The sequence below is a fragment of the Chryseobacterium sp. G0201 genome (assembly GCF_003815655.1).
In the GTDB taxonomy this organism is placed as follows: domain Bacteria; phylum Bacteroidota; class Bacteroidia; order Flavobacteriales; family Weeksellaceae; genus Chryseobacterium.
Window position 1 is genome coordinate 3,690,971 of record NZ_CP033917.1, and the last position, 57,671, is coordinate 3,748,641.

Annotated in this window: 47 protein-coding genes (1 of these 47 cut by a window edge); 27 read left to right on the forward strand and 20 right to left on the reverse strand. The window is 37.1% G+C overall.

Features of this window, described 5'->3' with window-relative positions:
• The 4 genes from EG348_RS16545 to mobA all read right to left on the reverse strand — a co-directional run.
• Positions 1–74: the beginning of a TlpA disulfide reductase family protein gene (locus EG348_RS16545; protein WP_164463311.1), read on the reverse strand. Its footprint begins 991 nt before the window's first position; the window shows 74 of its 1,065 coding nt (coding positions 1–74); it begins with the start codon at positions 72–74; its stop codon lies off the left edge, out of view.
• 84 nt (positions 75–158) lie between these two features.
• Positions 159–386, reverse strand: a complete 228-nt coding sequence (locus EG348_RS16550) for a hypothetical protein (protein ID WP_123984083.1) — start codon at positions 384–386, stop codon at positions 159–161.
• 145 nt (positions 387–531) lie between these two features.
• A complete protein-coding gene (gene mobB, locus EG348_RS16555; protein ID WP_123984084.1) occupies positions 532–1,833 on the reverse strand; it encodes a conjugal transfer protein MobB in 1,302 nt (433 codons plus the stop codon).
• A 10-nt stretch (positions 1,834–1,843) separates the two neighbouring features.
• Complete coding sequence (gene mobA, locus EG348_RS16560) at positions 1,844–2,272, reverse strand: conjugal transfer protein MobA (RefSeq protein ID WP_123984085.1); 429 nt, start codon at positions 2,270–2,272, stop codon at positions 1,844–1,846.
• A gap of 784 nt (positions 2,273–3,056) precedes the next feature.
• Between mobA and EG348_RS16565 the strand changes: the two genes are divergently transcribed.
• Genes EG348_RS16565 through EG348_RS16590 form a run of 6 tightly spaced genes read left to right on the forward strand, consistent with a single transcriptional unit; the run spans position 3,057 to position 6,680 of the window.
• Positions 3,057–3,824 carry a ParA family protein gene (locus EG348_RS16565; RefSeq protein WP_123984086.1) on the forward strand — a complete coding sequence of 256 codons (768 nt, stop codon included), beginning with the start codon at positions 3,057–3,059 and terminating at the stop codon, positions 3,822–3,824.
• 5 nt (positions 3,825–3,829) lie between these two features.
• The gene (locus EG348_RS16570) at positions 3,830–4,228 is read left to right on the forward strand and encodes a DUF3408 domain-containing protein (protein ID WP_123984087.1); all 399 of its coding nucleotides are present in this window, start codon (positions 3,830–3,832) and stop codon (positions 4,226–4,228) included.
• Between the two features lie 12 nt (positions 4,229–4,240).
• Positions 4,241–4,513: a DUF3408 domain-containing protein gene (locus EG348_RS16575; RefSeq protein ID WP_123984088.1), complete on the forward strand. Its 273-nt coding sequence runs from the start codon at positions 4,241–4,243 to the stop codon at positions 4,511–4,513.
• Positions 4,514–4,562: 49 nt separating this feature from the next.
• Positions 4,563–5,195 carry a conjugal transfer protein TraD gene (locus EG348_RS16580; protein ID WP_123984089.1) on the forward strand — a complete coding sequence of 211 codons (633 nt, stop codon included), beginning with the start codon at positions 4,563–4,565 and terminating at the stop codon, positions 5,193–5,195.
• A gap of 44 nt (positions 5,196–5,239) precedes the next feature.
• The gene (locus EG348_RS16585; protein WP_123984090.1) at positions 5,240–6,049 is read left to right on the forward strand and encodes a hypothetical protein; all 810 of its coding nucleotides are present in this window, start codon (positions 5,240–5,242) and stop codon (positions 6,047–6,049) included.
• 7 nt (positions 6,050–6,056) lie between these two features.
• The gene (locus EG348_RS16590) at positions 6,057–6,680 is read left to right on the forward strand and encodes a hypothetical protein (protein ID WP_123984091.1); all 624 of its coding nucleotides are present in this window, start codon (positions 6,057–6,059) and stop codon (positions 6,678–6,680) included.
• 67 nt (positions 6,681–6,747) lie between these two features.
• Here the strand turns inward: EG348_RS16590 and EG348_RS16595 are convergent, their stop codons facing one another.
• A complete protein-coding gene (locus EG348_RS16595; RefSeq protein WP_185145481.1) occupies positions 6,748–7,515 on the reverse strand; it encodes a DUF5710 domain-containing protein in 768 nt (255 codons plus the stop codon).
• A gap of 283 nt (positions 7,516–7,798) precedes the next feature.
• On the opposite strand from EG348_RS16595, the gene EG348_RS16600 reads away from it, so the two are divergent.
• From EG348_RS16600 to EG348_RS16650, 11 genes are all read left to right on the forward strand, one after another.
• Complete coding sequence (locus tag EG348_RS16600; RefSeq protein WP_066753164.1) at positions 7,799–8,104, forward strand: DUF4134 domain-containing protein; 306 nt, start codon at positions 7,799–7,801, stop codon at positions 8,102–8,104.
• Positions 8,105–8,115: 11 nt separating this feature from the next.
• Positions 8,116–8,448, forward strand: coding sequence for a DUF4133 domain-containing protein (locus tag EG348_RS16605; protein ID WP_123984092.1), 333 nt, complete (start codon positions 8,116–8,118; stop codon positions 8,446–8,448).
• Positions 8,445–10,943: a TraG family conjugative transposon ATPase gene (locus tag EG348_RS16610; protein WP_123984093.1), complete on the forward strand. Its 2,499-nt coding sequence runs from the start codon at positions 8,445–8,447 to the stop codon at positions 10,941–10,943. Before EG348_RS16605 ends, EG348_RS16610 begins: the two co-directional genes overlap by 4 nt.
• A 29-nt stretch (positions 10,944–10,972) precedes the next feature.
• On the forward strand, positions 10,973–11,602 hold the full coding sequence (locus EG348_RS16615; protein ID WP_123984094.1) for a DUF4141 domain-containing protein: 630 nt from the start codon (positions 10,973–10,975) through the stop codon (positions 11,600–11,602).
• Between the two features lie 20 nt (positions 11,603–11,622).
• Positions 11,623–12,615, forward strand: a complete 993-nt coding sequence (gene traJ, locus EG348_RS16620; RefSeq protein WP_123984095.1) for a conjugative transposon protein TraJ — start codon at positions 11,623–11,625, stop codon at positions 12,613–12,615.
• Positions 12,616–12,638: 23 nt separating this feature from the next.
• On the forward strand, positions 12,639–13,262 hold the full coding sequence (gene traK, locus EG348_RS16625; RefSeq protein ID WP_054511020.1) for a conjugative transposon protein TraK: 624 nt from the start codon (positions 12,639–12,641) through the stop codon (positions 13,260–13,262).
• Positions 13,263–13,274: 12 nt separating this feature from the next.
• On the forward strand, positions 13,275–13,541 hold the full coding sequence (locus EG348_RS16630) for a hypothetical protein (protein ID WP_054511021.1): 267 nt from the start codon (positions 13,275–13,277) through the stop codon (positions 13,539–13,541).
• Between the two features lie 5 nt (positions 13,542–13,546).
• Positions 13,547–14,860, forward strand: coding sequence for a conjugative transposon protein TraM (gene traM / locus EG348_RS16635; RefSeq protein ID WP_123984096.1), 1,314 nt, complete (start codon positions 13,547–13,549; stop codon positions 14,858–14,860).
• Between the two features lie 46 nt (positions 14,861–14,906).
• Positions 14,907–15,806 carry a conjugative transposon protein TraN gene (gene traN / locus EG348_RS16640; RefSeq protein ID WP_228414768.1) on the forward strand — a complete coding sequence of 300 codons (900 nt, stop codon included), beginning with the start codon at positions 14,907–14,909 and terminating at the stop codon, positions 15,804–15,806.
• Between the two features lie 18 nt (positions 15,807–15,824).
• Positions 15,825–16,388, forward strand: coding sequence for a conjugal transfer protein TraO (locus tag EG348_RS16645; RefSeq protein ID WP_123984098.1), 564 nt, complete (start codon positions 15,825–15,827; stop codon positions 16,386–16,388).
• Positions 16,389–16,481: 93 nt separating this feature from the next.
• Positions 16,482–16,868 carry a DUF3872 domain-containing protein gene (locus EG348_RS16650; RefSeq protein ID WP_054511124.1) on the forward strand — a complete coding sequence of 129 codons (387 nt, stop codon included), beginning with the start codon at positions 16,482–16,484 and terminating at the stop codon, positions 16,866–16,868.
• Between the two features lie 127 nt (positions 16,869–16,995).
• Here EG348_RS16650 and EG348_RS16655 read toward each other — a convergent pair whose 3' ends face one another.
• From EG348_RS16655 to EG348_RS16675, 5 genes are all read right to left on the reverse strand, one after another.
• Positions 16,996–17,391 carry a hypothetical protein gene (locus EG348_RS16655; RefSeq protein WP_054511024.1) on the reverse strand — a complete coding sequence of 132 codons (396 nt, stop codon included), beginning with the start codon at positions 17,389–17,391 and terminating at the stop codon, positions 16,996–16,998.
• Positions 17,392–17,542: 151 nt separating this feature from the next.
• A complete protein-coding gene (locus EG348_RS16660; protein ID WP_123984099.1) occupies positions 17,543–18,625 on the reverse strand; it encodes a DUF4274 domain-containing protein in 1,083 nt (360 codons plus the stop codon).
• A gap of 102 nt (positions 18,626–18,727) precedes the next feature.
• A complete protein-coding gene (locus tag EG348_RS16665; RefSeq protein ID WP_123984100.1) occupies positions 18,728–19,417 on the reverse strand; it encodes a hypothetical protein in 690 nt (229 codons plus the stop codon).
• Positions 19,418–19,419: 2 nt separating this feature from the next.
• Positions 19,420–29,652, reverse strand: a complete 10,233-nt coding sequence (locus EG348_RS16670) for a SpvB/TcaC N-terminal domain-containing protein (protein ID WP_123984101.1) — start codon at positions 29,650–29,652, stop codon at positions 19,420–19,422.
• A 9-nt stretch (positions 29,653–29,661) separates the two neighbouring features.
• Positions 29,662–31,035 (reverse strand): T9SS type A sorting domain-containing protein, encoded by a 1,374-nt coding sequence (locus EG348_RS16675; protein WP_123984102.1) that lies wholly within the window; start codon positions 31,033–31,035, stop codon positions 29,662–29,664.
• A 454-nt stretch (positions 31,036–31,489) separates the two neighbouring features.
• On the opposite strand from EG348_RS16675, the gene EG348_RS16680 reads away from it, so the two are divergent.
• From EG348_RS16680 to EG348_RS16690, 3 genes are all read left to right on the forward strand, one after another.
• Positions 31,490–32,263, forward strand: coding sequence for a helix-turn-helix domain-containing protein (locus tag EG348_RS16680; RefSeq protein WP_123984103.1), 774 nt, complete (start codon positions 31,490–31,492; stop codon positions 32,261–32,263).
• A gap of 139 nt (positions 32,264–32,402) precedes the next feature.
• Positions 32,403–33,929 (forward strand): DoxX family protein, encoded by a 1,527-nt coding sequence (locus EG348_RS16685; RefSeq protein WP_123984104.1) that lies wholly within the window; start codon positions 32,403–32,405, stop codon positions 33,927–33,929.
• 24 nt (positions 33,930–33,953) lie between these two features.
• Complete coding sequence (locus tag EG348_RS16690) at positions 33,954–34,208, forward strand: DUF6520 family protein (RefSeq protein ID WP_054511029.1); 255 nt, start codon at positions 33,954–33,956, stop codon at positions 34,206–34,208.
• 50 nt (positions 34,209–34,258) lie between these two features.
• Here the strand turns inward: EG348_RS16690 and EG348_RS16695 are convergent, their stop codons facing one another.
• The 6 genes from EG348_RS16695 to EG348_RS16720 form a co-directional block, all read right to left on the reverse strand.
• Positions 34,259–36,739 carry an alpha/beta hydrolase family protein gene (locus EG348_RS16695; protein WP_123984105.1) on the reverse strand — a complete coding sequence of 827 codons (2,481 nt, stop codon included), beginning with the start codon at positions 36,737–36,739 and terminating at the stop codon, positions 34,259–34,261.
• On the reverse strand, positions 36,726–38,063 hold the full coding sequence (locus EG348_RS16700; protein WP_164463312.1) for a RagB/SusD family nutrient uptake outer membrane protein: 1,338 nt from the start codon (positions 38,061–38,063) through the stop codon (positions 36,726–36,728). The genes EG348_RS16695 and EG348_RS16700 overlap by 14 nt, the downstream gene beginning before the upstream one ends.
• A 53-nt stretch (positions 38,064–38,116) precedes the next feature.
• Positions 38,117–41,194 carry a SusC/RagA family TonB-linked outer membrane protein gene (locus EG348_RS16705; protein WP_123984107.1) on the reverse strand — a complete coding sequence of 1,026 codons (3,078 nt, stop codon included), beginning with the start codon at positions 41,192–41,194 and terminating at the stop codon, positions 38,117–38,119.
• 148 nt (positions 41,195–41,342) lie between these two features.
• Positions 41,343–42,233: a FecR family protein gene (locus EG348_RS16710; RefSeq protein ID WP_123984108.1), complete on the reverse strand. Its 891-nt coding sequence runs from the start codon at positions 42,231–42,233 to the stop codon at positions 41,343–41,345.
• A gap of 90 nt (positions 42,234–42,323) precedes the next feature.
• On the reverse strand, positions 42,324–42,851 hold the full coding sequence (locus tag EG348_RS16715) for a sigma-70 family RNA polymerase sigma factor (RefSeq protein WP_164463313.1): 528 nt from the start codon (positions 42,849–42,851) through the stop codon (positions 42,324–42,326).
• 80 nt (positions 42,852–42,931) lie between these two features.
• Positions 42,932–43,696: an XRE family transcriptional regulator gene (locus tag EG348_RS16720; RefSeq protein ID WP_123984110.1), complete on the reverse strand. Its 765-nt coding sequence runs from the start codon at positions 43,694–43,696 to the stop codon at positions 42,932–42,934.
• Between the two features lie 77 nt (positions 43,697–43,773).
• On the opposite strand from EG348_RS16720, the gene dinB reads away from it, so the two are divergent.
• Entirely contained in the window at positions 43,774–44,931 is a 1,158-nt protein-coding gene (dinB, locus tag EG348_RS16725) for a DNA polymerase IV (RefSeq protein WP_123984111.1), read from the forward strand.
• Positions 44,932–44,939: 8 nt separating this feature from the next.
• A complete protein-coding gene (locus tag EG348_RS16730; protein ID WP_123984112.1) occupies positions 44,940–47,993 on the forward strand; it encodes a DNA polymerase III subunit alpha in 3,054 nt (1,017 codons plus the stop codon).
• 206 nt (positions 47,994–48,199) lie between these two features.
• On the opposite strand, the gene EG348_RS16735 is transcribed toward EG348_RS16730, so the two are convergent.
• Genes EG348_RS16735 through EG348_RS16750 form a run of 4 tightly spaced genes read right to left on the reverse strand, consistent with a single transcriptional unit; the run spans position 48,200 to position 51,711 of the window.
• Complete coding sequence (locus tag EG348_RS16735; protein WP_123984113.1) at positions 48,200–48,925, reverse strand: LytR/AlgR family response regulator transcription factor; 726 nt, start codon at positions 48,923–48,925, stop codon at positions 48,200–48,202.
• Positions 48,926–48,933: 8 nt separating this feature from the next.
• Positions 48,934–50,043 carry a sensor histidine kinase gene (locus EG348_RS16740; RefSeq protein ID WP_123984114.1) on the reverse strand — a complete coding sequence of 370 codons (1,110 nt, stop codon included), beginning with the start codon at positions 50,041–50,043 and terminating at the stop codon, positions 48,934–48,936.
• 5 nt (positions 50,044–50,048) lie between these two features.
• Positions 50,049–51,482: a S41 family peptidase gene (locus EG348_RS16745; RefSeq protein WP_123984115.1), complete on the reverse strand. Its 1,434-nt coding sequence runs from the start codon at positions 51,480–51,482 to the stop codon at positions 50,049–50,051.
• Positions 51,483–51,528: 46 nt separating this feature from the next.
• Entirely contained in the window at positions 51,529–51,711 is a 183-nt protein-coding gene (locus EG348_RS16750) for a hypothetical protein (RefSeq protein ID WP_123984116.1), read from the reverse strand.
• A 516-nt stretch (positions 51,712–52,227) separates the two neighbouring features.
• Between EG348_RS16750 and EG348_RS16755 the strand changes: the two genes are divergently transcribed.
• The 5 genes from EG348_RS16755 (at position 52,228) to EG348_RS16775 (ending at position 57,001) form a co-directional block, all read left to right on the forward strand.
• Positions 52,228–52,743, forward strand: a complete 516-nt coding sequence (locus EG348_RS16755) for a hypothetical protein (RefSeq protein WP_123984117.1) — start codon at positions 52,228–52,230, stop codon at positions 52,741–52,743.
• A 48-nt stretch (positions 52,744–52,791) separates the two neighbouring features.
• Entirely contained in the window at positions 52,792–53,079 is a 288-nt protein-coding gene (locus tag EG348_RS16760) for a hypothetical protein (RefSeq protein ID WP_123984118.1), read from the forward strand.
• Positions 53,080–53,188: 109 nt separating this feature from the next.
• Positions 53,189–53,497: a hypothetical protein gene (locus EG348_RS16765; protein ID WP_123984119.1), complete on the forward strand. Its 309-nt coding sequence runs from the start codon at positions 53,189–53,191 to the stop codon at positions 53,495–53,497.
• Positions 53,498–53,575: 78 nt separating this feature from the next.
• On the forward strand, positions 53,576–54,352 hold the full coding sequence (locus EG348_RS16770) for a GLPGLI family protein (protein ID WP_228414880.1): 777 nt from the start codon (positions 53,576–53,578) through the stop codon (positions 54,350–54,352).
• Between the two features lie 6 nt (positions 54,353–54,358).
• On the forward strand, positions 54,359–57,001 hold the full coding sequence (locus EG348_RS16775) for a TonB-dependent receptor (protein ID WP_123984121.1): 2,643 nt from the start codon (positions 54,359–54,361) through the stop codon (positions 56,999–57,001).
• The last annotated feature ends 670 nt before the right edge of the window (positions 57,002–57,671 follow it).

Genomic DNA, 57,671 nt, shown 5'->3' on the forward strand with positions numbered 1-57,671 from the left:
TTAAGATTAACGTCAATGGTATATTTATATGCAAGGGAAGTATACACAGAGCTTAGTGTAATAATTACTATCAAGATTATTTTTTTTATTACCATATGCTCCAAATATAAAAGATCTGCAACAATAGTTACAGATCCTTTTTTTCTTATTTGTACTTCTTAAGGATTACTAGGCCAGCAGCTATTGCCAACACAGTAATTACCTGAACAACATGATTTTTTCGAGCCACAGGCTTGGCCACGAGCGGCGCATTTAGTTCCATAGTCGTCATCGCTATCGCCGATTTCACCACCACTGTTACCACCACCGTCTGTGAGACCTCCTTTCATGAACTTCAGTTCATTTCTTGTGAGCTTTGTTCCAAAGAGCATTACATTTTTTTTCATAATAAAAATATTTATTTAGATAGCCTTTTGATGCTAAGGCTTTTAAGCCGGAATGAATTGCAATTTAAGAATTTTATAAACACGAATCTTAAATGAGTAGCTTTTCAGCCAATTGGAGAAGTTTGCTTTTTTTATAGTACTGAATTTACTTTTGGCTTCCACGCTTTCGCTTTTTCTTCTTAATTTGATTCTCAAAGTTTAATTCTTCAAAGTCATCACCAAGAACTTCAGGAAGTAAACCTCCAAAAGATTCCATGAAGCTAGTTTCGTCATGTGAGAACACAGGCTCATTTTTATCAAGAAAATCAAAAATAGGATGTGCTTTTTCAACAATATTTTGATCTCCAGATTGCGTTTTTAAAGATGTTTTTACCGGTTCAGTATTTTTGAATTGGGGCTTCTGGTTGTTACTCCACCATTCATTAAATACATTAGCCGAAAAATTTTTACCTAAACGAGATCCGTTCCATACTATTTTAGAATTGTGATCAATAAAGGTAATGCCATATATACGTCCATCCAGATTTCGCCGAACCACTGTATTGATGCCCTGTTCAAGTAATTGCTGTTTGAAACCTTTCTCACCCTCGGCGGTATGCATTGCAACATCTATGGAATCTATAAGTATAGTTTTTGTCTTTTCTTTTTTAAGGACTTCCTGGTTTTGTTCAAAATGGCTTTGAAGCTTTAAGTATCCTGCATCTTTTCCAAATAGAGATGCCTTAAAAGGGTTACTGACCTTTTCTTTATTTTCATTGAGGGCAAAATATACCAGTCCCTGCTTAGCTTTGCCCTGTAATTCACCTTTAACTTCTTCAGCAGTAATGTTGAAGAGTGACAATAGAGTATTGTATTCTCCTAAACTTTGAAAGCGGTAATGTTTTGGTAAGTACCGCACCACAGCGGCAAGCTGGCTCTTAATATCCCCCTTTTTATAATCTACAAGACTGAAAATTTTTTCATTTTGAGATAGGCTCTGTTCTGTCGCAGCAATCAAATTATATTTTTTTTCAATGGTTCTGCAAATTTCCATTGAGCGGGGATGGTCAAATTTATCTGAAATTTTTTTTCCATCCAAGGTTACACAGGTTGATACGATATGAATGTGAGTGCGCTCGGTATCGGTATGTTTGAACACAACAAAAGGCTGTTGTCCATAGCCCATTTCTGTCATATATTGCTGCGCTATGGATATGAACTGTTCATCGTTAACTTTATCTTTAGGATCAGGATTCAATGAAATATGTAATACAGGCTTCTCTACTTTATGGTTTGCTGTGAGGTAGAACTCAAAGGAACGGTATAATTGTGACGCTGAATATTTGCCATTTACTGTTTCAGCTATCCTTTGTGTGAATAAAATTTGGCCATTTTCCTTGTCTACTTTTTGTTGATTATAGATGAGTGCTCCCAACATATTTGCTCCTTTACCAATTTTTGCAACCATTTTATCAGTCTTATTTAAGGTGTTTGGTTTCAAATTCCTGAGTCAAATGAATGATTTCCTGAATTAATTTTACCATTTCAATGGTTTGTTTTTCGAGTTTAAAGAGATAGGCAGCGGCTTTTTTTTCAGAAAAGTTGTGATACATAATTTTGACAACCTGATTGTAATTTATACCAACCGACCTGAATTGACCATACAAATTAGTCAACCGTACATGATAATCCATAGCTGAAACATCAATTTTCACGGTTTTAATTGTTTTCTGAAACACGCATGCTGTAATAAAATGTGCCATTACTTTCATTCCAGATTGCTGAAAGAGCGAGCGGAAACGGTTGTTTTCTTCCTCATTGAGACTTATCGAATACCGAAATATGGCAGGATTCTTTTTAAGTTTTCGGCCTCCTTTATTTTGTTTGGACGTAATATTATCTTCCATGTTTAATCCATTTATAATTTTATAAAACTGCGACTTCGGAGCGGTTTTCCAGCCCCCTGCAAGGGCAAGTCGTTTTGAGCTGCGGAATTCATTTCCAGCAGCTCAAAACATAACTTGCTCTGTTCGGGTGAACAGAGAATTCACCCTACGGGATGAATTAAATAAAGCAGGGAAAACCGGCTTTGAGTTGCCCGTCCTTCTACCTGATTTATTACAATAGCTGTGCATGAAATTCATATCCGAAATCTTTTTACAAAGTACGGGCTGAATAATGAAAGTATTGATATTCAATGTAATGCCAAATGAAGCCAATGGAAGCCAAAGAGCGTCATTCATATAAAAACGGAGGAAGTTGTGCATTTCTTTGTGGCAGCTATCAGGCAAGAAAGGCTGTTAGCCAGCGTGCATTACGATAAATTATTGTGAAGGTCATACATCGTGAAGGCAAGAATGCCAGAAGACTTGAAGGAATTTGATACTGAAGATTGTAATGCTGTCTGATTGTAATGTTTGCTATCCGGACAACCAAGCGGCTGTCAATCGTGTGGATGTACCAGACATCTAGCTTGAACGAATTATGACAGGCGTGAAAAAGTATTTGCATAAATGGTAGCTGGCTTGCCAGTAATGATGACGACAAGTATGCACGAAAATTATCAGGCAGGCATTCAGTCTGGCAGGTCAGAATGATCTTGATCCTTCAGGTTCGCAGCCTGTTATCCGTGAATGATGCGGTGACGGCCAGCAAGATGGCAAAGAAGACTTAACATAAAATTTAAATACAATGGACAAAAAAAACAAAACCTTATTTATCGCTTTTGCAAGCCAAAAAGGAGGCGTGGGCAAAAGCACTTTCACTGCAATTGTTGCCAGTGTACTGCATTTCCGAATGGGCTATAATGTCGCCGTGTTTGATTGTGATTACCCACAGTACAGCCTTATGCAGATGCGTGAAAGAGATTTGCAGTCAATCATGCATAATGAAATATTCAAAAAACTGGCATATCGCCAGTTCTCTACCATCAACAAAAAAGCCTATCCTATCATGCAATGCAGGGCAGATGAAGCTTTATCAGAAGCCGAGCGGTTTATCGAATCTTCATCGATTACTATTGATATTATCTTTTTTGATTTGCCTGGAACAGTGAATACATCAGGATTACTAAATACACTGGCGGGAATTCAACATATTTTTTCACCAATCACTGCGGATCGTTTGGTCATGGAAAGCACATTGAGGTTTACCGATGTGATGGCCAATGTATTGATGAAAAAAGGTAGCACGTCCATTGAGACCATTCAGTTGTTCTGGAATCAGGTGGACAGGCGTGAAAAATCGCCTTTATATGAATCTTACGAAAAGGTCATTACAGATCTCGGACTGCACCTTATGGATAGCAGAATTACAGATAGTAAACGATTTCGTAAAGAAAGTGAGTCCGTAGCTAAGACCATCTTCCGTTCTACTTTACTTCCACCTGATGAAAAGTTGATGAAAAGCTGTCATCTTGATTTGTTTATCGACGAATTTTTAAGAACAATCAAATTGTAAACAGTATGGAAAATGAGAATAAAAGAAGTAATAATACAAAGGTAGATGAAGAGCAAGTAATGGCAATCATTGCAAAAAGCACAACGCAGCTCCATCCTGTGGAAAGACCAAAAGAATCTCTCGAAGAGAAGCCGATAGTTAAGGAAAAATCGAAACCGAAAAAAATACTCGATGCGGGTTACGGTGAGCGTTTCCTGAACAGTCACTCGATGACACGAAGGGGTGAAAAAAGTATATACATTCGACAGGAACATCATGAGCGTTTATCTCGTATCATACAGGTAATAGGTGAGGAAAAGATTCCGCTTTACGCCTATCTCGACAATATTCTTGAACATCATTTTGAAATGTTTGAGAAAGCTATTACAGAAGATTTCAACAAAAAATATAAAACCATTTTTTAAAATATTTCAATTATGAAAAAGACATCAAACAGGAAGAAAAGGGCAATAGCTAATACTTCGTACAAAGAGGTATTTCTAATTAACCGTTATCCATCGGGGCGCAATGGTAAAGTTGTATACATACGGCCTGAATATCACGAGCGGCTTCTTCGCCTTGTTCAATTAACCAGGGAAGAAAAGACGACACTTTATTCCTATATCGATAATATTTTTGAGCATCATTTCCATGAATTCGGAGTTGATATTACAGACTTTTTTAATGAGAGAAATAAACCTATCCTATGAAAAAATACATTTTTCTCAATTTCACAGAACACCTAAATCTATTATAGCTATGGAAACACTCATTGTAATATGCCTGCTCGTGGTGATCTTTCTACTTCTAGAGGATAAAATCATCATCAACAAAAGCCAGATCCAGAAAGAAAACCAGCAGAAAACTGACATCATTTTGCCGAAAATAATGGGCTTGCCGAAGGCTGTAACAAGACTTTCGACGCCAAAGAATGCCTCTGAAAGCCAAAGTATTGAACCCGAAAAGGAATCGAATAATTTAGCCAATGAAATCAAAGAAGAAGATTTCGATATAGAAATTCCGCAGGAAGAACCGGAGAAAGTTTTAGACCAAATGCCTGATTTTGAAGACGAGGAAAAAGAGTGGGGGCAATATAGAGTATCTGATGGTGAAGACGGTTTTGCCACAGGGGTCACCTTTGAAGAACTGAGTACCGTGGGGATGTTGCTTAGCCAAGAAATGTCTGAGCCATCTTTAGAAAGGAAAGCGGTGGAAATAGTTCAGAAAATACAGGGAACCGAACTCTTTAGTTTATTAGAGAACTCTATAGAGGGTGCTTCGAGAAAAATAGCTAAGCTTTTGGATCGAAGCCTTTCGCTTGAAGCAGACTCCGGTTCTTCCATTCTGCGGAAGAATGATTTAAGAGATTTTGATATTGGAAACTTTGTTTAAATGGGGTTTTCCTTTATCAATAATACTAATTAATATGATCAATTATGGAAAGAGCGTTGCCTATTTTGGAAATTGAAGGAACAGATTTTTTAGTTGATGTAAAAAAGCTGGAATTTAAAGAGAAAGAAAATCCGAAGAATAGTATATCACTCTTTGATATGAGAGATCTTGGAAAGGGCCGGGGTTATGTGCTTGAATATAGTCCGCAAGAAAAAAATATACCATCCCTATTTAGCAGCACAATGACAGTTAGCGTGACAATACCCGAAATGGTCGCACTTGATCCTGAAGGGATGTCCGAAAAATATGGAGTTCCCTTAGAGATGTTTGCAACTAAGAATGATTTCGATCTGATGGTTGACCAGACGGCACTGAAAGAACGGTTCTCTGGCCTTTTACCAATTGTTGATATTGCCGGACATCCATTTTATGTCGATTTGCGAATGGATATGTTACGGCCAAAAGATGACTTTTTATCCAACGGGATTGTATTTTCCAAAATAGAAGACTACTACGTTGATGAGAAAGAATTATATTCCATCCCGTACAATCCTAAATCGCATGAATTTCAGGAGATTGATTTTAGCTCGATAACAGAAATCCCACAAGATATTATTGTGGTTAGTTTTCCTCATGAAACTATCCTTGATCCAGTTGGGTACAATAGAAAGCATGGATTGGATGAGCTGGCTAATTTAAAACAAACCAACCTAAAATCTCACTTTAAAGCCGGTCAGGTATCATGGAAGGATACCGGTATCGTAGAAGCAATCCGTGAAAATAAAGCAAATTCGCTCAAAAGTGAAACACCCAAATCCGTTGATCAGGTAAAGAGAAGAGGTCCTAAACTTTAAGATACTTATGAAAATTGAATTAAAAAATATTCAATATAGTGAGGCACTTAGCGAGGAGACTAATGCATTTGCAGCCAATCTTTATATTGAAGGAAAAAAAGCAGGAACTGCTTCTAATCGAGGACATGGTGGGTCAACGGACTACCAGGCTGTTGATGAAAATGGCAAAAAGCTGATCGCGAAAGCTGAAACGTATTGCAAATCACTTCCATCAGAGAAATTTAAGTCGGGAGGTAAAGATTACATGTTTGAAATGAATCTTGAAAATTATATCGATAAACTACTGGATAAGTATTTGCAAGCCAAGGATCTTAAGAGGTTTCAAAAAAGGATTGAAAAGGAAATGGAAAGGGGAATTGTTGTAGGTATTCCCGATAAATCCTATTCCGTATGGCGCTTTAAGATGCCTTTGGCGAATTACCTAAAGAACGCAAGTGGATTACAAATTATTAAAATGGCTCTAATAAATGAAATTATTCCAAGTCTTACTGGGGACAAAATAATTATGAATACTAATATTCCTGAAAAATTGCTGAAAGAAGCCGGCTTAAAAGAAAATCACTATGCAAAAATAGTCTACAAAGATAGTAGCCAACGAGCTGACAATAAAAAAACGCAACGGAAACTGTGATTGGAGCAATTGAATTCAACCAATGACAACCTTCGCTTAGGGCATAAGTATTGTGAAAAAGATATTTTTATTTGTTAAATACCTTATTCAGAATGCCCGTAAAAGGTGTTAACCAATTTGGAGCTTTGCTGGCCGTGGAGATATTTTGATGTGCTGGAGCATTTGTTGGTCTATCGCTTATTAATTTATCTTCTTTCGTGTCTGTTCTCTTTGAATATTGAAGTATATCATTTCTATTAGTGCTCCAAGACATATTTGCGTTTATTTCTACATCGTATTTTGTATTAACTAAGCGTAAGGTTAATCGTTCGCATTCTTCAATATCGGTTGGGCAAAATTCACCGCCTGGCTCCGAGTGCATGTGAAAATCTCCCTGTAAAGCATTACAGTGAATGCAGTGGTTGGCCCAATATTTTCCCCCAAAGGTTCTGGAATATCCTATTTTATAATAGGGGTACTTTATATTAAGTAGGCTAGTGACTTCTTTATTTAGGTAAGTAGGTGTACTAAAAAACGAAAATTCAGCAGAAAATATCCATTCCTCAAAGTCCTCACCATCATCATTATCCTGATGTTCTAAACTATAGTACTTCTCGGCAGCCAATGCTATAACTGGGGTTGTGTCACCACATTTATAGCAGTCTCTCAGATTCTCTGCGATATAAAAAGGCGAACGTACAATGATAGAAACCTCATCATTATCTAACCATTGCGTAAAATCACTCAAATCTTTATGATTTGGAATAAACCATGTTTTTTCTTCTTTATCCCAGAAAGCACCTTTCGATTTTGCGCTGTCCTTTTCACTAAAAGGGACATTGATTCGTATTGACATACTTATTATTTCTTTTTTCGATTGAACATAATTTTCGATACGAAAGTTAATAATTTTTGCAATAATCTTTTTTCCAACTAATAGTATAATTCAAGATTTAATTTTTAAAGTTTTAGGACGATGACTATGCAATTTTTTAGCGTTTTAAAATGAGTTCTAAAGCCATGGGAAGACAAGTGATTCCACTGACTGCCAATGTATTAGTTCGCCATTTCTTCCCCGATACATTTGTTTCCAGATCCCGCAAGGTGTGGGAAAATCTTTAACAAATAATTCAAATAAAATGGAGAAACAACGAAAAAAGCTGATGCTGGCAGGGTTGATTTTACTGTCGGTTTCTGGGGTGTTTGCGCAGGGAAATGGTTCTGCGGGAATCAATGAAGCCACCCAAATGGTGACTTCTTATTTTGATCCAGCCACCAAGCTGATCTATGCTATTGGTGCAGTAGTAGGACTGATCGGGGGGGTAAAGGTTTATAATAAGTTTAGCTCTGGAGATCCGGACACGAGCAAAACAGCAGCAAGCTGGTTTGGTGCCTGTATTTTTCTGATTGTGGCGGCTACGATCTTACGTTCATTCTTCCTTTAATCGCTTGCCTTATGAATAATTACAATATTAATAAAGGGATTGGAAGGACGGTAGAATTTAAGGGACTCAAAGCGCAGTACCTGTTCATTTTTGCAGGTGGTTTATTGGGCATCCTTATTCTGGTGATGGTGATTTATATGGCAGGGGTTAATTCTTACGCGTGCCTTCTTACGGGAGTGAGCGGAGCCTCACTGATCATCTGGCAGACCTTTTCGCTCAACAGGAAATATGGTGAGCATGGACTGATGAAACTGGGCGCGAGGAAAAGTCACCCAAAGTATATTATCTGCCGCAGGTCTATTTACCGCTGTTTGAAAGTGCAACCGAAAATACCTGTAGGATGAGAAATGTAAGTAAAGCAACTACGCTGGAAAGTAAATTTCCATTATTGGCGGTAGAAAACCATTGTATTATTTCGAAGGAAGCTGATGTTACAGCATGTTTTAGGGTTTACCTGCCAGAACTGTTTACGGTGGCTGCACCTGAATACGAAGCGATCCATTCTGCATGGCATAAGGCTATTAAAACATTGCCCGATTATACGGTAATCCATAAACAGGATTGGTATATCAAAGAAAACTATTCACCTGATTTGGCTAAAGATGACATGAGTTTTTTGGCAAAGTCCTACCAGCAGCATTTTAACGAGCGCCCTTTTCTGAACCACTACTGTTATGTGTTTATTACCAAAACCTCAAAAGACAGAATGAGAATGCAGAGCAATTTCTCTACACTCTGCAAAGGGGTGCTGGTACCTAAAGAAATCAGGGACAAAGAAGCGGTTTCCAGGTTTATGGAAAGCGTAAGCCAGTTTGAAAGAATTGTTAACGACTGCGGTTTTGTGAAATTGGAAAGGTTAAGTGAAGAAGATATTACCGGTAGCAGTGGCAAGCAAGGATTACTCGATCAGTATTTTACCTTATCAAGACAAGCTGGAACCGCTTTGCAGGATATTGCAATCGGCGCTGAAGAAATGAGGATAGGTAATAACAGGCTGTGCCTGCATACTTTATCAGATACCGATGAGCTGCCTGGTACCGTTTCTACAGATACGCGATTTGAAAAGCTTTCTACCGATCGGAGCGACTGCCGTTTATCCTTTGCAGCTCCGGTGGGACTGCTCTTAAACTGTAATCACATTTACAACCAATATCTGTTTCTGGATAACAGTGATGATAACTTAAAAAAATTTGAGAAATCTGCAAGGAATATGCATTCACTGGGCAGGTATAGTAGAAGTAACCAAATTAATAAGGAATGGATTGAACGCTACCTGAACGAAGCGCATTCCTATGGTCTTTCTTCGATTCGGGCGCACTTCAATGTGATGGCATGGTCTGATGATCCATCCCAATTGAAACAATTGAAGAATGATACTGGTAGTGCACTAGCACTGATGGAATGTAAACCCCATCATAATACTACGGACGTGGCTACATTATATTGGGCAGGTATTCCCGGCAATGCAGGCGATTTCCCGAGTGAAGAGAGTTTTTACACGTTTATAGAGCCAGCATTATGCTTTTTCTCCGAAGAAACCAATTACCAAAACTCACTGTCCCCGTTCGGTATCAAAATGGCGGACCGTTTAACCGGAAACCCTATTCATTTGGATATTTCAGATCTGCCGATGAAAAAAGGAATCATCACCAACCGGAACAAATTTATTTTGGGTCCATCGGGCAGTGGTAAGTCATTTTTTACCAACCATATGGTCAGACAGTATTATGAGCAGGGAGCCCATGTATTATTGGTTGATACCGGGAATTCATATCAGGGATTATGTGAGCTGATTAAAGGAAAAACTAAAGGAGAGGATGGGGTTTATTTCACCTATACCGAAGATAATCCGATTGCTTTTAACCCTTTTTACACTGATGATGGTGTCTTTGATATTGAAAAAAGAGAAAGTATCAAAACGCTGGTACTAACGCTCTGGAAGCGTGATGATGAACCTCCAACGCGCGCAGAGGAAGTTGCGCTTTCCAATGCCGTAAGCGGTTATATTGAAAAGATCAAAAAGGAAAACGAGCATCCTTCTTTTAACGGATTCTATGAGTATGTAAAAGGTGATTATCGCAAGATTCTTGGGGAGAAAGAAGTAAGGGAAAAAGATTTTGATCTGGCCAATTTTTTAAATGTATTGGAACCTTACTATAAAGGTGGGGAATATGACTATCTCCTTAATTCCGATAAGCAGCTTGACCTGCTTTCCAAGCGCTTTATTGTGTTTGAAATTGATGCGATCAAGGACCACAAAATCCTTTTTCCCATTGTCACGATCATCATTATGGAGGTCTTCATAAACAAAATGAGAAGGCTCAAAGGGATCAGAAAGCTCATATTAATTGAAGAAGCCTGGAAAGCCATTGCCAAGGAAGGGATGGCAGAATATTTAAAATACTTGTTTAAAACGGTTAGGAAATTCTTTGGTGAAGCGATAGTTGTTACACAAGAGGTAGATGATATTATCCACTCGCCAATTGTAAGAGAAAGTATCATTAATAATTCGGACTGTAAAATTCTGCTTGACCAGCGTAAGTACATGAATAAATTCGATGACATTCAGGCGATGTTGGGACTGACCGATAAGGAAAAAGCACAGGTTTTATCCATCAATATGAATAACGATCCCTCCCGCTTTTACAAGGAAGTTTGGATAGGACTGGGTGGCACCCACTCGGCGGTATATGCTACCGAAGTGTCGGCCCAAGAGTATCTCGCCTATACGACCGAGGAAACAGAAAAGCTTGAAGTCATGCAGCTTGCAAAAGAACTCGGCGGAAATGTTGAGCTGGCAATCAAAAGGATTGCTGCCGCTAAAGTCGAAAATCAATAAAATTTAATAACATTTTAAAATCCAAAACAATGAAACAATTTATGTTAATGGCATTTGCTGCCCTATTATTAGGGTTTACGCCCGCCAAAGCTCAATTTGTGGTTACAGATCCGACCAATCTTGCCCAAGGTATTGTGAATAGCGCCCAGCAGATTGTACAAACCTCCAGCACCGTCACCAATACGCTGAAGAGTTTTCAGGAAGTGCAGAAAGTCTACACGCAGGGAAAAGAGTATTACGATAAGCTTAAAGCAGTCACCAATCTGGTTAAGGATGCCCGAAAGGTCCAACAGACGGTACTCATGGTCGGAAATATTTCGGAATTGTATGTGAACAATTTTGGGAAAATGATTAATGATCCCAACTTCTCACCGCAGGAATTAACGGCCATAGCGTTCGGTTACTCCAAACTATTAAATGAAAGCGGAGATCTGCTCAAAGACCTCAAGGAAATCATTAATGCGTCCAGCCTTTCGATGAATGATAAGGAGCGTATGGAAATAATTGACAGGGTATACAAGGAAGTCAGCGAATACCAAAAATTGGTTCGGTACTATACTAACAAAAATATTTCTGTCAGCTACCTGAGAGGCAAAAAGAAAAACGATGCACAGCGTGTACTTCAGTTATATGGCAACTCTAATCAAAAATATTGGTAAACCCTATTAATTATTTTATTATGGAATTTGATAATCTTCACGAAGTCCTGCGCTCGTTATATGATGAGATGCTTCCGATGTCCGCTACGATGGCAGCGGTTGCAAAAGGTATTGCAGGCTTGGGTGCATTATTTTATGTTGCGCTTAAAGTATGGCAGGCACTAAGCCGTGCCGAATCGATCGATGTATTTCCACTTTTAAGACCATTTGCACTGGGCCTTTGTATTATGTTTTTTCCAACCATCGTGCTGGGAACCATTAATGCAGTGCTTAGTCCTGTAGTCAAGGGTACACATAGTATGCTCGAAAACCAGGTTCTGGATCTTAATAAACTACAGGTACAAAAAGACCAGTTGGAACGGGAAGCGATGCTGCGAAACCCAGAACAGGCGTATTTAATTTCCGACGAAGAATTTGATAAAAAGCTGGAAGAACTGGGCTGGTCACCTTCGGATCTTGGAACAATGGCAGGAATGTACATGGAACGGGGAAGCTATCAGTTGGAGCAGAAAATTAAAAACTGGTTCCGCGATTTGCTTGAAATTCTCTTTCAGTCGGCGGCATTGGTCATTGATACAATACGTACATTCTTTCTGATTGTGTTGTCTATACTGGGCCCAATCGCATTTGCTATCTCCGTCTGGGATGGTTTTCAGTCGACATTAAGCCAGTGGATATCCCGTTATGTGAGCGTGTATTTATGGCTTCCCGTTGCAGATATTTTCAGCGCTATGCTGGCTAAACTTCAATCGTTGATGCTCGAAAAAGACATTGCGAACCTGTCTGACCCCAATTTCATACCCGACGGATCTAACACGATCTACCTGATTTTTATGATTATCGGCATAGTGGGTTATTTCACGGTACCGACAGTAACAGGCTGGATTATTCAGGCTGGTGGTGCCGGTAATTTCATGCGTAATGTTACACAAACCGCGCAGAAAGCTGGAAATGTTGCAAGTGCGGGGGCAGGTGCAGCGGCAGGGAATGTAAGCGGCCAACTTATGAAATAATTAATCACCAAAAATCTTCAATAATGGAATTTAAAACACTTAGAAATATTGAAAACAGTTTTCGCCAGATCAGACTATATGCCATCATTTTTGCAGTGCTGTGTACTTCGGTTATGGGATACGCCATCTGGCAGTCTTACCATTTCGCTGAGCAGCAACGGCAAAAGATTTATGTGCTCGACAATGGTAAATCCTTGATGCTTGCATTAGCTCAGGATGTCACAATCAACCGTCCGGTGGAAGCAAAAGAACATGTGCGCCGTTTTCACGAACTGTTTTTTACGCTGGCTCCTGATAAAAACGCCATCGAAAGTAATATGAAAAGAGCATTTAACCTGGCAGATAAAAGTGCTTTCAATTATTACAAGGATCTTTCAGAGAAAGGCTATTACAACAGGATTATTTCAGGCAATATCCAACAGCGGATAGAAGTGGACAGTGTGCTGTGCAATTTTGATACTTACCCATATGCGGTACGTACTTATGCTAAACAATTCATCATCCGGTCCAGCAACCTAACAGAAAGAAGCCTTGTAACCTCCTGTTATCTGGTTAATTCCGTTCGATCCGATAACAACCCGCAAGGCTTTAATATCGAGAAATTCAGCGTGCTGGAAAATAAGGATTTACAAGTCGTTGAGCGCTAAAATTAGCATAACATGAAAAAGCTAAGAGTATTTATTGATGCCTGTGCGTACAGGCTAGAAAAACGTTGGCAGAGACTATCCGCCAGAGAACAGCGTAAATTTTTGATTCTTTTTTTTACGGGCTACCTGCTGGTTACGGGGTGTGTGATTTTGAACGTTTGGTATGACGCTAAATCGGCTAATACCTTACAGAAAGCAAGGATCGATCATATCAGAAATCCCACTCTGCAAAAGGACACGTCATTAAAAGATTCAGCATCAATCATTTTAAAAAAATAATCGACATGAAAGAAAATGATAACAGTAAAGGGGGGGTGAGGCTTACCGAAGTAGGGCAAAAGCCTGTTGTTGATCCCGAAAGATCTCCAAACGATAAATTCCAGAAAATAAAAAAACCTATTATTTTCTGTTTGATGGCACTCGTATTTGCAGGGTGTATATATTTAATTTTTGTGCCATCATCTGATAAAAAAAATGAGGATCAAACAGGATTGAATGAGGTTGTTCCTCAGGCTACCGAAGCTGGAATGCAGGCCGATAAGGGAAAGGCTTATGAAAGCGAACTTTTGGAACAAAAAGAGTTGGATAAAAAGAAATCCCTCTCGACGCTTTCTGAGTATTGGAATACGGACAGCATAAAATCACAAACGCTCGCAAATACCTCAGGGGATAATCTTGCGGTTTCTGCTCCTAACCATCAAAATGATGCTCTCAATAGCTATCGCAATATTCAGGGGACGTTAGGCTCTTTTTATCAGGACAAGGGAGAAACCACGCAATTGCAAAATGAGGTAAAGTCGCTAAAAGCGCAACTGGCCCAAAGGGAAACACCACAAACGAATCCTGTTGAAAGTCAATTGGCTTTAATGGAGAAAAGTTACCAAATGGCGGCCAAATATTTCCCCAATACGCCTTCGAGGACAGAGGAGAAAATTGCTAAAAGCCCAAATGATACAATGGACAAGATTAAATCCAAGGGGCCAGTGGTAAATGTTTATCCAACTAAAAAAGGCATTGTTTCCGCGTTGTATCGTGAACCCTCAGACAGTGCTTTGCTGGCTGGTTTAATCCGTATGGACGGCAGAAACTTTTTCACTGCCGGAAAAGTACATGATGAGTTTCAGCAGGCCAATAGTATTCGTGCCTGTATTCATGAGACTCAAATTGTTACCGCTGATAATGGCGTGAGAATAAGGCTTTTAGATCCAATACGGGTTGCAAGAATGATGGTGCCTAAGGGAACAGTAGTGACAGCTATTGCGAAGTTTCAAACTACAAGGCTTCAACTAATAATCACTTCCATAGAATTTGCAGGTAACATTCTTCCTGTTGAAATTATGGTATACGATCTGGACGGTCAACCGGGGCTTTCTGTTCCTTATTCACCGGAAAGAAATGCACTCACTGAAGTGGCCGCCAATATGGGCAACACATCGGGAACAAGTGTTTCATTAAGTTCAACGGCCGGACAACAGATTACTACAGATTTAAGTAAAAGTCTGGTTCAGGGCGTTTCGGGATACTTTGCCAAGAAAGTACGAATGCCAAAAATTACACTTAAGGCCGGATATCAGTTGTTTCTGATGGCAAAAAAATAATGATTAATGCAAAAAAATAGAAAATATGCTACAATTTAAATATATCATGCTGGTGTTGTGCCTTACGGTATGCACTTTAAAGCTATGTGCCCAGGAACATGGAGGCGCTCCTGCCACTGATACGATAAAAGCTGACTCCAAATTGAAAGCCGGATCGATAGAACCCTATTGGCTAACGGTTACCTATGATAAAACGACACATATCATTTTCCCCTCAAAGATAAAATATGTTGATCTGGGAAGTGAATTCCTCATTGCGGGAAAAGCCGAAGAAGCGGATAATGTACTCAGAATAAAGGCTGCCATACGGGATTTTGAACCAGAGACCAATTTTTCTGTGATTACCGAAGATGGTCATTTCTATAATTTTGATGTGTTTTACAGCCGTTATCCATCTACCTTAAATTATGATGTGCTTAAAATGCTCCAGACCGAAGAGAAAGAAAAAGTGAACGATGTCCTTTTTGAAAACCTTGGCGATACTCAGCCTTCGTTGACAGAAGCTGCTCTTAAAACTATTTATAACAGGGATAAGAAGCTGATTAAGCACATTGGTTCGTACAGTTTTGGGATCAGTTTCTTATTACAAGGTATTTACATTTACAATGGTAAGTATTATTTCCATATCCAGGTAAAGAATAAATCCAACGTCCCTTTTTATGTTGATTTTATAACATTTAAAATTGCTGATAAGAAAACTACCAGACGTACTGCTGTTCAGGAAAGCGAGATGAAGCCACTCAGGGTATATCTTCCGTTAGAAAGCATAAATGCTAATCGAAGTGAAAGAAATGTTATACTGCTTGACCAGTTTACCCTCGATGATGATAAAGTGTTCCGTATTGAAATTTTTGAGAAAAATGGCGGGCGGCATCAAATATTGGAAGTTGAAAATACAGATCTGATAAGGGCTAAACCAGTGACTGATCTGAAACTAATTTTTTAACCCTTAAAAAAAATTGAAATGTATAAATATATAGCAGCCATAATAATATGTATGTTGAGCGCAAAGTGCCTTCAAGCACAGCGGCTGATTAAGGGGCAAAAAGGCTTTGAAATTGCTGCGGGACTAATCTCCGATCGTAAGCCGATACATGATTATTTTTATCTCCGTGCAGCAATGACGATTAACGGAAAAAACGGGAGTTATCAATTATGGGGAATCGAGTATACCTATAAAAAACACCAATTTGAAGGTTTTAATATTCCTGTTGAAACCTATTCAGTTGAAGGAGGCTATAGCTTTCGTCTGCTGGGTGATTGGTCAAAGAACATCTCATTAAATCTGGGATTAAGCGGAGTGGCCGGTTATGAAGTAATTAACGAAGGCGAAAGCTTGCTTTCCAATGGTGCTGTCATACAGAATAAAGACAGTTTTATTTATGGGGGTGATTTGCGGCTTTCTGTAGAAGCTTATCTAAGTGATCATATCGTGATGCTTATAGATGGGAGGAGTAAAGTAATCTGGGGAACTTCGGTCGAACGACTTCGTCCCTCAGCAGGTCTCGGCTTTCGTTATATTTTCTAATTCTTAAATCTCAAAACAATGAAATTTTTAATAATAAAAAAAGTCTCTTTTGCTGGCCGTTTGAAGTTCTTGGGCTCAATAGCCGGACTTGTGATGTTATTATTTACCATAAGTTCCTGCGACAAGGAACTCGATGTAAAGACAGATTTTCCATTCGAATTGGAAGTCATGCCAGTACCAAAAAGCATTACGAAAGGTGAAAAAGTAACTATAAGGTGTACCATTAAAGCAGAAGGTATTTATGAAGGTACGCAATATTTCATCAGGTACTTTCAATTTGATGGAACAGGTAAATTATCAATGGGTAATGGTAAAATGGTTACCCTCAATCCCAATGATTTATATCTGGTTCCAGAGGAGGTCTTCAGACTATATTATGAATCAACCTCAACTGTTACTCAGGCATTTGATGTCTGGATTTCTGATACGAAAGGGCATGAGCAAAAAGTGAGTTTTCAGTTTAACAATACTCAGAAATAGCATTGCTAAAACGCTAAACTAATTGTGTTAAAAAGGCGAATATCTACATTTAGATATTCGCCTTTTAGGTTTAATTCAGCGTGTCATTACATTTGTTCCTTAAATATCTGCTCGAAAATTATTAGGTTTAAGAATAGATATAGTTGTATTTCCTACTGTTGCCATGATATTCCCTATTTAAATCCATTCCGAAGGTTACAGTTTCACCAGCAATAGTGTATGGAAATACCAGCTGATATTTTTTTTGAAGAGCTGTGAAAATTTCTATTAAAACAACATCATAACCATCCGCTTTGCCAGCAAGCACTATTGCTGATGCTTGAATGTCAGAATCTTTTAAATCTTGTTGAACACCATTGAGAAGTGATAAGTACTGTTCTTCAATAGAGCAGGGTTCCACATTGCTGATTGTATCTATTATTTGTCCATCAACTCGAATATTTGTGCTAAAGGGTTTGAAATCCTCCATTTTTAATAAAAAAGATCCAGCACGTTTCTTAAGCGCTTCTAAAAATTTTTCCATTTTTTATTTAACTATTTATTTTTATGTGTGGTAGTGCAGAGTGCGGTTGCCTTGAATATTTTATATTGTAATAAGATATACTACTTTTCAGATTCTGCAAAACAGAGATGCAACTTGTTGGACATTAAAGTCTTATTAAAAACCAACCTACTCAAGTAATAGAAAATTTATTAATTACATCATTTATGATTTCATTTGTCAGGTTCTCGGCATCATCGCTAACAATAGAGAGTGAAAATAAGAGTCCATCTCTTTCCATCAAAATGAGTTTTAAATATTTGACATCTTCAATATTTGCGATTTTAATTTGCATCCCTTTACTTATTGCAAACCATGTATCATCATGTTTAATCCGGTTTATTTTATCGAAACCTTCCTCGACGCCTTCTATATCGACAAAAGCCTGGATATAAATGAGCTCGTTCCTCAGCATTGTAGCAACATTAGTCACTCCATTTTTTAGACGTAATGATTTGCTGTTAAACAAATACAAAACAATGAGCAAATTATCGTTTCTAATTAACAAGGTTGGTTTTATCAGAATTTTTTTTAAGTTGTTTTCGGTTTCTGCGAACCTGCTTTTTAGCGCATTTGGAAATCTTATCGATTTATAAAACTCATTATATTGCTCCTGATCTACTTTACAGAAATCGCCGGGAATCTGAAATTCAAAATTGAAAAGTTCAGTGTTGACACATAATTTATCATCTGCCTCGATAATTTCTAAGTATCCCGGATAGAATTTCAAATTTCTTTGGTGGAAATTGTCTGCAAAAGAGGGAATGATTTTCTTTCCTCTTGGCTTTGAGAATAAGCTATTTTGACTACTTAGGTTTGTTCTTGCTTGGTCCTCATCGAAAGACAAAGCATCGGAATCCTCTTTGTAGTCATAATAAAATCTTTCTTCCGTGTAAAATTGTTTTTCAAAATTAATCAGGATAGAACTAATTAATTGAAAATCGACAGACTCTTCTCCTAATTGTAAATAACCGTCAACATCGCACCTAAAGAATATCATTTTCGCAGTTGAAATGTCACAATTTGGATTATTAATTATATGGGCAAGTATCTCGGTGCCATCATCATAATTGTGGTTTTTTGCGATAAATTGTAAATCAATTGGTTCTGTAATATCGTTCAGTGATTTTAGATGTAGTTCTTTCTCTTTAAAAGTGTATTCAAAAAAAGTGTCTATTAAAAATTCAGCTCTTTTTTCTGATATTTTATACTTCATTGTGTGTTTTGGAATTGGTTATATGTTTTAAAAGTTATGTAAGAAAAACAGAAACCACCAAAAGGGTGGCTCTGTTCTCAACATCCATTCTTACATACACTCTTAATTATCGAAATTTAAGTCGACTTTATACTTTCCTCTATCGATTATATCATAACCTATTACCGCTTCTTGCTTGAAAGTTTCGATTATACGTTCACTGAAATAAGCTTTTACGGTTTGTATTTTGATAATATCCTGATTCTCCAATTTGGAACTGACATATATACTTTTTGCCCCAAAATGTCCCGCTTTATCTTCCGTTTGATAAGTTTCATAGTTTCCGAAAATTCGATCTTTATCGTTGAAGCTGTCCCGGAAAACGCTGTTTTGAAAATTAATATGCTCAGAATCTTTTAGAATTGGTATAAATAAAAAATAGAACGGAGAATTGCTTCCCTCAATATTCAGTTTTTCAAGGTGATATTCTGATTTGTTAATTTTTAACTTTTCAAAGATATTTTTAACTTTTTCACTTATAATAAAATGAATAATCGGATGGTAAGGCATTACCGCCATTATATCAATAGGTAATTTTTTCTTCTGATACATTTTCCCAATTAAATTTTTGGGAAAGTTTTCATAGAGTTTTTCTTTCTCATCGAAATACCTATTAAAATTCATCATATAATCACCGCTTTGTTCGATGAAGGTTTTATCTTTAATTTCAACGGTCAGGGGCAGTTCGCCGCGACCTATTATTTTGGGATCAATAGTCTCTGTTAATTGATAGTATTTTTGTTGATGATTCATATTTACTTTTTATTTTTAAAATAGTCATTAAGCGATTGTCCTGATGTTTCAAACTCCTTGTAAGCTTTATTTATTTCTGCATTTGCTTCCTTGATTAAACCTTCAAGTCCTTCTTTGTTAAATTGATTCTTTTCTACAAGTTTTTCAATTCCTTCTTTAATATATTTTGTGTACGCCGGATGATTTCCATGAAACCTATTAGGTATCGCTTTCAAATTCATGCCGGAATTTTTCAAAATAAAATCTCCAATTTTAGGCATTAATTTATAGAGTTGTTGCGGAATAATATGATGTTTTTGAATCTGTGTAATTATTTTACCACCATATTTCTCAATTTTCGCAGCATCACCGACATATGGAGCAACGGCAATTCCACTAATTGCAGCATTTTTAAAATCACCTTCAAACGCATACCATATTGCATTGGAAGTGTCAGAAATAGGTGTTGGATCTACTAAACCAGCAGCATCGAGAACTACATGTCCAACTTCAGCAGTAGCCGATCCTTTAGCAGCTTGAATTGATCCACTTCTAAACTCTTTGAACCTTTCCTCACCTGATCTTACCCTCGGACCATCACTTGTTGCCTTTACTGCCGCCCAAGGATTAATGCCATTCCACATTTTCTTGAGACCATCAATAACTGTATCTACTTGCTTCCCATTTGGGTCTACATATCGAACAGGATTCTGATAGGTGTAGATATAAGGGTTTAGATTACCTAAATAGTATACACCGCCATTATGTTCGCCATTTCCGTAGAACTGATTTTCTAATACTGGATTATAGATTGCCAATGGATCTACACCGTACCAGATGCTTAATCGAGGATTATAATATCTTGCACCATAATAGTACAACCCAGTCTCGGAATCCAGTTCCTTGGCGTTGAATTTATATGGGTTTTCATATTTTCCCGCAATTTGTTGCTCAACAAATGTTTCTCCGAATGGTAAATTTAAGAAAAATTGTGTTGCAACGGCATTATCGTCTGTTACAAAAGTTGCTGTACCCAGATGATCACCGTGGAGGTAATATAGTCCGGTCTGAGCGCTATTTTTCCCGAACTCGGTCTCAATTGATTCACCATTGATACCGGCCTTCTCCAAATATATTTTAAGGTCATTTTCTGCTTCCAGCGTTGTATTTCTTGGTTGATCTACTGTTACTGGAGAACTTGCTGATCTGTTAAAGATCCCCGGATTATCACCTAAACGGCTTGCGATTCTTTGTGTCCCTGCAAAATAATGTTTGGTAAACATATTATCGGAGGTAATCACAATATAAGAGTTTGGATATATCTTATAATCGCTCAATACCATTGTCCCATTTATCAATGCACCATTTTGATAAAGCGAACTACCTTCGGTCAGGTTATATTTTATTGTTCTGTCCCCTTTATTGTCATAAGAATAGTACTGGAAGATTCCTTCTGGTTTACTGAAATAAGCTTTCATGTTATCTTCTTCATCCCAGTACATTGCCTTATCTCCAATAGTGGATGATAAATTAATAGGATTCCCGTTTGAATCATATTTGAATCCCTCATCTGTTGCTGTATTCTGATCAGCTACTGAACTAACCTGATGCGTACCTTTTTTATATTTATATACATGTTTATAGGTATTTAAAGTATTTGTCACCCCGCTTACGGATTGTGTCTGTACCTTGGTGTTAAGCCCGCCACTTTTGGTATAGGTTAAAGTGGTTTCATAACTTGCATTCATATTGTTAGGATCTACAGGATCACCTTTTATATCCTTTAACATGGCCCCAACTGCATGGGTAAGGCGATTTAGACTGTCGTATCCATAAAGCAACTGATAGCTTCCACCCAACTGATTTGGCGTGATATCCCCGCTATTTGTATTTGAAATTATATTGCCAACAAAGTCATATTTATAATTATTGCTCAGGTAAGTCGTGTAATTATCTTTTTTCAAAATATGAGTATCTAAAAACCTTGTTTTAGGCGCATATGTGTATAGTGAATAAGTATCATTTCCATTTATAAACTTAGTTCTCTGCTCATATTCATCGTACTGGATATCTTTGACATAATCACCATACTGGTCACTTTTTATAGATTTTAAATTTCCTCCTAGATCGTATTTATACCTTATGCGCTCCCCATCCGGATATATAATTGATTTTATACGATTCCAGCTATCATAATCGTAAGCTGTGGTAAAGTTCATAGTAGGGATATTGTATCCGCTAACCTTTCTGTATTCGGAGGTCACTTCACCCATGTTACCGTAGGTGTAAGAAGTCTCTCCGGTACCATCTGACTTAAATGCTATACGGCCTGTTTGATTTCCAGCTGATCCGTATTGATAATTGACATTGCTTGGATTTGAAGCACCATTTGGCAAAGTCGGATAGTTAATTTGAATTAGCCTGTTAAGGTTGTATTTATAGCTTATTGGCGTTCCTGAACCTGAACCAGTTAGATTGGCCGTAAATCGGCTTAACATTTGACCCGCTTTATCGTAGCTAAATCTTGTAATTCCGTGATCGGAGTGAGTTTCTGTAATTCTACGTCCGCCCATATCGTAATCGTATTTAATACCGATATTCTCCGGATCAGTAATTAAGAGCAATTGGCCTACTGCATCATAACTGTATTTGGAAGCTAAAGCCTGTCCTGCTAAATAATTGACCGAAAGAACAGTTTTTCCTTCAGCATTATTGTAGGTTTCAGATTTTAACTGGGCATTGGTATTCTGTAGCTGCGAAACGGTTTTTTTCATAGAAGTACCTTCTATTTCATATTTCGTATCCGTTACATTACCATCTTCATCTATGTCTACTATTACTCTGTCAAGCTGGTCATATAGACTAGAAGAAGAATAAGGTGAAAGTGTAAGTTTCAGTTTCTTATTTAAAACGGCATCTTTATTCTCAAAGGATGGATGATACTGCTTCACAGGTCGTCCATAAATATCAAATAGGGTCAGGCCAGATACAGACATTTTTTCTGCTCCTGCAATAAAAATATCTTTTTTTACCTGGACGGTTTTGCCAGTAAAATCTGCTAATGCAATGGTCTCAATTGGATTATTTGGATAATCAGGATCATAATTCTGTGTGGTTGCTCCATATAGATTGATCAAGTTTCCTGAAGTAGAATATGGCGTGATAAAGTAATCATATTTCACAGTGTATGGTGAAATTCCGACTTCCTTTGGACCTAATATCGAGGTTATTCTTCCCAGGGCGTCGTAGGTGTACTTCATTTTATTTCCTGCCGCATCCGTAGATTCTAAAATTGCATCCCAAGCCGGATCATAAAGCGCAGAAGAGTAAACTCCAAAACTATCTGTGACTTTGGTAACATACTTGCCCAGAGGGTCATATTCGTAAGTTAATTTATACCCGACTGGATTTGTAACGGTGTTTACGTTTCCAAAAGCATCGTAAGTTAACAAGGTTTCTCCTGAAAGACTACCATTTAGTTTAACAGTGACTTTGGTCAGATCACCTGTATTTGAATCCACGTCAGCATTCCGTTGACGCATAATGTTATTGGCGTTGTCATATACCTTTATTTCAGAAGGTATATCAAGAATGTTTTTAGTCGTTAATGCCGGAATATTATGATATAATATTGCTGAATAAAAATTAGCACTTGCAACATTGCTGTTATATCTATAGCCTGTTAACTGAGCCTTATTGTTATAAGTCATTACAGAACTGGTGGTTATAGAGCCGCCATTTTCATAAGTTGTGTTGCTGCTACCTGTCGGTATAACAACCGCAATTTTATTTCCCTGTGTTCCTCCAGTGTCATAACTTTCAAACTGGGCAGCCGGGATTTCTTCAAGCTGCGAATAATTGTTAATATATTTATAAAGTTTATATGTACTTTCAGATGTGCCTTTCAATACTGTACCACTATAAATTTCACTTTTGCGAAGCGTTCCATTATTGAAATAATTACTGTTATAAAAAGTCTGAACGGTTTTTCGGTAGACGTTGGTACCGTTCATATCTTCAGTAATTACCTTTTCAAAACCGTAATTGGTTCTTTCCCTTCTATCGTATTTTGGGTTTTCATATTTGAAATGGGAGACAATATTTTTATCGTCAGTTGAAATTGTATAAGCATCCGAATCGACATTAGGATTTAGAATTTTTACTTCCTTCATCACTAATTTCGCATGGGAATCGTTATATGAAGGTTTTGTAAACTCATAATCTATGGTGAATGTACCATTGGAAGTTTTTTCAGTTACTTTGGAAAGCTTGTTGGTGCGTCCGATTTTAGAGTAATTCACCTGCAACCCATTGCCATTATTAATTACCAGATCGGGATAACCATCACCATTTACATCTCTGAGTCCTTTATTGATTTCTGACATGGACACACCGATGTTTCCGCTCATGTCTGCACCAGCTCTAAAATAGAGAATGGTAACTCCAAACAGCCAAACGATAGGGATGTTGATATAAAAACCACCACCTAAAGTTAGAGCACCGTTATAGGTTTGGCTATCATTTGCAAAATTTATAACTCCACCAGTCTTAGACAATCCTTGAGCTGGAGCAAATTTGTTTCCTGTATTATAGCTTACTGATGTGTTTCCATTAACATCAACAGTGAGAAGATCTATCAGCCCATCGCCATTGACATCCTGAAATGATTTTTTGGTACTTCCTGTGGATGATGATCCGGTCAGGCTCCCTGAAATCCCCCAACCAGAACTAAAACTAGAAGTTTGAGAAATCATGCCTGAAAGTCCACCACCAATACTTACAGAAGTCGATCCTACTGGTTTTGAAGCATAACTGTCAAGGCTGGCAAATGACTCATAAGGGTTATTGATTAATCCTGTTCCATAATTTAATTTATATTTTACCTGACCATCCTGAAGTTCAACCCTGTCTACCAAGCCATCACCATTTACATCTAACCAATACTTTAATCCTTTATCATAAGAATCTGGGTAATCGGAGAAACTCGTTCCTCCTGACCACGCTGCGGAAGTATCAGGTTTAGATGAAGAATTTGAATTGGTTGTATTTCTTCCTACTGTTTTTACTGCTGAAACATTAAATGCAATAGTGTTCGTTCTCTGAAAACTATCATTATTAGAAATTACAGAATCAGGATTGTTTTCTAAATTCCTTCCCTGACCACTTTTAAGGCCACCAAGTGAATTTGTCAGTTGTGATTCTGTTCTATAGAGCATGTCCGGATAACCGTCTCCATTCACATCAAAGAAGTCTTGTGTATTGATGTTTCCGTAGCCTCGCAGTTCTGAGGTAGAAGTTGAAACCACGGGAATACCAATTCCCCAATTTGTGGTTTTAGCTTTGCTCTTTTGCTTTTTCTCTATGGCGTACATCGATGTATTAGGATTACCCTGTACCTCAATGTCCTGTTCATCCGGGTCGTCATCCACAAAGAATGGGGTCATAGACTCTTCATCTCGGAATGACGAAGCCATCGAAAATTGCTCTTGAAAGCCATTATTTATCCATTTTTCTACAATGCCATGATCACCTTTAGCATAATAAGTGCTCAATGGAACGATCGGATTAAATCCTGCCAGAATATTGGTATTTGCCATATTGAGAAAATCCGTTTGAACAATATTTCCTACGCACTCGGCATATTGGTCTTCATTTGTAATTCCGGAACATGAAGAAAAATTGTAGTTAAACTGACCAAAAGGAGAATCTAAAAAATCATTATTAATCAATGCTCCATAAGAATCCTTTGGTGTATCTGGATTGATGGTATAATCAGGTGTTGTTGTACCCGATGGTCCGGTTGGAATATCTCGGGGGCCACCAGGAGGCGTTAATGAATTACTTGTTTTTTTAACATCCTTGCTTTCGTTATAAATGAATTGTCCCCAATTGTGATATACGGCACTGATGCTATTGAATTCCCCTGTGTTTAAGGCTGTTTCAACAGTCGAAGACCATAATTGTTTATTTGGACCATAATAGATATTAAATATTTTATTTTGAAGCTGCATCTTCAGTGCTTCGTAAGCAGCGCGGTCTTTTTGGGAGTTACAATAAACTACAATGTTTATCTTATCATCCAGTTGTACGGATTGATAAGGATCTCCCGTATAGAATAAAATAGGATCTAAATAACCATTGGTGGAGGTTTCTGTCAATCCTGTATTTGAAATTTTAACCCATCTTTTGCCTAATACATGGCCGCCTCTTTTGATCACGTATAAGAAACTTCCTTCCAGAGATGGAGCAAACGTGAAGGTTTTATTAACTAGAATTAAATAATCATTAGTTCCTTGTGGTGCATTGTTTAAATCTGCAACATGAAACTTCTTTTTAAAATCCCGTACATAATAAGATGGATAGTCTGCAACATCCAAAACATTTAATGACCCCTCTGATACATTGATATTTTTCCATTCAATTTCTTTGCTCATATAGGAATCTGACAATACATGGAATTTCAGATGATATCCACCGGGAATAGATGGACCTACGAAGAAATTTGTGTCTACTGCTTCAATGTTGACAGGGCCAGAAGATTCATTGTACGTTTTGGAATATACAACTGTAATATCAGTTGGATTCACTACCTCTGCTTTTGAAAGGGTAATCTTAAATGTAACATCATCATTAAGTTTCGGTACTGTGAACCCTGGAATCTGTATATGACCATTACCCATATAGTCAAATTTGAGGGTCTTCGTCTGGTTATTGAGAATATATTTTTCAGAATAACCTAAGTTGTTCGGCATGAAATCGTCGAGTTCCTCATCCTGCGAATCCACGATTTTAGTTCCGTTGGCGTTTACATACTGAACTGAAGGTTTGGTATTGACTTCATAGTTAATACCTGTTTTCTTATGTAATCTAAAATATACCTTGTCACCGGATTCGACGTGTATTCTTGAAGAGTTATTGATTCCCAGCGGTGTGCCCGGATAGTCATTATAATGCTCCACATTAATTGCAGTATTTGGATTACCCCCGATTAAAGTAGTCAGAAAAACACGTCCATTTTTAGGTAAATTTTGGGGATTCTTTACTTCGATCGAATAAACCGCTCGTGCTTTAGTCTTCTGTATATCCGTGATCGAAATGTTATCAGAAATGGTGATGTAGCCCGCTTTTGGCGCAATCCATACTTTTACAACATCATTTTTTGCCTTAACGGGCTCTTCACCTTCGTCATCATCCAAATCTTCCGGTTCTGTATAAGGAACGGGTACGCTCCCTTTCATAACCATATTTTCGGTCATATCACTGGTCGTAACCATTTCTGGTTGACCATTAGGGTTTATTTTGTTGAACCATACTTTATCATCTTTGACTACGTCCGGCAATCCATCAGAATTAGCATCAATCAGATAAACAGGTGTTTTAGAGTCACTCTCTGACCAGCTTTTGGTAAAGTCAAAACCCATCTTCCACCAGTTTATTAGAACTGTTGCCCCAGCATTGAATGTGCTGCCAGTGGTTTTTGTGAAATTTGATTTAAGGTTCAGCACATCCATTTGAGGTGCACTAAATTCAAGGTTTCCATTCCCGTCCAAAGAGCCAGGAATTAGCTTGATCCCATTATCGCCATTTCTTTTTCGGTATAGAATATCAACAAGACCGTCACCATTAAAATCAAGAAGCTCTTGTCCTCTTTTAATATCTGGATATGATTCGCCGACAAAGCCGCTCACCATAAAATTCTTGTCGCCTGATCTGTGTGGAATAAACAGACCAAGTCCAGCTCCGGTTCGCAGTGACCAACCCCATTCAAAATTATTGTCGGCACTGATCCTTGAAGGTGTTAAAGCGGAGTTCACTGTACCAGAAAAAGCGTCAGGTGCAGGCGCATTTACAAATTTATCTGGACCAAAAACAGCATTACCGGTATCATTATAATAATCCAGCTGATAATTTACGCCTGGTCCTGATATGGATTTAAGGAGACTCTTATAAAACTGGCCGGTGGTATAGGTAAAATAGTAGTTTCTAATTCCATTTGTTTCATGTCTGATATCGATCACATCTAAGCGCTCTATTTCAACACGTTTTAATCCATCTTTGGTGTTGATTGAATAATCCGGTCTATTAGGGTCTTTACACGAAAAATGTATTGTATAAGGACCATCTGCATCGTTTACACCAGAATATTTGATATAGTCAATATGGAACTGCCGGCCCTTTTCCAGATTGAGATTGTCACCGGAAATAGGAACCATACCCTGAACGAACTGTTTATTGAGGTAGGTATATTTGATATTGTTATTGTGGGTATCAATTTCTTTTGTGATGCCCCATTGTACAATACCACCGCTGTTTGCTTTTACTACGGCATTTTCATTTACTCCATTTTCATTTCCACCATAGTATTTCTTTGTACCATCTGTCGTAGTGACTACCCAGGTATAGGTAGAGGGGGATGAACCATATCTTTCAATTCGTGTAAAATTGTTATTTTTTCTGAGGTAGAAGTTCTTTTTGCCAGCAGTTCGAGGTTGTCTTGTAATATCCATAGAGCCTGGTGTACTGATATGTCTGTGAGGAAGGTAGTCTCCTTCATATATTAACATTTCACCGTCCAAAAGATATATTTCAGACTCGTATCCATTTTCAAAAGTTGGTGTACCCCAGCGGGTATCCAGTGTTATTCCCGAAATACCGGAAATATCCCAACCTTCACCCATCCATCCATTACCTTTGCTACTATTGTAGGTAATGGCTAAATGTGGTTGCATTCCATTTGTTCCCGCCGGGATAATAACAGGGTATGACATTGCAGCATCCCCTTTTTGGTTAGGACTAGGTGGTGCCAGCAACTGCATTCCCGAAGTTGGATCACCACCTTTTAGCCCACTGATACTTGTTGGGGCAAATGAGTTAACGACAGGAGATTCAGGAACCGAGATGATACCATTTATATAATCATTATCCTTATCACTTTCAATGACTACTGTCTTTGATTTTTCGTCAACTACTGCGGAGGATTCTATCTTCCATTCCTTTTTCTCATAATCGAAATAGAAAACCTTTATATCTTTTGGAGAAATCAGTCCAAGACGGTTTTCATCATACGGCAACGATAATTTTAATTTCTTTGCAAGCTTGCCCGAAGTAATAGAAATTCTATATGCAGCGTTATTTAAAGTAACATTTTTAAGACCTTGTGCTGTAGATGGGAAATCCTTCTCACGAAGTTTTAAGATTTCCACAGAAGCCGACTTTGAAGTCTCTTTGTCAATTTTTACATCCAAATTTTCATAGCTTATATTATATTCGCTATCATTTGAAATTTCAATTTTTCTTGATGAGAAATAAGGTTTGTCGATTATTTTATAAGCTTTGACGGCTGCCGGGATTTTGTACGCCTGCATACTACCATCTGTGGAAACCGTAAAATGTCCCGATTTCTTATCCTGTTCGGTTAGCTCGAGGATTTTTTCGAACTCCCTGTTTTGAACGTTGATCTTCTCTTTGTTAATATAAACTGCACCTGATTGGAAGTTATTTCCTTTCACATATAATTTGTCCTCTGAAAGAACAGAGCTTACAATTACATTCTTATTAGTGGCTTTATTGTTTTCAAAGACAATCTTTAAATTCTTAACTTTATACTTTACCCCAGCAAGTGGCGTGTTGAACAATATTGTATTTGTTCCCGTACGAAGTAAATCCGAACTGATCTCTTCACGCTGATGGTTCCACTGTGCATTAGGTACTATGATGTCCCCACCAAATGCTATATTGTGATTCAAAGACCGCGGAACAGAATGATAGGATGCTAACCCATAAAGATCGTATTCTAAATATGCCGTCTTTTTAGCATTCACTCTATCAGGTAATTCAACGGTAAAAAAGTTGTCAGAAATTCTGTCTTCTTCTTTCTCAGAGAACGTTCCAATGGTTCCCTGCTTTTCTTTTGCATCGAAAACATGGTTTACATCTGAAAAATTGTTGTCAAATTTTCCAATTACATTAGCATCTGTCTTTTCCTGCTTTTGTACTCCTTCTTTTTGAGTATGTTCAGATTGCTTATTTCCTGCTGATGTTAATTTTTCTCCGGTTATATCATCGGGAGGATCTTTAGCATCTGTTATGGAGGGCTCATTATCAAGATTTAATTTGTGCATTAAATCTCTTTTAAACGTCCGTATTTTCTGTCTGTCCTCTTTATTAAAGCTTGCGAAAACAAGCATACAAGTAAAGAAAAGAACAAAAAGACACGACTTCTTACTGATAGGAAGTTTTTTAAAATTGATTTTCATGGTGCGATTTTATTCTACGATTAATTTGAAAGTTTTTATGATTTTACCGTTTTGGGTCAGATTGATTAGGTATGCGCTCTGTGTCGGTAAATGATTCACATAGTGTGTGGACTTTTGGTCAACTTTATCCAGGGCAACTAATCTTCCTGCACCGTCATAGATAGAGACAACAAGATTCTCCATTGCAGGAAAGCGGACTGTGAAATTTTGGCCAGCCTTTACTGGATTTGGATAGAGTACAATCTGATCAAGATCAAGGGAAAGACTGTTAGGATCTATTGGATTTGCAAACGTTGAGTTACCATCCTTAACACCTTTAGTTTGGCTTACTGCAAAAGTAAATTGAGCGGTATCCGTATTCTCTTTAGCGGTGATAAACTCAATCTTATTAAAGAAAACATAATTATCTATTTCAACGCCCTGTATTTTTCGTATTTCGCCGAATGTGTTTTTGAGAAACATCCAATAAATACTTGGCAAGGATTTGGGATTTAACAGCGATTTTTCAATTCTAACTTTGTAGTCACTATTCTGTGTTTTTGGGCCAACAAAATTGATCTCCCAATTCCTCTTCAAGACATTAAAATTGCCATCCTGTTTAAAGTCAAGTTCTTTATTGTCATCCGACCAAATAATAAATTCATAATTGTTCAGCATGGATGCGTTTTCTGCATTCGTTCTATTAATGTCGTTTTTGCCTATTGCTAAGATTTGATCAGCAGTGTTCATGGATTGCTTCTGGTAAAGCTCATTTCCATCGTCTCTACCCAATCCTGTTGGTCTATATTTAAAATCCCCGTGTTTTTCCGGGTCCCAAATAACTTTTTCCTCACTGCTGAAATATTTTCCTTTTTCCAGGGAAACACCATACTTAATAGATAGGTAAGAATGAATATTATTTAGTTCTGTTACCTTTGCGCGTTTGGGAATAAAAATCAATTCATAAAGATTTTGATCTTGAAATTTTATTTTCAGACTATCCGATTTTCCTTTTTTTGGATCAGATCCACTTGTAAACGAAAAAATACTGGGTCGTTTGCGTAATTCTATATTTTTAGCGCCTCCAATTTCGTATCTATTATTGGATAGGGATACATTTTTGTCTGAATTTTGCCAGATTGGGTCGCTCTCCTTAGAGGCATGAACAACACTAAGTGTATGGCTTTTATCCCGGCTGTATTTAATATATTTTTTGATGAATTTATCCTTAATTCCGCAATGGAAGTTTAACAGATTTTCATCTTTACATTTTATACCATCACGAGCGGCACTGTTTGCTTTTTCCCATAGTTGTATGTCGGATTTCACTAATTGTGAAGAGACCGAAATGGAATATAAGAAAAATGGTACGAGGAAGATTCGGAGTGAGAAAAGTTTATTCATTTCATATTTTTTTCATTATTATACAGATAAGAAATAATCTTATCGGAGGAGTGGGGAGTAGTTATAATTCATCTTCTTGTGATATTAATGGCAAAGCGGAGCGCTTTTTTCAAGAGAAGAAATATATTTAGTTAGAATTCCCACTATATAAGGAATTATTGTTGCCCTAAAAATCTGTTTGTTTTAGGAACTTATTGATATATAAGTTGTTTGATTGGATGTGAAATAGGTTTTATCATTTGGTTGTTGTTTTTGTGAGTTTAAATTTAGAGCGAATTTATTTTAAAAGTATCCGTAAAAACCCCATATTTTACTTAGTGTTTTTACGGGTATTCTATGTCAATTGTCTTTTGTTTAATTCTCGATTGTATGATTTAATTTTGTTATTATGTAATTAAATACATAAATTGACTTTTTATTGTTTAGTTTTTTCTCCGAACTAAAATAACGGCTCATGAATATCTTTCTACTGTCTATAATTGACAACAGCATTGAAGGAGCGATGATCAGATTTTCGCAACTCCCAATAAATTCATCTTTACTGAATAATCATCATCTTGAAACGCTTGGTAACTCAGTTAAAAAGATTGTAGATACCTATATTGGGTTTTTCAAAAGCATTAATATTGCTCCCTTTCAATATCAGTATAATACCAATAGAATTGAAAAGAGGTTCGAGCTAACTGCAATAAATAGTAGACCGCTCGACGGTATTGACAAAAAACTCCTTAGTATAATTACGTTCCCGATCAAAAAAGCGGTTATACCTATAAATTTTCACCTGCACCAGTCCACCAGGATTTTTCTTTATACGGGAATAGGTGCTTTTGAAAGTGTTAGCAATACAATTGTTTTTTTTCTCTATGAATTATCTATTTCAGATGACCTCATCAGATATACGCCTACATCACTACGATATCTGGATAACATATTATTTGAAGATGACCTTTCGAAGTTTAATTCCGGACGGGAACTGGCAAATAGTTTTGGCAAGAATTATAGCAAGTTCCAGCAAGATTGCCGTGAATATTTTAGGGATACCTTTTATCAATTTCATAATAAAATCAAAATGATGAAGGTCTTAGAAGATGTGATGTTAAGTGATTTAAGTTTGAAAGAAATTGCTTATAAAAACAAATTTTTAGATTATAACAGTATGTATAGAATATTCAGGACCAAGTATCGCTTTCCCATACATTGTATCCCTAGATTGATGATACAAATTTAGATGATATTCCCGCATTTCCTTGAAATGAGGACTTTTTGCCATGTTTTAGGGACTTTTTGCTATGTATTTTATACTATTTGCCGTTTTTTTAAAAAAAATTGTAGTGAGATTTACAGCAGGAAATTAAATCACATCCCTGATGAGAAAATCTATTACTCTCTTCCCAGTTATAGCTGCTTATTTTTTTGTTCTACTGTTCTTTTACGCAAGCATCAGCAAAGTGTTAGATTTTGAGAATTTTCAAGTACAGTTGGCACAATCTCCATTACTGAGCGCATATGCTGGATTTATTTCTTATGTTGTTATCATAACTGAACTTGTCATTTGCCTTTTGCTTTGCTTTCCGGAAACCAGGCTTATTGGCTTGTATGGTTCTTTAAGTTTGATGTCGGCATTTACGATATATATTTACCTCATACTTAATTATAGTGATTTTGTGCCTTGCTCATGCGGCGGCATTCTTGAAGAATTAGGCTGGACCGAACACTTGATTTTTAATGTTTTCTGTATTCTCGTTTCGCTTATTGGTATTTATCTTTTGAGTAATTTAAACTCAGTAAGCAAATTCAGAACAAGCGTTAGTGCATTTGGGGCTAGTCTCCTTTCTGCTGGAGTTGTTTTAAGTTTATTTTTATTGTCCGAGGATATTATAAAAAAAGAAAACAACTTTACCAGGCGCTATCTTAATCATCCGATTGTAGAAGATAAACAGTATGATCTTAAGTTCAATTCCTATTATTTCGCAGGATCATCGAATGGGAAAATATTTCTGGGAAATCATACAGCTCCTAAAATACTCAATGTTTTAGATGTAATTACTGGTGTTATTACGGCTTTCAAAGTCGAGCCAGATGAGGTTGGATATACTTTTCGCGCATTAAAATTCATGGTGAAACCTCCTTACTTCTATTTGTATGATGGCTCAGTACCGATTATTTACCGTGGCAGGATTGGTGAAACCAAAGCAAAAACAATAAGTTATCGTGATGGCTACTTTGATGAAATGGTGGTCATGGATAGTAGCCTTTTTGCCATTCGTACGCAAAGCAGCACAAATAAAAACCACATATTAGGAACTATAAATGTTAATAAGGGCGTTCTACCCAGGCTATTTATAAGTGACCAACTACTAGAAAAACAACAAGATGGCATTTTTGATTCAGATGGTCAACTGGTTAGTGATGATAGAAATCCGGATAACTGTTACTATGTCTATTCCTATCGTAACCAAATTTTATCAATTGATAAAAACCTGAATTTGTTACGAAGACAGAACACTATTGATACCAATTCGAAGGCAAAAATCAAAGTGGTGCAGCTATCGGATGGTAAACGTAAAATGAGTGCTCCGCCTGTAATAGTCAATAAGAAAACTGTGGTTCATCAAAATCTTCTTTTTAACGAATCCGGAGTAATCGGGAGATATGAACAGAAAAAGCAATGGAGAAATTCTTCGATTATCGACATTTATAATGTTCAGGAGCCGTCTTATGTTGGTAGTTTCTACGTGCCGGATAATGGAAAAAATAAGATGTCACATATGCTTGTTTCAGATAAATACCTATTTGTACTCTCGGGAACCATGCTTATAAGATATCACTTTACAAAAAACATGATACAAAAGTTCAAAAACGGGGGAAGCCGAAAAACCGTTTACAAAGAGTAGGCATTAACTTCAAAACTTTACATTATGAAAAGGTTTAAAAAAATCGTGTTACCAGTAGCTATTGTTATGATTGCTGCTTTAGGTGCTTTTGCGACCAACTCAAGCAAAAAAACGGCTATGCATGACGGCTACCGCTACGATGAATTAAGTGAAACTTGTGTGAATACACAGATTCAGTGTAGTGACGTTCCTAGTTCGTTCATTTGTACGGATGGTTCTGCAAACCAGCTACGCCAAATCAGTGGTACAAGTTGCCCTGATTTATTGTTCAAACCTTAAAAAAGAAAGGTGTCCGAAAACTTCGGACACCTTATTTATTTATTTATAGACTAAAACCAGGAAGGGCGCATAGAGCCTTTAAGATAATAGTCGAACCATTGCATAAATCTTTTTGTAGCCTCTTTCTGATGCTCTTTCCGTACGATCGCGTGACCTTCGCTAGGAAATAATAATAATTTGGAGTCTTTTTTTAGGCTTTTCATGGCAATAAACATTGCAACACTCTGATTCCAGTTGACGTGATAATCTTCTTTGCCTGCCCAAAGCAACAGGGGAGTGTTAATTTTCTCTGCATGAAAAATCGGATTGTTTTCATAATAAACCTCTTTAATGTCATAGAATGAACCGGAAAACCGGAAACTCTGATCAGTGTACCTGTAAATCTCAGGACGGAGCCAGTTCTGATTGAGAGAAAAATACGAAGCCGTAATATCTGATAGGGAGGCGCCGCTGATGGCCGCTTTGAAAATATTGGAATGACAAACGAGATAATTAACCTCGAAGCCACCAAAGGAATGACCAATAATGCCTATCCGGTTTAGATCAATATTGTAGAATGAAGCTGCCGTTTTTATTGCTGTTTCCACACAGGATAATGCAGACTGGCCGGGTTCATCTTTCTTGTAAACAATACGGGGTAACAAAATGATGTAACCATTCATAGCTGAAAGGGACCTGTTAAAACCGTTCTGGCCGTAATAGCTTGGGTAAACAAAATCTTTGTAGCCTTTGGCTTCATTTTCATAAATCCTTACGATCATAGGATACTTCTTTGATGCGTCATAATCTGGAGGCAGTATTACTCCACAATAGTCTGATTCTCCATCTTTATTTTTCCAAAAATGAACTTTTGTACTGGGGAAAAGTGAGGGCTCAAAATTTTCCTTATTGCTGTAATATGTTGTTCTTTTCTTTTTCGAATTAATATTATACAGTTTTAGAACATAGGGCTCATTTCCATTTTCTGTCACGTAGGTAACCATATTTTCTGCATATACCAATTGACTGATCGTATTTGCACCGAGCGACTCAATGACATCAATTTTCTGATCTTTATAGACCGCTAGACCTTGCATGGAGCCATCATCCTTGCTAATATCAAGCAATAGAAAATTTTCGCCTATTTCATTAAAATTGGTCCATTTTAATCTTTCCACTGGTTCATTAATACTGTTATTAAGTATTCGATAGGAAATATGGCTGTCAATGGAATGGGTGAGCCTAATTGCTTTATTGATTACCAAATCATATTCCCAGATATCATTTTCATCTGTCAAAAATACTTTTTTGTTGTCGTGGCTTAGAAATAGCCTGCTTATTGCAATGCTAACTTTTTCATTCAGCCTGTTAAACTGATAAAAATTTGTAGATAAGCCAGCTGTTAGGTTAACCTCTTTTCTCTTATCGTAATCGTACATCCACCAATCTTTATTTTTAAAATAAAACAACTGGTTAAACTTTTTAGACACATGGAAATATTGACCGCTTATATGTTGCGCGGTAAAAATAGTTTCACCAGTCTTCAGGTCTCTGAGCCTGAAAGTTGGAGATGCAATCTCCTCGGTGAAATCATCGTTTTCCAGGTCGTAGAAATCTAAAAAAACTTTATTATCAAAAATAAGAGAACTGCGTGTTGCTCCAAAAATAGGAGGGTTTTCGTACTTCGCAGAAGTATTTACATCGAAAATCAGATCTGTGTAGCCTTCGATCTTATTTTTCATAATTTTAGGCTTTATCCCTTTATCTTCTGAAGACCAGACTTCAATCGAATCTGAGTTCTTAACGTTTTTAAAAGGCTGTTTGGAAGCACTTAGATAGCCAGAGTCAAAAAAATTGTAGCGGGAATAAGCTGCGAACGCTGCCGGAAGTTCTTTCTCCAGTTGAAGGTGGCCTTCGAAATCATAAAACCTTGCAATTGTTATACTATCTCGTGTCAAAACTTGTTTAACAAGTTTTTCATCTATGCTTACTTCTTCCTTTAATACGCTCCAGCGCTGAAAATTATCCACAAGGATTTTTTCTTTTAGTGTTTTTAAATTGAGAAGGGAGACTACATTTTTCTTTCTTATCCATAAATTCCCGTTTGTTATTGTTAATTTTTCAACGTTCGCTGTTTTATATCGAACCAGCCCTGAATTATCTACAACCGAAATCTCCTTTGCTGTTGTTGTCAGTATAGTATTGCTCGTATCTGAATCATGGGTGAAACCCGAAATTTGCTGAAACTGAAATTCCTCCTGCTTTTTCAAGTTTCTGATGAAAACAGTATTATCCTTATTCCTTAGTATCAAAATTTTATCATCAAGATATACCTCACCTGGATTTCTGAAGATGGTCGTTTTTAAAGTAGCGCCATTTTGCAAAACACCTTCCTGTTCCCCATCATCATAATGTTTTACAAAATATATCCAGTTACCATTTTTGGTCACACTTTTATTAAAGACCTGGTACCATTGGGAGTTCTGCCCAGATAAAAGTTGAGCAAATACTAAATAGGTAAAAAGGGCAATGCATGATCTAGTAGCCTTCATTTTGTGGTTTAAGATTTTGGTTAATTAAGAGTTCTTGTTCCGGCAGTGGCAGATTTCTGAAATAGGTTTTCCAATTGGATTTTAGGGGTAAAATCTTCTGGTCTAAAAGGTCTTTTCTTTTCAGGTCAAAAAATCGATGTCCGAATTCAGTGAAAAGCTCATGCTGTCTTTCATTGAGGATGGCTAATCGCAACTGGGTCTGGGATGATGAACTATCCCCCTGTAAACCGGCTTTTGAGCGCATAACGTTGAGGTATATCTTAGCCTGCGCGGAATTGCCCATCTCATTTTCTGCTTCCGCCAATATCAGATATGCTTCTTCAATGCGGAAAACAATGGTGTATTCAACAGAAGCAGCGGTTTTATTATTCTGCTTGTATTTATAAGGATGATAAAAAGTACTTTGGCCGTTAGAAACTTCTTTAGTCCATTTAAGCTTCCGTAAATCTCCATTCTCAAAAGAGCTCATAAAACTTGAAGAGAGCACAGCATTTGGCGGTGGCAGTGTTTGGAAAATAAAATACTGCCCCTCTAAAGTATTTGCTGCTACCTCAACAGGCATAAATTGAAGTACAGCACTTTTGGAATCCTTGAGGAAGGCCATGTCCAAATTTTGAACAACGGAATAATCGGGATTTGCTATCACCTTTAAAGCATAATCTTTTGCCAATGCCCAATTATTTTGATAAAGGTAAGCTCTGGAAAGAAGCAATTGTGCCGTGGATTTATTGGCTCTTGTCCGTCCAGTGCCGGGATAGCTGTTACCAAGTTTTGATTCGGATGATAATAAATCTTGAATCAAAAGATTATAGACTTCCGGAACTGATTTTTTTGGAATATTTTGGTTAATAATATAGTTTGTTGACTGTACATAAGGAATTTGGTCATATAGATTCACAAGATAAAAGTGTAGAAGAGCCCTGATAAAGAAAGCTTCACCCAAAAGCTGGTTTACTGTAGCTGAGTCAAGATAGGAGCTATTTTCCTGTACGCCTTCAATGATATTATTTACGGCATATATCTGCTGATAGGCATTGGTCCAAAGACTTCTGACAGCTAAATTATTGGGCTGAATGCTTAGTTCGTAAAACGTCCGAAAGTCTGTCTGCTGAGCAGTGACAGATGTCAGCTCGTCAGTATAGCATCCCAGTAAATAATTCATCCCTGAAGTATCTCCTGTAAGGATGCCCTTGGATCTTAAATTCGTGTACACATCGGTTAGTGCAGCAGTTGCCGTTTCTTTGTTTCTAAATACTGTTGTCTGTGATATTTGGTTTTTGGGATCATCAAGTTCCAAAAAATTTTCACAGCTGATTGCCGTCATTGTAAGGGCAATAAGTATCAGGATTATGTAGTATTGTATATAATTTTTCATGATCAGAATTTTAGTGTGACATTGAACGAATAGGTTTTGACAAAAGGAAGATAAATTCCTTCGGATTCTGGTGATAGTCCTTTATAGTGGGTTATGGTAAACAGATTTTGGCCTTGAAGTGTCAATATCATGGATAACTCCTTAATAGGGACTGTATAGGATAACTGTACGTTGTTAAGCCTTATAAACGAAGCATCAACAATAACCGCATCGCTGCTTTGATAGAGGCTTTGTGCTTTAACAGCATTAGAGTTTAGACCAGTAGTCGGCAATTGGTAGCTGCCAGTGGTATGCTCAGGAGTCCAGTAATCCAGCATATAGGTTGGTATGTTTCTCATCGATCCAATTGCGGGCAATGAGTAATCAAGACTGTAGAGATTTTGTTTTGCAAACTGTAAAAGGAACCCTAAGGATATTTTTTTGTAGGAAAACTGTCCGGTAAGTCCACCATAAAGTCTGGTGCCATATTTTACTGTTTTTGTACGGTCGTTGATGTCAATTTTTCCATCGCCGTTAAGATCGGTAAATTCGTAGATACCTGTGGTTGGATTTATGCCTTTAAACTCGTAAACTTTCTTAATATTCATGGATTCTCCCACGATATATGAATTTGCATAAGAAGTAGATGCGATATTATCGAAAGCGAGTAATTTACTTCTTGGTATACTAATGTTTAACGAGGTACTCCATTTAAAAGGTGTTTTTTGAATAGGTGAAAAACCAAGATCGAATTCGAACCCTGAATTTTGCACTGTCGCTGGAAAATTACTTAGTATTGTAGGGAATCCTGTGGTAGCTGGCAAAGGAAATCCCACCAATTGGTTAGAGGAGCGGTTTTGGTACCATGATGCTGTAAGAGATATTCTATCTTGAAGCAAGCCCAATTCTAATGCAGTTTCTAATTTTTTTGTTTTCTCCCAGCTGAAATTCGGATTGTATAAACGGGAGGGGTAGAGTCCTGTATTCCCGTCATAGAGCGTAGATGAAATGGTATAGGTATTTAGGAATTGGTAGTCTCCAATAAGATCACTACCAGCAACCCCATAACTTCCTCTGATTTTGCCAAAACTTACTACTTTATTATCTTTTAAAAATTGTTCTTTTGAAAATATCCAGGCAGCTCCAACAGCACCAAAATTTGCAAAACGGTTGTTGGAACCAAATCTGCTTGAGCCGTCCCTTCTAGCCGTTAAATTAACGAAGTACTTGTCAAGGAAGCCATAGTTGAACCTTCCAAAAACTGCCATATATCGATAACCTGTTTCGGTGTCCTCATTCACTTTTTGAACTTTTGCATTTGAAAGATTATATATCAGCTCATTGGAGGTGAAATCACTGCCTTGTATGCGAAACAATTCTTCGTTCTTTGATTCAAATGTTGTACCCAGCAAAGCATTAAACTGGTGTTTTTCCGATTTTTTTGTCCAATGAAGCTGGGGTTCTAAAATCCAGCTGTATTTATTTACATCTCCGAAATAGATGACCGAATTTCGGCTTGTTCTGCCAAGGCTCGGATTGGAAGCTGTGGAGGGATTTGTTCGCACTTCCTTTTGGTTAGTATTGGTGTATCCGCCGTTCAGTTTGAAGGTAAAATCTTTTGATATTTTGTATTCTGAGGTTAACTGAAGGTATAGGGTATATATCTTAGCTTTATATTCATTGTTCAGCTTGGCGACTGGGTTGGCGAAAGTATTGTTTGCCCAGTTAAGCGTACCATCTGGCAGGTAAATGGCGGGAGCGTTTGGCGTGAGAAAGATTTGATTAGTAAGATCAGATTCAAAGAGGTTATTTCTTTGAAAAGAATACAAAATTGTTGGACTGATCTTAAATTTTTTGTCTTTCGACTGATGGGTAGCGCTGAAATCAATACCCATCTTTTGATATCGGAAACCATTTCCATAAGCGGTAGATTGTTCGAGATGGTTCACGTTCATAAAAAAACGAGTAAGGTCATTACCACCGCTGACAGAAAATTGCGCTTGTTGGCTTAGAAACGTTTTTCCTATAAATTGTTTGTACCAATCTGTATAACGGTTTTGGTCCCATGTTCCGTTTAGGTCAAAGGCATTGACCGGATAATTCGTAATACCATCATTTTTATATGCATCTTTTCGCATCTGCAGATATTGTTCGGTATTGGCCAGTTCTAAAAAACGGCTTGCTTTACTGACAGAAGTATTCAGGTCAAGAATATAGGAAGTACCCTGACCTTTTCCCTTTTTTGTGGTTACCAATACTACTCCGTTTGCTCCTCTGGAACCGTATATGGCTGTCGCATCTGCATCTTTCAATACTTCAATACTTTCGATGTCGTTCAGGTTTAAGGCATTGAGTGGGCTTGCTTCGCCTTTTGTGATAATTCCGTTTGATAAAGCGCCTATGGCATTGGATTGGCTGTTGGTGGGCACACCATCGATAACAATCAGTGGAAAACTCCCATCATAGCGTAAGCTGTTTTTACCCCTGATCTGAACATCAAAGCCACCACCTGGCACTCCGCTGTTTTGGGTTATGTTGACACCAGACATTCTTCCCTGTAAGGTAGAAAGGACATTGTTTACAGGCTGGTTCTCTATTTCTTTTGCTGTCACCTTAGCAATACTTCCGGTGCGTTCTTTATCCTTTACAGCATAATAACCCGCATTCAGTGTAATTTCCTCGATTTTGGTTTCCCTAATAGAAAACGCTATGGTATCTTTACTTTTTTGCTGTATAGCCAACTGGGGAGTACTTTCCTCAATATCTGAAACAGCAGATACTTTCTTGATTTTCTGCCGGATTATAATGGTATTATTAAAGATAAGTCCCTCAAAAGGTAAGCCTTTTAGTATTTTATTAACGCAATCTACTAGGCTTTCATTGCTGCATTTTACTCCCTGAATCTTATACTTTTCTAGCTCATCAGTAGAATAAGCATATGATTTGATCTTATTTTCAACCAGAAAGCTTTCAATTGCTTCCGCGGCTGAAATTTTTCCAGCCAAATAATTGACCTTCATTTTAGAAAGGTCTTGTTGCTGTCCTCTGAATAGACTTATCCCCAATATTAGGAATAGGACAGCCGTGCAAATATTTTTCATATTTTTGCATTGTATTAAAATTAGTAACTCAGTGAAGATTTTGTTTATTAGTTTGGTACGTGACCGGCGGTGGGACCCGTCGGTCTTTTTGTACTTCGCTTACAACTATCTATCAGGTATCATGGCTGGTGTCATCAAGCACCATAGCCTATTTTTCCAGTTCAAAAATTGAATCATTTTTTTGTTTTATATTTAAATTAAGCTGTATTGCAAGTGATTGTATAAGTGCTTCAGCAGTAGCATTAGGAAGGCTTAAGGTGATTTTAGCATTTTCCAGATCTTCGGGATAGTGTAGTGTTATCCCATAGGTTTTTTCTATAACCTTTACCACATCACTGATAGGGCATTTATCGAATGTAAAGGCTGCGGATTTATCTTTTATGGGTGCAGACTTCTTGTCCACTGTTTGGGTAACAGAAGCGACTTGGGGAATCCCCAAATTGCTGAATGTTTGTTGAGGTTTCAATACGATAGGTTCTTTGGAACGCCCTTGTTGGTAGACCATTACTTTTCCCTCATACAGATCAACATTGAAAGTCTTGCCATCTTGCGTCACCTTAAAAACAGTTCCGAGTACTTTTGTTTCATATCCTTTTCCATGAACAATAAATGGATGTTCCTTTGATTTTTCCACATGAAATACTGCATTACCTTCCAGGAAAACATCTCTGGTATCAGCAGGAAATGATTTGTCAACAGTCAGTTTACCGCCTTGTGCAAGGATTACAACAGAGCCATCAGCAAGTTTAATTTCAGAATTTTGTAGTTTGGCCAAATAAACATCAGGTTTGAAAGTGGCGTTGTAACCAATTAAACCAGCAATAGCCAACATAATTGTTGCAGCAACAGTACTGTAGATTCTTAATCTCCTCAGTTTCTTTTTTCGTTCGTACGTATCTATTTTACGATACAAATTTTCAAAGAAATGGTTCTCTTTTTCAGGCGTAAGCGATTTAACAGGGTTATTGAGAATATCTTCCCAAATCTCTCTGTCTTCTTTATTGTCAAAATGGGGCAATTGGTTGTCTTTCTCTTCCATAATATCAGGGCTATATTATATACTCTGAAGAAATAGGAAAAAGGATAGTGATTTTTAGTAAAGATTAACTCTTTTTAAGACTATTTAACTTTAATTAACGGTTTTGTGGCGGTTTTTGAGAAAGGACATTGCTTCTAAGATGTGATATTTAACTGTGCTTTTTGGAATATCTAATTCAAGGGCAATCTTTTCCTGAGTAATGCCTTCGAGTTTATGCATTTTAAATATTTTCCTGCGTAATGGAGGGATTATAAGCACAATGCTTTGTTCAAGTTCGGTCAGCAAGCGGTCTTTATTTTTGGCTGAGTTTAGCTCATCAAATGAAGTATCTGCCAGATTGGAAGAAATATTTTCACGGGGAGGCTGTTTTTTGGAAGCTCTGTAATATTCAGCTATCTTATCCTTACATGTGGTAAAGATAATGTTTGCAGTATTTGTACTGCCCAAGCTTTTCTTGTATATCCAGAGGTGCATAAAGACATTTTGCAACACATCGAGTGCATCTTCTTCATTCTGTATCTTTTTAGAAATAAAAGAAAATACCTGATGGTTGTATTGGTGAACAAGGTTTTCATAGGAACCTTTTTCCGTGTTGATATGTCGGCGAGACAATTTCACATGGTCGTTTTTAGTTATTACAAATTTATATTTTTTTTAAATACGAAATTAAGTCTGTGCTTCCCATAGTTGGGATGGACTTATGGTTTTAAATGTTTTTCAATTCTGTTTAGATCCTGTTTAATGGAAAGGAACATTTCTTTGGTACTGTTGTCTGTAAAATCTAAAATATCATAATCTTTGAGCAGGCTATACTGATATTCCCAAACTTGAAGAAGGTCGTAGGCAGAAATTTCATAGGGTTCAAAATAGGTGTTATCTGATTTAACCCAGATAGAATTTTCTTCAATACTGGTCAGTTTCTTATAAACAAAACCACCTCGTGTTATAAGCAGGTAGTTTTTCCCTACTTTCATTTCACTAATTTGTTCAACATACTTACCAATGATATAGGTGCCATCCTTGAAGGGGGGCATGGAATCACCTTCGGCGGGGAATCCCCGATATATGCCATTGCGCAGGAATGGGAGAGAAATGTGTTGGAGTCCGCCTATATATTCTGGATCACTAAATCCATTAACATAGCCCATCTGCGCCTTATAAGGCACTATTTGTATTTTATTTTCCCCTGTACTGTCCACGGTAATGGGTAGTAAGATCCGGTTGTCAGAAAGTTTCATCAAACTTTCTAAGGGATATTTTCTTAATTCCAATGTTAGCAAAAGATCTATACTTACTTTAAAATACCTGGATATTCTGACCAATGTATCATTTGGTGGCTGTGCATGAGCACTTTCATATTTCTCATAAGCACCTCGTGAGATCAAAAGTGCATCTGCAACTTTCTGTTGAGAAAGTTTAGTCTGCGCCCTGAGATATCTTAAGTTTTCTGATAAAATTGACATTGCGATAAATATGAGCAACAAAGTTAAATCTTTTTGCTAAATATATTAGCAATTTTGTTGAGTAAAAATGAAGTGAGATGGAAAGAGCAATAGTACATATGGATTTGGACACGTTTTTTGTGTCCTGTGAACGAAAGAATAATTCGGAACTAATTGGTAAGCCTATCATTATTGGCGGGGGAGAGCGGGGCGTCGTTGCATCCTGTTCTTACGAAAGCCGTTATTTTGGGGTACGGTCTGCTATGCCGATAAAAATGGCTTTGAAACTTTGTCCAGAAGCCAAAGTGATGAAAGGGGATATGGATCTATATTCTAAAATGTCCCACGAAGTCACTGAAATTATCGGGGAAAAAGTGCCGTTAATGGAAAAGGCAAGTATAGATGAGTTTTACCTCGACTTGTCGGGAATGGATAAGTTTTTTGGATGTTATCAGTGGACACAGGAAATTGCATCATCGGTAACCAAAGAGACAGGGCTTCCGATCAGTTTTGCCCTTTCCAATAATAAAACGGTTTCAAAAATCGGGACTGGGGAAGCTAAGCCAGATGGTCATATGGAAATAAAGGAAGCCATGATCAGACCTTTTTTAAATCCATTATCCGTGCGGAAAATTCCAATGGTCGGTGCGGAAACCTATAAATTGCTTTCCCGTATTGGAATCAGGACCATCCGAACCCTTTCGGAAATGCCAACGGATGTACTTCAAAAAATACTGGGAAAGAACGGACTGGAACTTTGGAAAAAAGCAAATGGAATTGACGACACCCCGATTATCCCATATTCGGAGAGAAAATCTATCTCATCGGAACATACCTTTTCTCAAGACTCGATTGACATTATAAAAATCAAGTCCTTGATAACAGGAATGGCAGAGCAACTGGCCAATCAGCTGCGTGCGGAAAAATGGCTGACCTCAACCATTGTAGTTAAAATCCGTTATTCCAATTTTGATACTGAGACCAAACAATGCCGTGTAAGTTACACCTCGGCAGATCACACCATTTGTAAATATGCCCTAGAACTTTTCGAAAAGATTTATAGCCGCAGAATGCGTATTCGGTTGATTGGGTTAAAACTGACTGGCTTGGTGCATGGCGAATACCAAATGAATCTTTTTGAGGACACACAAGAGATGATGAGCCTTTATCAGTCAATGGACAACATTAAAAATCGGTTTGGGAAAAACGCAGTGGGTCGTGCCTCTGGGTTTGATTTTCAAAGCGCTGTTAAATAATCATTGTTATGTATCTTAATTGCCATACTTACCACAGCCTGCGCTACGGAACAATTTCTGTAGAAGCCTTGGTACAGTCTGCTTCGGAATTGGGACTGGAAACAATATGCCTGACCGATATTAATACGGTCACAGCTATTTATGAGTTTTATAAATTGTGTAAGCAGGCAAATATAAAACCTGTTGTGGGCATGGAAATCAGAGAGGATGATGAACTGCTGTATATTACGCTGGCCAAAAGTGCAGAAGGTATAGCGGAGATCAACCAGATGTTGACCTCTTTTAACTGTGATAATATTCCACTGCCAAAAACCAATCCTATTTTTAAAAATGTAATCACTATTTATCCGGTTGAAAATATACCCGAAATCTTTTCAGAGAACGAATACATTGGAATCCGGCCTGAGCAACTGAATCTTTTATACCGTGCGGAATGGAAAAGCCTCTTGCATAAAATGGTGGTTTTGCAGCCTGTTACCTTTCAAACGAAACAGGAATATAACCTTCACCGTGTACTAAGGGGTATTGCTTTCAATACAATAGGAACAAAATTGGAATCTCACCAATACTGCAAAGAAGATGAGGTTTTAAAGCCGCTAAATGAACTCTTGAACCGCTACCAAGACTATCCACAGATTACTGAGAATACCAAAAATATTCTTGACGGGTGTAGTTTTGAATTTGCGTTTTCCACTCCAAGAAATAAAAAACACTATACCGGAAGCAAGGAAGAGGACCTGAAACTCATTACCCGGTTAGCTTATGAAGGGCTGGCAGAAAGATATGGGCTAAATGACGATGTTGCCAACAGGCGCGTGGAGAAAGAATTGAAAGTTATAGATGAACTTAATTTTTGCGGTTATTTTCTGATTACCTGGGATATCGTACAATACAGCAATTCAATGGGCTTTATGCACATTGGAAGGGGGAGTGGAGCCAATAGTATTATTAGTTATTGCCTGGGTATTACCAACATCTGTCCGATAGAACTTGATCTGTATTTTGAACGGTTCCTGAACCTGAACCGGAAAACGCCACCCGATTTTGATATTGACTGGAGCTGGCAGGAACGTGATACTATTTTGGAATATATTTTCAAAAAATATGGCAAGAACCACGTGGCCTTTTGCGGAACAAATGTTGAGTTTAAATACAAATCTATTTTTAGAGAGGTTGGAAAAGTATTCGGTTTACCGAAAGAAGAATTGGATGTGCTGGCTACTCAGCCTGAAGCAAACCATGATAAAAATTCTGTGGTCAAGCAAGTTTATAAGTATGGAAAGATGATGGAGAAATTTCCTAATCAAAGGAGTATGCATGCCTGTGGGATACTGATATCAGAAGAGCCAATTACCAATTACTCCGCACTGGAGATGCCGCCAAAGGGTTTTCCTATTGTTCAGTTTGATATGCATGTTGCAGAGGATATAGGACTGGAGAAATTTGATATTTTATCGCAAAGGGGTATTGGTACGATCAATGATGCTGTGAAACTCATAAAAACAAATAAAGGGATTGATGTTGACATAAGAGATAACCACCTTTCCAAAGATGAAAAGGAGTGCAATAAATTTTTGAGCCAGGGTAAAACCATTGGCTGTTTTTATATCGAATCGCCCGCCATGCGTGGTCTGCTCCGACGATTGAAATGCGATAATTATAAAGTGCTGGTCGCGGCATCCTCAATCATCCGGCCTGGGGTTGCGCAGAGCGGAATGATGAAGGAGTATATTTTCCGGCACAACAATCCCGATCAGTTTGAATATTTCCATCCTGTGTTCGAACAGCAGTTAGGGGATACATACGGGATTATGGTGTACCAGGAAGATGTGATTAAGATTGCCTTGCATTACGGCGGACTACCGGCTGCAGATGGAGATGTTTTACGCAGGGCCATGAGTGGCAAGGGCAGGTCACTAGCCGCCCTACAAAAAGTAAAAGATCATTTTTTTGAATCTTGCAAGAAGCTTGGACATCCAGAAAATTTAAGTACAGAGGTTTATCGGCAGATTGAGTCTTTTGCGGGTTACTCTTTTTGTAAAGCACATTCTGCATCCTACGCGGTTGAGAGTTACCAGAGCCTTTACCTCAAAGTTTACTACCCGATAGAATTTATGGTTGCAGCGATTAACAATGGAGGTGGGTTTTACCGCACAGAGGTTTATGTTCACGAAGCACGGATGTCGGGTGCTAATATCTTGACCCCTTGTGTCAATAAAAGTGACTGGGAAACAACACTGTACGGAAAGGATGTGTATTTAGGCTTTATGCACCTTCAAGCATTGGAAACTAAAACAGCTTTATTGATTACCGCTGAGCGAAATCAAAATGGTAGTTTTAAATCACTGGAAGACTTTATTAAACGGATTCCAATAGGGGTAGCTGCCATGCAAATCCTGATATTTATTGGGGCTTTCCGATTTACAGGAAAGCAAAAAAATGAACTTCTGCTGGAAGCCAGAATGCTGCTAAACGATTTTAAGCCGGAAAGAAGGATGGCGGCATTGTTTGAGGAACCCGTAAAAGAATATCAGTTTCCTGAACTCAAAAGAGCAGTTTTCGAGGATGCCTTTGATGAAATTGAACTTTTGGATTTTCCTGTTTCCTGTAACCCTTTTGATCTGCTGGTCACAAAGTACAGGGGTTCGGTAATGGCCAACAATCTTGTACAATATCATAAGAAACAGATTAAGATGCTGGCGTACCTGATTTCACGTAAACACGTCCCTACCAAAAGGGGAACCATGTATTTCGGAACATGGATTGATGCAGAAGGCAATTATTTTGATACCGCCCATTTTCCCGATTGCCTCGAAAAATACCCGTTTAAGGGTGGGGGCTGTTATCTACTACTTGGAACCGTGGAAGTAGATTTTCATTTTCCAACCATTACCATTATTAAAATGGAAAAAATGCCGTTTATTCCTGACCCGAGGTACGCTTATGATAGCGACAAACAATATGAAGCACATCAACGGATTAAGGAGAATGTAAGCATGACGCACAGGTTACCTTATCCACAGGAGCATGAGATAGGGTTGCCTAGAAGAATGATAAAATAGAATTGGTCAAGGAAAAACAGTTTTATGTTACCTTTAAAAGGCTGTAAAATATCTAGCTGATTTAACTATGAGCTTTTTATTATGCGTAATTATTATTAATCGAAATAAAAAAAAGACGTTTTTTGACTGTATATGTTTGAAGAAATATAAATATGGATATAAAAAAGTAACACTTGCAAGAGCGATCATATAAATATAAAATATCATTATACAATAAGCTTTTTCTTTATGGTATCTAAAAACTGTTTCCTGTAGGTTTCCCCAATCGCAATTTCTGTCGAAATGTTTTTCAGTACAACCTGATTGCCGTTAAGCGCAACTACCTTATTAAGGGCAATGATAAATGATTTTTGGATTCTCATGAAATGCTTTTCCGGTAATCGCTCTTCAACCTCTTTCATGGTAATTAAAGCAAGTGTTCGTGTACCACTATGGTGAAAAGCTACATAGTTTTTCATGCCTTCAATATAATCTATATCCGATATGTTTATTTTAATGATTTTACCTTTTAACTGAGATTTTACCATGAAATAGTCTGTTTCCAAAGATTCGGTAGACCGTTTAGTGTGTTCTGCAGTAATAATCTTTTGAGCTTTTGTAATTGCCTGTAAAAAGCGCGATAGTGGAATGGGTTTAACAAGATAATCAACTACATCGAGATCAAAACCGATTGTGGCGAATTCCCGATAGGCTGTAGTTAGTATAAAGTGATACTTGGTATGTTGTAAAGTTTGAATAAATTCGATCCCCGAAAGCTCAGGCATATGTATATCAAGAAATACTAGATCTACCCTTTGGCCGCTGAGAAAAGTTATGGCTTCTGTAGGGTTAGTGAAACTGGCAAGCAGATTGAATTGAGCAACTGACTTTAGATAATGTTGGATGACCTCTATCGCATGCTCTTCATCATCAACAATGATACAATTTATCATGGTGTAGGTTAATGGGGGTTAATTGCTATAGAATGATTAATGGAAGACGGAAGATCAGTCACTTTAATATTTGCTTTCTGGTCAGCAGAAAAAGATTGAAGAAGAGATAACTCTATTGAATAATCAATTTCAGTATCATGAATAATCAGCAAAGCAAATTTTCCGTAATGATGTTTGAGCCGTTTTTGTATGTTCTCCATACCAATGCCACTGGAAAGTTCTTTAGGCCCTTTTTTCTTTCTGTTATAGGTTTTCAAATTGATGGTCCCGTCTTTTGCTGAAACGTCCAAATTAACTTTTACAGGATTCAATTTATTATCGCAGTCGCCATGTTTCAAAATATTCTCTACAATTGTTATCAGAATTAATGGAATGATGCGGACACTATTGGTTTCGCCATGAATTTGAAAATCTATCTGCAATTTATGATTGAATCGCAACTGATTGATGGTAATGACATTCCGTATATGAGCGATTTCATCATCGATTAATGCAGTCTTGTCATCTTTGTCAACCTCAAGGGAATAACGCATGATCTCACTTAGGGTCATGATCCCATCTGCTAATTTTTCAGAGAGGGGTAATGATTTTGCATAAAAGAAATTCAGCGTGTTGTTTAGAAAGTGCGGATTAATTTGAGCTCTTAAGAACGCATACTCTGCTTCATGTTTTTCTTTTTCAATCAAACGCAATCTTTTTTGATATTTAATACCTTCAATTGCGAAGTAATAGCCAAAACCTAAGATGGAATATCGGATGAATACCCATAATACTGAACTCCCATAATGTAAAAAATCAAATGGAGGGGTCGGAGAACCGTTCGCTCTGATGTAGGGCCTGATGTAATAACCGGTGATGTACCAATGAATAAACGAGAAAATATAAACTAAAATAATTCCAAAAGTTAACAAGAATGGCTTTAAGGGACTAGCAAATTTGGTACACACGAAAATACACATGTATACGGTACATATATTTGGAAATTGAGAAAAGAAAACATCGGGCAAGCTGAAGAGATATCCTTGCGGATTCTGTGCATATTCAAGAAGTGTACCTAAGCCAACATAAATCAGCCAGAAAAGGAAATGATATAAAATGATTTTATGGTTGTTTTTCACTGATTTTATTTATCCTTATAGGTTTTTACAAATTCTATCCAGTCACCGGTTTGTTGTGGAATTAAGATATCAGGTTTGATTCCAATGTTATCCATCGGGTGATCAGGTAAGCGAAGCGACCTGGCAGCAGGGTAATTTAAGTTGTAAAAGCCGCAAGGTATATTAGCTTTTACAACTTCAAGATAGTCTATCGTTCCTGAGGAATTAGTGCCGTAAACTTTGACTTTTGAGCTCTGTTTAGCCTCCATTATAAAAAGTTCGGCAGCACTTGAGGTATTCCTGTTTACAATGAGTGAAACCGATTTAGGGTTATTAAATACTTTAGGTAGCGTAATGGTGTCTATGGGGTATAGAGGGTATAACGTACCTACATGTAATTTTAGCGTATTTAGATTTTTCTCGAATATACGCTTCATGCTGTCCGGGATGTTATTAGGGATTTGACTGTAGTAATCCTGAATATTATCTTGCGTTGCAAGTACATTTGCACCCTCGGTTAAAATTGGATTAGTGTAGATATAGGGTAAAAGTTTTTTATAAACCAGTACTGATCCTCCCGAATTGTTCCTCAAATCAATGATTAAATGTTCGCATCTTTGGAGCCTGTCCGAATTCTCTTTTAAGAGGTCGTTCATAGCGCTAACATAGTCTAAAGATGCAAAGGAAGGCATTGTAAACAAGCAGGTTTTGTCATCTAGAGCTGTAAACTGAGGGGCTGATTCCTTATTCTGTGAAGCAGTGACCTGAGTTATAGTCACATCGTTTTTATACCATTTTGCGCTAAGACCTGTTCCAAAACTGAGGGTATCTTTAATCTTACTGAACGAAAGCGGGTTTATAGAATGATCACTCGCCCGAAAGTATTTCAGGCTGTACATGCTACCTTTTTTTTCAATTCTGAGTTTTACCTGTTGCTTACTCCAACGAATGCCATCTGGTTTAATTATAAAGCCAATAAAATCGTTTTTGCTTGCTTTGTCTTTAACGATGCCGATCTGGTATGTACCGGCATAATTGTTCCAGATTCCCTCGAGACTGTCCAGGCTCTCATGTCCTTTTAGATAAGAAATGAATAGTGGTTCGGACCAAGTGGTTTTTTCCTCTGCATCATAATAATTTCTGATTTCACTATCTGTATACTTGCCATCGTTATAACTAATCCCAATATGATTATCTTTAAAGAAAGAGAGCCAGCTTCTTAAGATTGGAGCGCATTGATAGGGCTTTGCCAAAAAAGCTTTCTTTAAAAGACTATCGGTAAATTTGTCGAATTTTATTTTATTGTTCGTATTGACTTTATCATGATAACCTGGATAATTTTTTTTAATTCTATCAACAACAAAGTTAAAGTTGTCAGCACACCTACAGTTTTGAGCTTTTAAAGAAATTGAGTTTGTTACGAGCGCAAATAGAATGCAAATTTTAAAACAGAAACGCATAGTATTTTATAAAGAAAATAATAAATGTAGTGGATGAGAACTGCTGTTAATCGTTTATAGTTCCACCAAAACTTGTTTTTTGTTCTGCACACCCCGGCAAGGTAGAGAGGTCTCCATCGTTTGTTGAATTTCCGCCATTAATTTTCTGCATTTGTGCTTTGTTCAAAATTGCAGAACTAGTTCTTTTAAAGATGAATTTAACCTTCTTTTCTAATTTTTTGTTTTTCATAATAGTATAGTTTGTATTATTTAGTTATGCATAAATGTATCATTTCAAATCATAACGTCCAAAAATAATAAACCAAACATGGTTTTATAAGGACAAAACCTATTCTTTATAGGTACATCTGCCGAATGAAAAAAGAAACCATTTGGATCGGTGATGCATTTAATACTTGGTGAATCTAAGTTATACTAAGCCATATATGCATGCGAAAAAGCCCGACAATCATAATACTGATTTTTCGGTAAAATGGCATCATAAATCAGCAAGTCGATGGGCTCAAAACAATTTTTGCGAATATTTAAGCATCTTTTCTCCTATACAAAACACTTGTTTTGACCATTTTTTTTTGAACCGGCCAATTTTCTTTTATATTTTTTTGGGGAATTGGTCAACTATATGGGGTTGGTATGTCCGTGTAAAATAGCATTTGGTGTAACAGTTTTTTTAGTGCCTTTGATTGTTGATATAAAGTCTTAAAATTAGCAATTGAAAATACAGGCTTGCAAAATAAATATGACTATGATCCATAAAAGTATATTGAATCTAATTATGATGGCAATGGTAACTCTTCTGTTTTTCCCGTCTTCGGAAAAAAGGATTTCAATGTACCACAAACCTTTACAGGAGAAACATTTGCCTAAGGTAAGCGAGTTCGTTTCTGGAATTCAACAGCAAAATCCAGGCATCAGGTTTAAGTCGGGTAAAATGGTGAGAAAAAGCCATTACCAATATGTAAACTTTGATAAGGGGGGCATGCAGGTTTTTTCAGCAGGGGACATTGTTCAGATGATAAATATTATAGTGATAGAAGAAAAACAAGCTTTAGTAAAGCAGAATTTTCCAGTTAATATTTTTAAGTTATTGAATAAATATATCAGCGCAGAGGTTTCTGTGTGGTTTAACAAATCGCTAGAGGAGATTTCTGTTAGCAAAAAAAACAATGATGCCAGAATTTTTAAATTGAAACTATACAAGATGACTGTTGGGTATAATACACAAACAGGCAGTTTAATAGTAACGATTCAGGCTCATTAGAGGTAATGCCAACTCCACAACAATAATTAATCTTTAAATCAAAAAATCATGAAAAAACTACTATTTTCTTTATTAATCTTCACTGCAATGGCGGGATCAGCATTTGCAGCAAAACCTAATGGAAAGACCGTTAGTGATAAACTTAACACGGTGTCCGTAGTTAAACCGAGTAATTTGAAGTTTACTATGAAAAAAATGGAACTACCACATGTGTACACTTTTATTACCTCTTGCGGGCCATGGATATTAACGGTAGCCGACGGTGTGCCTGAGCCGGACTTTTTTAGCAGGATTGCAATTTGGGCCTCTTTTGAGGCGGCATGCGTAAGTATGTAATGTTTAAATAAAAAAGGAGTTGGCAGCCTTCTTTTTACTTCTAAGGATATTCTTATACAATACAACAAACTAAAAATAGTCAATTCCACAAACCATAAAATCAAAAATCATGAAAAAATTATTATTCGCAATCACATTTGCAGTTATGGCATCCGCAGGGATACATGCATCGGCCAGTACCAAAAAATCAGGTATTGATAACACTTTTAGTAAATTGAGCTCAGTGAAGATCACTGAAAATAAAAGCTCAAAAAAAATAAAATCAATGGAGAGTAAAGCTCTTCAAAAACAGGAGGACGTTGCCTATACAGCATTTTTGCTGGACTGTGGTTACATTGTAAGTATTAAGACAACAAAGGAGCTTAGTAACGAAGCGTTAGTGTTAATGTCTATCGCATTTAACAACGCATTCTGTTAGAAAGTTACATACAATTTTATTATAATTAATTAACTGGAATTGACTATTTTTAAAACAATGAATGTGAGAAAATTTTATATGCTATTTTTAGTTTTATTCTCGGCATTAAATCTATGTGGGCAGACCAAAGAGGCTGCAATTGCCAGAGTAAGTTATAGGTTTACGCATTATCGAGACACAATAGATATCTCGAAAATGACGGAAAATGACATGATATTGCTATTAGGCCCTTCATTAAGTGGGTTTAAAAGCCGGACAAGGATGGTTCATGATTCTATTATGCTAGCGAACATGAGGAAAATGAAAGGGGGGCCAGTTGGGAGTACTGTTCCAGTTGGAGTAGGAACTCAAATATATTTGGATCATAAAAATAAAAAGGCCCATCAAATGGATGTGCTAATCAAAAACTACTATTATCCAATAACATATCCTATTATTGACTGGACAATCTACCCTGATACCATGACAATCTCTGGGTTGAAATGTCAGAAAGCCCGTGGCGAATGGAAAGGAAGGATTTATGATGCATGGTTCTGTCCTGATATTCCTTTTAAAGCAGGGCCATGGAAACTAAATGGACTGCCTGGTTTGATTATCAGTGCTGTAGATCAGAAAAAACAGGTTAAATTTGAGTTTACAGGTTTTGAGAAGCTTAAGAATGGAACGGTGTTTATTGAACTGCCGAAAGACCGTATTGTCACTACAGAGGCCAACTATAAAAAAATGCAAAATGCTTTTTTAGATGATCCTATTTCATATATGAAGGCGCTAATGCCTGAAATCAAAAGCATCGTACCGCCTAATAAGTACGTCCGAAAACCGCCGATAAATAATCCTTTAGAATTGCTAAATTAATAGGCTGTGAGATTTTTCCTTTTACTTATTGGTTTAAGTTTGAGTTATAACGCCATTGCGCAATCCTTGTCTGGTAAGGTTACTGATAGCTTAAATAAGCCGCTTTCTGATGTTTCACTGATGTTAAAAAGGAATAACATCATACTGGCATTTAAATCATCGGATGATAAAGGTTTCTTTACGATTATTTTACCACCAGGGATCTCGTTAGATTCTCTGATCTTGGAAGCCAGTATTTTAAGTTATGATAAGCAGGTTGTCAATTTGCATAAGAATCAGTTGTTCTACGAATTCCATTTAAAGGAAAACGCTAACCAGCTTGCGACGATAAATGTCAAAAACATAAGACCAGTATTAAAAGTAAGAGGGGATACAATAAGCTATAAGACATCTGATTTTAGTAATAATAATGATCGTGTGATAGGTGATGTCCTGCGGAGAATGCCTGGTATTTCTGTGGACAAAGAAGGTAAAATCGCATTTAACGGTAAATCAATTTCCAACCTCTATATTGATGGAGATGATCTTTTAGATGATAAATATAACATTGCAACAAAGTCAATTCCCAACGGGATCGTGAACCAGGTTGAGGTGCTGCAAAATCATCAGCCAGTAAAGATGTTAAAAGATAAAGTGGTGAGTGATAAAGTCGCAATAAACCTGAAAATAAGTGATGGTGCTAAACTGAGGCTTATTGGAAATGAAACCATTGGTGCGGGTGTCAAGGATCTGTATTTCGCAGATATGAATGCGATGATGTTCTCGGGGAAATTTAAGGGAATAAACTATTTAAAGGCAAATAATACAGCCACGGATCTCTCTGAAGATCTCATAGCCCATAATACTGGAGACTATCAAAAAAGAATTGATAACAATAAACCACAGCCATTACTTTTTTTGCCCTCATATGCTCCAGCAGGATTGAGCCGTGATAAATACCTGCGCAATAATTCTTTTATCTTTAATGTCAATAATCTGGTAAATCTGAGGAAAGATGAACAGTTGAAAATAAATGCCTACACGACCTTTGATAAGGAAAACCGTGATTATTCCAGTATAACTAAGATTATTCTACCCTCACAAACGGTTATTTATAGGGACGGTCAGAACACGCATTTGACATCAAGAGCATGGAATGTCAACTTTAATTATTTGCTAAATAAGGATAAGTACTATTTGAGTAATAGCTTTCTTTTCAATAAAAGTAATGCTGATAATATTTCAAACATCTCAAGTGGTATAGATTTTTCACAAAAACTACAGAATACCCGGCTTGATATTTCCAATGAATTTAACCTGATGAGGTATACGAAGCAAAGTAATCTTTACGAGATATACAGTTATTTCAACCGGAGTAGCATTAAGGATCAAAGTAATTTCGAACCAGGTATCTACCCTGAAATATTTAATCAGGGGGTGCCATTCTCTTACTTAATGCAGTCAGCGCATATTCCCTCCTGGTTCACTAACAGTTATTTTTTGTACAGAATTCCAAAAGGAAAATTAACCCAGAGCTATAAAACAGGTATCTCTTATCAAAACCAGGTTCTTTTATCGCAACTTTCTCCATCTATCTTATCAGGCACAATCGATAGTTCCCGAAATAATTTGACTTGGCAAAAATTAAAAGTATATGGCGAGGCGTCTTATGATTGGATTTTCGAAAAAGCGAAGATTAGCCTGCAATTGCCGGTTAGTTACCAACAGATGAATTTAACTGATACCAACTATAGTTATAAACCCTCTCTAAAACGATTGTTCTTCAATCCTTACTTTCTTTTGAAATACTATGTTGGAAAGGAAAGTGATTTTTCACTGACCTATAGTATGAGAAGTGACATTGGAACGATTAATGAGTTTTACAGAGGATATGTACTTTCCAGCTTCCGAAATCTAAATGCTAATGATGGAACAATTTCACAGCAACGCAATCAATCTGTTGCTCTTGGATACAATTATAAGGAATCAATAAGTATGTTTTTTACAAGTGTCTTTGTCGCATTCAGCCAGGTTCACAATAATAATATCCAGTCTCAGTTATACTTCAATAATTTTCAGAAAAATGTTATGATACCCATACCTTATAATACAAGTAGCTGGTTGATAAACGGGAGGATGAGCAAATATATATATCCATTACATTCAACTTTGACCGCTAACTTAAGCTACCAGATTAGCACAAGTAGTCAATTTCAGAATAATATATTGGTTCCGGTAAATGTTATTATTCCAATGACTGAGCTAAACATAGAAAGTAGTTTAAGCAAGAAAATCAGCCTAAGCTATAATATTAACTTGTCAAGGTATCGTACAGTAGTCAATGGTAATTTTGCAAATCCCTTGAAAACAGGGCAACTCACTTATAAGGCTGCGCTTTCTTATAATTTATTTGATCAGCTAACATTGGCTTGTGAAAACAGTTTTTTTCATTACAACCAGTCTGGCAGCGAATCACTAAATTATAATTTTCTTGATGCTAAAATAAAATACAGATTATTTAAATCGCGGCTAGAACTTGAAGGGACAGCAAAGAACATTCTAAATATTGAGCATTATTCAACAAGAAGTTTACTTGAATTGACTCAAACAAGTAGCACTTATGAATTGCCTGGCAGAATGATCTTGCTAAAAGCAAATTTTTCACTTTGAAAGGTCAATAAGGTTTAATTATTAAGCGATAGTTTATTTTAAAACGCTACATGATGAGCGAAGTACTATCAAGATATTTTATTTACATTCCTTTTATATTAGACAACTTTCCATCTCGGAATAATGTAAGATTTGTAAAGACGGTTTGCAGAAATCCAGTTTAGGGTGTGATTGTTATCTCCTGCTGGTTATGGTATAAGTAGATTTTCCAACCATTCTTATCCGCAGGAACATGAAATTGGATTGCCCAGAATGAAAATGAATTAGAAATTTTAATCATTTTCGGTCCCTGATCATGATTTTTTTAATCTTAAATACACTAAAAAAGATTTTTAATCTATGATATTTCTGGTTTCGTTAAACTGGGTGTTAAACCATCATCATACTGACCTAACGGCTGTTAGTAGTAGAATTACTACAGAATCTCAAATATTACTAAAAAAATGGAGTGGTTTAAAAATATAGTTTATCTTTATTACGAAAATCACCATAGCACGAAATATTAACTGTTAAAAGTTTTAAAATTATGATAAACTAAAAAGTAATTTAGATCTGAACAGGAGTACAATCAACAGTCTTATCAAATGATTTACTCCTTGAGTTTTATAATTAGTCAAAAAATATCGCCCCTGATGTTCGGACTAAGAAGGCTCCCCGCCTGGAAACCAAT

What these genes read in the sequence shown, in the direction of transcription:
- EG348_RS16550 (WP_123984083.1), bottom strand. Translation starts at nt 386, where the DNA reads ATGAAAAAAAATGTAATGCTCTTTGGAACAAAGCTCACAAGAAATGAA.
- mobB (WP_123984084.1), bottom strand. Translation starts at nt 1,833, where the DNA reads ATGGTTGCAAAAATTGGTAAAGGAGCAAATATGTTGGGAGCACTCATC.
- mobA (WP_123984085.1), bottom strand. Translation starts at nt 2,272, where the DNA reads ATGGAAGATAATATTACGTCCAAACAAAATAAAGGAGGCCGAAAACTT.
- EG348_RS16565 (WP_123984086.1), top strand. Translation starts at nt 3,057, where the DNA reads ATGGACAAAAAAAACAAAACCTTATTTATCGCTTTTGCAAGCCAAAAA.
- EG348_RS16570 (WP_123984087.1), top strand. Translation starts at nt 3,830, where the DNA reads ATGGAAAATGAGAATAAAAGAAGTAATAATACAAAGGTAGATGAAGAG.
- EG348_RS16575 (WP_123984088.1), top strand. Translation starts at nt 4,241, where the DNA reads ATGAAAAAGACATCAAACAGGAAGAAAAGGGCAATAGCTAATACTTCG.
- EG348_RS16580 (WP_123984089.1), top strand. Translation starts at nt 4,563, where the DNA reads ATGGAAACACTCATTGTAATATGCCTGCTCGTGGTGATCTTTCTACTT.
- EG348_RS16585 (WP_123984090.1), top strand. Translation starts at nt 5,240, where the DNA reads ATGGAAAGAGCGTTGCCTATTTTGGAAATTGAAGGAACAGATTTTTTA.
- EG348_RS16590 (WP_123984091.1), top strand. Translation starts at nt 6,057, where the DNA reads ATGAAAATTGAATTAAAAAATATTCAATATAGTGAGGCACTTAGCGAG.
- EG348_RS16595 (WP_185145481.1), bottom strand. Translation starts at nt 7,515, where the DNA reads ATGTCAATACGAATCAATGTCCCTTTTAGTGAAAAGGACAGCGCAAAA.
- EG348_RS16600 (WP_066753164.1), top strand. Translation starts at nt 7,799, where the DNA reads ATGGAGAAACAACGAAAAAAGCTGATGCTGGCAGGGTTGATTTTACTG.
- EG348_RS16605 (WP_123984092.1), top strand. Translation starts at nt 8,116, where the DNA reads ATGAATAATTACAATATTAATAAAGGGATTGGAAGGACGGTAGAATTT.
- EG348_RS16610 (WP_123984093.1), top strand. Translation starts at nt 8,445, where the DNA reads ATGAGAAATGTAAGTAAAGCAACTACGCTGGAAAGTAAATTTCCATTA.
- EG348_RS16615 (WP_123984094.1), top strand. Translation starts at nt 10,973, where the DNA reads ATGAAACAATTTATGTTAATGGCATTTGCTGCCCTATTATTAGGGTTT.
- traJ (WP_123984095.1), top strand. Translation starts at nt 11,623, where the DNA reads ATGGAATTTGATAATCTTCACGAAGTCCTGCGCTCGTTATATGATGAG.
- traK (WP_054511020.1), top strand. Translation starts at nt 12,639, where the DNA reads ATGGAATTTAAAACACTTAGAAATATTGAAAACAGTTTTCGCCAGATC.
- EG348_RS16630 (WP_054511021.1), top strand. Translation starts at nt 13,275, where the DNA reads ATGAAAAAGCTAAGAGTATTTATTGATGCCTGTGCGTACAGGCTAGAA.
- traM (WP_123984096.1), top strand. Translation starts at nt 13,547, where the DNA reads ATGAAAGAAAATGATAACAGTAAAGGGGGGGTGAGGCTTACCGAAGTA.
- traN (WP_228414768.1), top strand. Translation starts at nt 14,907, where the DNA reads ATGCTGGTGTTGTGCCTTACGGTATGCACTTTAAAGCTATGTGCCCAG.
- EG348_RS16645 (WP_123984098.1), top strand. Translation starts at nt 15,825, where the DNA reads ATGTATAAATATATAGCAGCCATAATAATATGTATGTTGAGCGCAAAG.
- EG348_RS16650 (WP_054511124.1), top strand. Translation starts at nt 16,482, where the DNA reads ATGTTATTATTTACCATAAGTTCCTGCGACAAGGAACTCGATGTAAAG.
- EG348_RS16655 (WP_054511024.1), bottom strand. Translation starts at nt 17,391, where the DNA reads ATGGAAAAATTTTTAGAAGCGCTTAAGAAACGTGCTGGATCTTTTTTA.
- EG348_RS16660 (WP_123984099.1), bottom strand. Translation starts at nt 18,625, where the DNA reads ATGAAGTATAAAATATCAGAAAAAAGAGCTGAATTTTTAATAGACACT.
- EG348_RS16665 (WP_123984100.1), bottom strand. Translation starts at nt 19,417, where the DNA reads ATGAATCATCAACAAAAATACTATCAATTAACAGAGACTATTGATCCC.
- EG348_RS16670 (WP_123984101.1), bottom strand. Translation starts at nt 29,652, where the DNA reads ATGAAAATCAATTTTAAAAAACTTCCTATCAGTAAGAAGTCGTGTCTT.
- EG348_RS16675 (WP_123984102.1), bottom strand. Translation starts at nt 31,035, where the DNA reads ATGAATAAACTTTTCTCACTCCGAATCTTCCTCGTACCATTTTTCTTA.
- EG348_RS16680 (WP_123984103.1), top strand. Translation starts at nt 31,490, where the DNA reads ATGAATATCTTTCTACTGTCTATAATTGACAACAGCATTGAAGGAGCG.
- EG348_RS16685 (WP_123984104.1), top strand. Translation starts at nt 32,403, where the DNA reads ATGAGAAAATCTATTACTCTCTTCCCAGTTATAGCTGCTTATTTTTTT.
- EG348_RS16690 (WP_054511029.1), top strand. Translation starts at nt 33,954, where the DNA reads ATGAAAAGGTTTAAAAAAATCGTGTTACCAGTAGCTATTGTTATGATT.
- EG348_RS16695 (WP_123984105.1), bottom strand. Translation starts at nt 36,739, where the DNA reads ATGAAGGCTACTAGATCATGCATTGCCCTTTTTACCTATTTAGTATTT.
- EG348_RS16700 (WP_164463312.1), bottom strand. Translation starts at nt 38,063, where the DNA reads ATGACGGCAATCAGCTGTGAAAATTTTTTGGAACTTGATGATCCCAAA.
- EG348_RS16705 (WP_123984107.1), bottom strand. Translation starts at nt 41,194, where the DNA reads ATGAAAAATATTTGCACGGCTGTCCTATTCCTAATATTGGGGATAAGT.
- EG348_RS16710 (WP_123984108.1), bottom strand. Translation starts at nt 42,233, where the DNA reads ATGGAAGAGAAAGACAACCAATTGCCCCATTTTGACAATAAAGAAGAC.
- EG348_RS16720 (WP_123984110.1), bottom strand. Translation starts at nt 43,696, where the DNA reads ATGTCAATTTTATCAGAAAACTTAAGATATCTCAGGGCGCAGACTAAA.
- dinB (WP_123984111.1), top strand. Translation starts at nt 43,774, where the DNA reads ATGGAAAGAGCAATAGTACATATGGATTTGGACACGTTTTTTGTGTCC.
- EG348_RS16730 (WP_123984112.1), top strand. Translation starts at nt 44,940, where the DNA reads ATGTATCTTAATTGCCATACTTACCACAGCCTGCGCTACGGAACAATT.
- EG348_RS16735 (WP_123984113.1), bottom strand. Translation starts at nt 48,925, where the DNA reads ATGATAAATTGTATCATTGTTGATGATGAAGAGCATGCGATAGAGGTC.
- EG348_RS16745 (WP_123984115.1), bottom strand. Translation starts at nt 51,482, where the DNA reads ATGCGTTTCTGTTTTAAAATTTGCATTCTATTTGCGCTCGTAACAAAC.
- EG348_RS16750 (WP_123984116.1), bottom strand. Translation starts at nt 51,711, where the DNA reads ATGAAAAACAAAAAATTAGAAAAGAAGGTTAAATTCATCTTTAAAAGA.
- EG348_RS16755 (WP_123984117.1), top strand. Translation starts at nt 52,228, where the DNA reads ATGATCCATAAAAGTATATTGAATCTAATTATGATGGCAATGGTAACT.
- EG348_RS16760 (WP_123984118.1), top strand. Translation starts at nt 52,792, where the DNA reads ATGAAAAAACTACTATTTTCTTTATTAATCTTCACTGCAATGGCGGGA.
- EG348_RS16765 (WP_123984119.1), top strand. Translation starts at nt 53,189, where the DNA reads ATGAAAAAATTATTATTCGCAATCACATTTGCAGTTATGGCATCCGCA.
- EG348_RS16770 (WP_228414880.1), top strand. Translation starts at nt 53,576, where the DNA reads ATGCTATTTTTAGTTTTATTCTCGGCATTAAATCTATGTGGGCAGACC.